Raw genomic sequence first — 42121 nt, forward strand, 5'->3', positions numbered from 1 at the left:
GATAACGCGTCATTTCTACAATAAAGGAGCTTTTATGTGTTTGACTACGAAAAAGCAATCATAATATTCCTAATATAGGTAATTATGGCGAGTAATTTTTCATGTTAGGTTTGATGCATGAGTAGTGACTTTTTTGGCCTTAGCCTCTCAGCTTGGGTAGCGTGGAGGCACTTTTTTGGCCTTAGCCCCACATTCTCGGTCCCGTCTCAAAGCTCAACCTATTCGCCAGGACCGGGGGCGACAAATTTGGACCTTCACATGACAACATTGGCCGCCGCCCTCCCTCCCCTTGCGGCCAAAAGCAAAGAGGCTGTCCATAAGTGAGGGTGTACAAGATGATCGATGAAGCGAAAAGGAGCTGTCCCATAAGTCCGGCTACAAGTATTATCGAGATAGAATAGGAGTGTAGATCTCCCGAAGAGCGAAGCGCCTGCCTCATACGGTCATGAAACTACCCTGTCACGGGTTAATCGATTCCTGAGTTCATGGCGGCGCTTCGGGGTCCCCGGAAAGTAATCGGAATAAGCTGCGAAGCTTCTCGTCACTTTCTGGGGTACATTGTAGCGAAGGGAGATATATACCCCGTTCTTGTTCATCGATAATACCAATTGTTGCCCACTGACCTTTTGTGGGACTGCCCCGTACAACGCTCATCCATCGATCATCGTTCAGTACGCCTCTTTGTACTTATGGGACAGCCTCTTCTCCAAACCAGATTGCACGTCCGTTACTTATAGATCGTAAAGATCAGATCCCGATTGCCGCCGCTCTCCGTCGACCAAGTGACGCCGCCGTCCGTCGACAGCCGCTCGAACCCTCCCGCGTACGGATTGCTGTCGCTGTAGGCGAACCCGTACTTGTTGTTCGTCGAGGCGTCGTCGATCGTCTGCGGGGAACGCAGCACGATTCCGTACTTCTTCGTCGTATCCAGTCCGGTCAGCCGCGGGTAGATCGAGTACGGCGTCGCCGATCCCGGAATGTTGTAAGGATGCAGCGAAGCGCTGAACAGCTTCTGCACCGGATTGTCGCTGCCGTCCAGCAGCACGATATCGAGGTACAGATTATCCTCCGGAATTTTGTTCACATAGCTCTCGTACAGATAGAGATCCAGCTTCGGCAAGCTCGATTGCGTTATCGTAAACGTCTGCAGCCGCTGGATGCCGGCGCGAATGTCCGGATAGACGGAATAGGAAACTCCGCTGACATCCTGATCGATCACATATCCGGTGTTGCCGGAGACCTTGTAGACCTCGATCTCGTTAATCGAAGGAATGAATCTCGCTTTGTCGACGTACAGCCGGACTTTGGAGGCGCTCACGGTCGGAAAATCGAATATTCTGCGGTCGCCGATCGTGAAGCCTTTCGTCAAGTCGACGTAGCTCGATCCGTTCCAGTATTGCAGCGTATAGGTGTCGATCTGGAAGTTCTGGCTGCCATACGCGTACTCGTACACGACGACGCGGTTGACGCTTTCGGTCGTTCCTAAGTCGATCTCAATCCATTGGTTGCCCGTCGTCGCGTTCTCGGCGCTCCATCTCGTGGCCTGGCTGCCGTCCGTCACTTTGGACGCTTCGTATCCCGCTTGCGCGGACCAGGTGGACGAGGCGCTGGCTGTTTTGCCTGAGGCCAGATTAACGGCCGGAGACGGCCAAGCGCTGCTCTGCGTCGAGATACGGACGATGATCGACTCGCCCGGCTTCAACGTTTTCGCGTAGCTGCCCGAGTGCGTGCCCAGGTTCGTGCGGCTGTACAGTTCCGTCAGCGTGTACGTCGCGCTCGGGTTCAGCCCGAGATCGCCAAAGCTGACCGTGAGCGGCAGCGGATTGTTCATGTCCCAGTTGGACAGACCGACGTAGCGGTCTCCATTGTCCGCGGTCTGATAGATGACGGCCGGCGAATGCTCCAGCTTGTGGTAGAAATTCGTCATCGAGACCGGACGCGCCGCTTTCCCGGCTTTGACCAGATCGAGCAAGTCGGAGTTAAGCAGCGTCTTCATGCGATCTTCGGAAATGAACGGAACGTTATCGCCGATGAGCAGATGGCCTCCTCCCATGATGATCGCGGTCGCCAGCAGCGTGCCCTCGTTCAGCGTCATTTTGTTGAAGCCGTCGATGACGTTTTCCGGGAACAGCATGTCGGGATCGTTATAGGCGTACAACGTGCCGTTGGTCCACCAGGACGCCGCCGTGTTCAGCGCCTGACGCTCGATGCCCGGATACGACTCCAGCCCGATCGTCGTGTCTACCCCTGTTCTGCGCCCGTGGGCGTATCCGGAAGGCAGAAGCGGAGCAATCGATTCGTTGATGTAGATTTCCTGGGGCGCGGCCAGCAGCGTATCCCGCATAATCTCCATGCCGATCCGGTAAGCTTGCATGCCGTTCTTCGTCGAATCGTAGAAGCTTCCCTCATACATGCCCAGATCGATGAAATCCAGCTTGACGTAATCGAATCCCGGCTCGACGTGTTGTGTCTGCATGATCCATTCTACATAAGCCTGGCCTCCGGGATGCGTGGCGTCGACGATATACGTGTCGATGTACGACCGGATCGGATCGCCGTTGCCGTCTTTGAGCGCGATGTCGCCGAACGTGTACGACGTTCCCGGCACGGTGTCCGTCAGCTCGTCGAAAATCGCGAACGGAGCCGAATACGTACCGGCCTTCATCCCCTTGCCGTGGACGTAATCCGCGAAGTCCTCCATGTTCTCCAGAGGTGTCTTGCCCGGGACGCCCTTATAGCAGCAGTCCAAGTTCATGTAGTTGTAGCCGAGAGATTTCAGATGGTCGTAGAAATAATCCGTGAGCGGCAGCATCGCGTCCGCCGTGCCGTACGTGTAATAGGCATACCACGTGTTGAAGCCGATCGGGACATCGTCGTTCCACTCCAGCTTCGGCTCTCCGACCGCGTACGCCTCTCCGAACGTCTCCAGACCGTCGCGATAATCGGAGAAATAACCGAGGAAAAACTTGTCGCTCGACACCGACGTTCCGCTCATTTTCCCGCCGGCGTTGTAGATCGAGAATCCGGTGAGCGGCCCGTTGGCCGAGCTGGCCTGAGCGAGATGCTGCATGCTCTTCCACTTCTGGGTCGTAGCCGCCCCGGCGACAACGCCCTTCTTGCTCGCATCGTCGAACATGGCTGCCACCCAGTAGCTTCTGCCGCTAAAAGGCGACCACGACTCGGGCTGCCCGTAAGGCCTGTCGTCCCCGTTCTGGCTATAGCCGAAATCGTGGACGGGAGCGACGCCGAAATCATAATTGTTCGTATACGGCGTCGTATAGATGCGTTTGTCCGTGCCGGGGCCGATGTCCAGATGGTTCGCCGCGATCGGCTCCAGGAAGTCGATCGTAAGCGGCGACGCGCTGCTGACCGTCATGTCCGCGATGACGTAAGACCGATCCTCATACATGGCGATTCGCAGCGTTAGGGTCGGACCGGAAGCGAGCGCGTTCGTAATCGTCAGCAATTGCCCGTTCGAGCCGTAACCGTCCGTTCCGATCGACGCCCAGCTTGCCGTGCGAACGGCCGAGTCGGTCGACTTGTACCGCGTCGCGCTGCCGTGAAGCGCATAATCGGAATAGAAATCCTGAATCAGAGTCGTGGCGCCCGCCGCGAACGTCCCCTTGCCCGTCGACAAATCGTAAGTGACGGTAATGTCGCCGTTGGAAGCGGTTACAACATTGCCGATCTGCGAGACCGACACCGCGGCCGCGAATGCCGGGCGCACTCCCGAAGGCAGCAGCGCCGTCAGCATCAGCGAGAAGAGCATTAAAGCTTTAATGCCCCATTTTCTCATTAAAAATCCCTCCCGTAGGGTGATGATGAACAGGATTTTCCCGCTCTCGCCACCCATTTTACGACAGGGAATTATTCTTAAAAATCCAATATTTTGTGCAAATGATGTCCGCTTTTTTGCTGCCGTTCGCCCTGGACGGCTCGTCAGCCTTTTACCGCTCCGGCGGCGATGCCTTTCACGATGAACCGCTGCATGAACAGGAAGAACACGATGATCGGAATCAGCCCCATGACTGCATAAGCGAAGGCCAGGTTCAGATCGCTGCTGTACTGTCCGAAGAAGAAGTATTGCTGCAGAGGAATCGTTCGGTACGCCTTCTCTTGCAAGTACAGAAGCGGCAGCAGGAAGTCGTTCCATATATACAGCGCGTTCAGCACGAGCACCGTCGCCGTTACCGGCTTAAGCAAAGGCATGATGATCCGGATGAAAATGCCGGGCGTGGAGCAGCCATCGATCCGTGCCGCCTCCTCGATCTCCCGCGAGACGCCGCGGACGAAGCCGGTGAAAAACAGCACGCCCGACTGCACGCCGAAGCCGCCGTAGATGACCACGATGCCCCAGTAGTTGTTCAGCAGGTCGAACGTCTTGCCGAGTTGGTACAGAGGCAGCATCGTCACCTGGAACGGGACCATCATGCCCGACAGGAAGAGCATGAAGAAGAAGGTGTATATCGGCTTGTTGCCCCTTGCGATCGCATAGCCGCTCAGAGCGGACACGACGAGAATAATCGACACCGAAAGGCTGGTCACGATGACGCTGTTCAGGAACGCGGTCGGATAATCCGACGTCTCCCAGGCGTGCGAGAAGTTGGACAGATTCAGGCTCGGGGGCAGCGCGTAAAACGAATCGAACGTCTGCTTGGCCGTCTTTAACGCCATTAACAAAGCTACATACAGCGGAAACAGGAACACGACGGCGGCGACCGATACGACGGCCAGCACAAGAGCGCGCGTGATTTTCATTACACCTCCACCTCCCGCTTCCTGAAGATCGACACTTGCACGACGGTCACGACGACGAGAATGACGAAGAAGATCATCGACAGCGCCATTCCGTAACCGGCTTTAAACGAAGAGAACGCGTTCTTGTAGATGAACGTCGAGATGACCTCGGTCGCAAAGCCCGGTCCCCCGTTCGTCGTCACGTACACCAGATCGAACACCTTGAGCGAGCCCGTCAGCACGAGCAGCATGTTGATCGTCACCGACGGTCCGAGCAGAGGCAGCGTCACGCTGCGGAAGACGCGAAAAGGTCCGGCTCCGTCGATGCGCGCGCTCTCCGTCAGTTCGACCGGAATGTTCTGCAAGCCGGCAATATAGATGATCATGGGCGTGCCGACACCCTGCCAGACCGCGATGATAATCAGGCCGATCAACGCCTGGTCGGGATTGCCGAGCGGGCTGGTCACGTCGAGTCCGAAGGAAGAGAGCAGCTTGGGGAAGCCCTGGCTGTAATTGTAGCTCCAGATAAAACCCGCGAGCACGACCGAGATGACGCCGGGCAAGAAAAAGACGGTGCGGAACAGATTGCGCATCGGCAAGTAGCTGTCCAGCAGGAGCGCCAATAAAATGGCGACGACATTGACGAGAATCGTAAGAATAATCGCGTATTTGAACGTATTTCCAAGAACCGTCCACAGGTCGGCGTCTTGGAAAGCATTTACGTAATTGTCCAAGCCGATATAAGTCAGCTTACGGGATACGCCGTCCCAGTTCGTGAACGAATAGCGCACACCCGCGACGAATGGCGCGATGACGGCGAATGCGAACAGCAGCACGCCCGGAACCAGGAACAGGATGTACCACATCTCGCGCCGGATCGTTCGTCCTAAGTTTTTCATCGGTTCCTCTCCCCTCTCCGGCAGGAAGAGGCCATTCCCATAGGCAACACATAAGATCATCGAGGAGGGAACGGGGTATGTATCTCCTTCCGCTACTTATACGATCATGAAATCGGAATGGTAAACCTGTAACAGGGTAATTTCATGACCGTATGAGGCAGGCGCATCGCTCTACAGAAGATACATACCCCTATTCTATTTCGATGATCCGGTCGCCTGATATATGGGACGGCCCCTTCGCGTCTTCAAGCCTCGAATTACTTGTGGTTTTTGGCTACCCAATCGTCGAGATCCTTGATGATGTCTTCCGGCGTCGCCTTGTTGAAGAATACTTTCTGCACATACTGGGTGAACTGCGTGTTCCAATCGATCGTCGTCGTGATGAACACTTGCGAGTTGTACAGATGGCCGTTATCGAAATACGGTTGAAGCTCCGTGACCGCCGGAGCGATGTCCGCCGACGCGCCTTTGACGTAGCTCAGCGTGTTTGTGTTCTCGACCCATGCGTCTCCGCCGGCCTTGCTCGCCATGAAGGCAAGGAACTTGAACGCCGCTTCCTTGTTCTCGGAATTGCTGTTGACCGCCAGCGAAGCGTCCGGGTTGAACTCCAGCTTGTTCAGGCTCGGATCGTTGCTGAACGGATACGGGAAGTAACCCATGCCCGACTCGTACAGCTCCGGGTTTTTCTTCCGGATGTCGCCGAGCGGCCATGTCCCCATGTACATCATCGCCGCTTCCTCGCGGGCGAACAGGTCGACCGCTCCGTTGTAATCGACGCCGAGCTGGTCTTTGTTGCCGAACTTGAACAGGTCGAGCGCGTGCGAGATCACCGTGTGGGCCGCAGGGTTGTCCGCGAACTTCGCCTGACCGGTCTCCAGTTTGTCGAAGAAGTCCGTCTGCCCGTCGATCAGCACCGTGTTGCTCGGGAAGTCGCGGCTCAGCCACATGCCGAGCGTCCAGCCGTCCTTCCAGCCGAGCGCGAACGGCGTCTTGCCCGCTTCCTTGATCTTCTGAGCCGACTCCATGAGCGCGTCGTACGTCGTCGGAATGTCGAGACCGAGATCGGCGAAAATCTTCTTGTTGTAGAAAACGGCGATCGGTCCGGCGTTCAGCGGCATAATGTAGTTTCTGCCGTCGGTCGCCTGCTCCGCGAGCACGCCCGGATCGAAGTTCTTCATGAACTCCAGGTCCGTCAGATCCTCCAGATAGCCGCCGTCGTGATACAGCTTCGTCGTGCTGCCTGCGTTAAGCGTGAACACGTCGACGATGTCGCCGCTGGCCAGCTTCGTCTTCAGCAGCGTGCCGTAGTCGTCGTACTTGACCGGCTGCACGTCGACGGTAATGTTCGGGTTCTCCGCTTCGAATTGTTCGATGATTTTGGCGATGCCGTCGGTCACGTCGCTCTTGAAGTGCATGAAAGAGAGGGTGACCGGTTCCGACGGTTCCGCAGCCGGTGCGCTTGCCGACTCGGTCGCCGAACTGTTCGAGCCGGAAGCCGGCGGAGTCTGGGAGGCGGAGCCGCCGTCGTTCCCGCCGCCGCACGCGGACAGCAGGGCCGTCATCAGAGCGAAGCTTAGTCCGAAGCTCAGCTTCTTGTTCATATCGATTTCCCCTTTGCCTGAATATGCCGGATCGAGCGTCCTCGTCCTGATGCTCATATTACCGATCGCCCGAGGCCGCAGGAATAAAATAAATTGGGGAGGCGATGTTCAATTTTTTGACGTCGCGTCTTGCGGCGCTCCCCCGGAGGCCCCCGATTCCCGGTATTCCGAAGGCGTCTGCCCCGTAAACTTCTTGAACACCTGGCTGAAATACCTCTGATTCTCGTAGCCAACCAGCTCCGAGATGTCGTTGATCTTGCGCTCCGATCCGCACAGCAGCTCGCACGCCTTCTCCATCCGCTTGCGCGTCACGTATTCGATGAAGTTCTCGCCCGTCGCCGCCTTGAACTGCCTGCTTAAGTAGCTCGGGTCCAGATGATACCGGGTCGCGATATCGATCAGGCCGATGTCCTCGAAATAGTGCTCGTCCAGGTAGGCCGCGATGTCGCGCATCGGATGATCGGCGGAGAGCGCCGCCTTGGCGCGAATATGCGTCTCGACGGCCGCCGACAGCTGCGCGACGTAGTCGAGCAGCGCGCTCAGGCTCGTCACGCTGTCGATGCCGCGCGGATCGGACAGCAGCGGCCGGTCGGGCGCGATCGACGGCCACTCGCTTCCGGCGGCGTCGGCCAGCTTGCGCAGCTCCTTCTGCGCCCCGCCGATCGTCAGCGTCCGCGCGGCTTCGGCCTTGCGAGCGAACTCGTCCAGCAGCCGTCGGGCGGCGGGAGCTTGGCCAGCAGCGATCGCCTGCTGCAGCAGCTTGGCGTCGAAGCCTCCGAGCACTTCGGCGGAAGCGGAACCCGAGGCCGAGACGGTGTCGGAGTCAGGCGCACCTTCCGGCCCTTGCGAAGTTTGAACGGCGAACTCCGTTCCTTGCAGCGTATGGCGGCCCAGCAGGCTGCACGCTTCCTCGAATGCCTCCGGGAGCTGATCGAGCCGTTCGCGCGGCGCGCTTAATCCGACGATGGCTTGAAGCTCCAGCATGCGGCATACCGCTTCGTGGAACGGCAGCAGCAGCCGGCGGACCGCGTCGCCGCCCGCTTCCGGTTCAGGCAGCAGCAGGCAGAGCCGCGTCCTGTCGTCCGATTTGTAGACGTACAGCGAAGCGTCCCGCGTCACCTCGTCCATCATATTTTCCACGCTGTACATAAGCAGGTCGGCATTGCCGTGGAACTTCGTCTCCGCCAGCTCGCGGAACCGGCGCAGCAGGCAGACGGCGAGCCGGTAACGCCCGATCGGAGGATCGGCGAGCAGCTCCGCCGAGCGGGCGACGATATCGGCCGCGTTCGCGATGCGCCGTCCCGTCACGTTCTGCAGGAACGTCTCCATCCGCACCCTGTGCATCTCATTGGTGAGCTGCTGCCGCTGCTCGAAGCTCAGATGGCTGCGGCTCGCCTCCATCGCCTTGACCATCGCGCCCTTCAGATCCGCGAGCGATACCGGCTTGAGCACGTATTCACACGCCTGGTACGCGACGGCCGCCTTCATGTACTCGAACTGCGAGTGGCCGCTGATGACGATCACCTTAATGTGGTTGTATCGGTAATACAGCTGCTCGAGAAATTCCCGGCCGTTCATGACCGGCATGTTCATGTCCGTCACGATGATGTGCGGCTTGCGGATCGGAATGAGCGCCAGCGCTTCCGCCCCGTTGCGGGCTTCCGCGACGACTTCGACGTCGAGCCCAAGCTCGTCGATCATTTTGCTGACGGACTTGCGTCCCCAAGGCTCGTCGTCGACGACCATAACGTTAAGCATGCGACTCTCCCCGCTTTCTGTATGGAATCCGGATGCGGATTTCCGTGCCTTCGCCCGGCTTGCTGTCGACGGTCAGCCCGTACGGGTCGCCGTAGGCGAGACGAATGCGCTCATGCACGTTTTTCAGTCCGATCGATACCCCTGCGAACACTTCCATCGACTTCGCTTCCAAGCCGCCGCGCAGGGCGGCCAGCTTCTCCGGGGGGATACCCGGCCCGTTGTCGCGCACCGACAGCACGATCTCCCCGTTCATGGCTTCCGCCCGCACGCGAATGAGCAGCTGGCGGTCGTCCGGTCCGCGCAGGGCGTGGACGGCGGCATTCTCGATGATCGGCTGCATAACGAAGCGGATGATCGGCGCGTCCATCAGATTCTGCGGCACGTCGAACTCGATCTGCAGCGAATCCTCGAACCGGAACTGCTGAATGTACACATAATTGCCGACATGCGCCAGCTCCTGTCCGAGCGTCGATTCCGTATTGCCCTCGTAGAAGCTGTAGCGGAACAGCTCTCCGAGGGACCTGCACATCTCGGGAATGTCGTAGTCGCCGATCAGCACCGCCTTGCCGCCGATCGTCTGCAGCGTATTGTACAAGAAATGCGGATTGATCTGCATCTGCAGCGCAAGCAGCTGCGCTTCCTTGTTCCTTAGCTGCATCTGATAGCCCTGCTCGATCAGTTCGCGAATCTTCTCCGTCATGAAGTTGAAATTGCGCGTCAGCTCGGAAATATCGTCGCGGTAGCGGTTTGGCTGGTTTAGGGCGACATGGAAGTCCCCGTGGCGAACTCTCTTGATCGCTTGACCGAGCTGTTTGATCGGACGCGTAATGTACTGCTGCGCGAGCAGCGACAGGAGCGAAATGCAGAACATGGCGAAGACGAAAGCGCCGATGGTGATCAGCAGCGTATTGTCGCGGTGCCGCGCCAGCTCTTCGTTCGGATAGACGATCGTCAGCGTCAGGTTGCCGTTGTCCAGATAGGAAGTGCCTACGAGCAGATCGCTGCGCTGCACGAACTGGATGAGCTTCGGCTTGTTATTCAGCTGCGCGTCGGGAACGGGGAACGTCGGAACGAGGTCGGCGTAGCTGTCGTTCGTATGGTAGAACGTCTCGCCGCGCGAATTGCGGAGCACGACGACATTCGGTGCCTGGTTGTTCGCTTCGATCACTTTGGCCAGTTCCTTCTTCTGGATGTAGAACACGAGCGAGCCGACCTTGCTGCGGTAGAACGGATCGTAGATCGTAATGGAGAACACGAAGAAATCCTGATTCAGCACCGCGTCGGTATACGTGAAGGAGAGCGACTGCTGGAACGGCAAATCGAGCATGTCCCCGTAATGGGGAATGCTCTCGTCGAACGGGATCGAGTCATAGCTGGCCGCTCGCGACCAGTAATCCCGAAGCCGGTTATCCTTGCCGAAAATCATAATCTTGATGACGGCGTCCCTGTTTTTGTTGGAGACGAGCGTATAGTAGTTTTTCAGCGAATCCGTCACGGCGAAATAATCTTCGTCGTTCGCGGTGCGGCCGTGCTCCATCAGGTTCATGACCCGCGCGAACCCGTACACCTGGAGCGCGGACGACGACAAGTCGCGGAAGTACTGGTTCAGATACCCGGCCACGTACTGGACGTTCTGGTTCGTGCTTCGGTACATCGTCCGCTCTAGCGACTTCGTGCTCGATTCGTAGAATAGATAGGACAGCACGAGCATCGGGATCAAGGAGATCAGCATGCTGCTCCATACGATCTTCGTCCGGATGCTTCGGTTAATGAACAGCCATTTGATCATCTTCATCGCCGCGGTCCCTTCTCAGCGAACGGAGATTTCCAGATGCCAGCGGTATTGTCCGCGGGGAGCGACGACCGCCGTGCGCCGTTCGTTCATCGCGTAGGCGAGATCGTCCATCGCTCCGGTCGCGGGCTCTATCGCCACATGGTAGTGTCCGTCGTAGCCGCCGTAGTTCGCCCAGACGGCCAAGTACGGCACGCGGTCGACAGGGAAGCGGAACGTGACGGCTTCGCCTGAAGCCGGGTCGAGCAGCTCTGCCCAGCCTTCGGTCAGCTTGTCCGCAAAATAGTATTTTTCCGCATAGCGGCCGGCATTCGGTTCGACCCTGCTCAGATCGATCGGGCCGTCCCGTTCTCCCTCCGGCGCGTCAGAAGAAGCATCCGGTTCCGCGATTGGCCACGCACGCCGCGCGCCGAAGCCGCCCAGCCGTTCCCCGGCCGAATACGTCATCTCGATCGTCTCTAACCCGCTAGGCACGCGCAGCACCATGCCCTCCTCGACTTTCAGCAGCGGATGCGCCGCCCACAGGAACGAGAACGGAGAATCTGACAGATTCGTCACCGTATAGTCGATACGCAGCGTGTCATCCTTCGCGAACGAGACGCTCTTGTCCAGCGCATAGGGAAAACGTCGCCCCTCCACGCTGCACTTGAGCGATTCGTCTCCCATCTGCTCCGCCCGCCAGGGCAGCGACCATACTTCCCCGTGATCCGGCACCTCGAGCCCCTGCCACGGCACGTCCGGATACACGCAGGCATTGATGCCGGGGAACATCTCGTCCCAGCCCGATCCGTCGCCTTCTCCGAACGGCGAGCCGTACCCGCGGTTGCCAAGCGGTTTGCCGCTGCTCCACAGCCATTCCCGGCCGGTCGCCTTGTTCGTCAGAGAGACGATTTTGGACCCGAGAGCGGGAACAATCGTGACGGCCAATGCGGACGTTTCGCTCGTCCATGCTTCCCAGCCTTCCCTGCCGGTCTTCGTCCAGCTGTACATGCCGCTCCTCCTCTTTCTCTCGTTGACGATACGCCAAAAAGATTGATATTGAATTATAGCGCCTTGACTTGCCGCACACAATCCATTTTTTTGGCGGGCTGATGTTCGTTTTCTTGACTCACCTTGCCTGGTTGCTGCTGCTGCAACGTCAGAAAGCCGACGTGAACACCGGAATCCAGAGCGGCGAATCCAAATTCGTCAAGTAAGAGAGCCCTCCGATTCCGAGACTTCCAGCTTCGCCAGAGGCTCCTTGGCCGGCCCTTCGATCACTTCTCCCGTATACGAAAATCTGGACCCGTGGCATGGGCAATCCCAGGTGAGATCCCCGTCGTTCCAGTTCGTCTCGCAGCCCATATGCGTGCAGGTCGTATCCACGACATGCAGCTCCCCCTTCGGATCGCGATAAGCGCCCGCCCGCTTGCCGTTGACGCGCACGGTTGCGCCTTCGCCCGGAATGAGGCTGCCCGGCATGCGGTACACGATATCGGTTTTACCGGCGATCAGTTGCTTGGCCACGTCCAGATTGTCCGTAACGAAGCTCTTGATGTCCGGGTCCGCATGCAGACGGGACGGATCAAACAGCTCCCGGTACCGGTCTTCATTGCCGAGCGCGAGATTGGCGAGCAGACGGGCGGCGGCAGTGCCGGTCGTCATCCCCCACTTCCGATATCCCGTCGCGATGAAGATGCGGTCCGATCCGGAAGTGATCTTCCCGATATAGGGCATCTTGTCCAGCGTGACGAGATCCTGGGCCGACCAGCGGTAGGCGATCTCCTTCACGCGGTACAGCGAATCGGCGAACGCCTTCAGCTCATCGTAATGACGAATCGTGCAAGAGCTTTGCCCGGCTTTGTGGCCTTCGCCGCCGATCAGCACGAGCGGCTGGCCTTCGTCGCTCGCGATCCGGATCGAGCGTTTCGGGTCGTCCGCGTTCAAGTACATGCCGCCGTCATAGCGCTCTTCGATTTTGACTCCCAGCACGTAGGAGCGCTCCGCGTGCATGCGGGCGAAATAAAATCCTTTCCAATCGGGAAACGGGAAGTGCGAGGCGCAGATGACGTGTTCGCAGCGAATGCGGACTCCCGCTTCCGTGATCACGACCGGGGAATCTCCGTCCTCCGCCTTTGTCGCCGTCGTCTGCTCGTAGATTCGAGCGCCCGCTTCCTTCGCCTTTTTTATTAATGCCATTAAATAAGAGAGCGGATGGAATCTTGCCTGCTCCGGCATCAATAAGGCCGCCCGGATCTCGAGAGGCAGCGCGATGCGATCCGTCAGCTCTCCGGGAATGCCCAGCTTCTCGTAGGCGCGCAGCTCGTTCTCCAAATTTTCGACCCTCAGATCGGAGTCCGTGTAGATATAGGCGCCTTCGTTCGCCAAGTCGCAGTCGATGCCCTCCCGCGCGATCGTATCCCGCATGAAATTCATCGCGTCGAGATTGGCCTCGTAATATAGCCGCGCCTTGTCCTCGCCGAAATGGCTGATCAACTCATCGTAGATCAAGTCGTGCTGGGCGGTCATTTTCGCCGTCGTATGCCCGGTCGTCCCGTTCAGAATGCGGCCTGCTTCGAGCAGAACGGTCTTCTTACCCGCCCGGGACAGCAAATAGGCGGCCGTAATTCCTGTAATTCCGGCGCCGACGATGACGACATCGGCCTCCGTATCGTTCTTTAACGGCGGAAATTCAGGCAGGCGGACGGACGACGTCCAGTACGATTGCGGAAATTGGGGAAGCTGGTTCATCGATTGCGCTCCTTTGCTGATCCGAGTAAATTCCGAACAAATGCAGGAATCTCTGGATTAGCTTCTCGCAAAAGGCAGCCACCAATTCCATTTTCCGAAACATTTCATCAACGCCGGCACGAGCACCATCCGCACGATCGTCGCGTCCAGGAACAACGCCGCCGCAATGCCGATTCCAAGCTGCTTCACACCCGATACGCCAGCCAGCGCGAACGGAGCCGTCACCGCGATCATGATCGCCGCCGCAGACGTAATGATTTTGCCCGACGAGGCCATACCTTCCCGGATCGCAAGCTCGTTGTCCCGCGTCTCCCCGTAGCTCTCGTAAATTCTGGACAACAGGAAAATGCCGTAATCCATGCTGATCCCGAACGTCAGACCGAAAATAAACACCGGAATCATAATCGCGATTTCCGTCGCTTCCAGGCCGAAGCGGCCCTCCTGGAACAGCCACGTCAGCAAGCCGAAGGACGCGGCTATCGAAGCCAGGTTCATCGCGATCGCCTTTACGGGAATAATCACGGAGCGGAATGCGGCTGCCAGCACGAGCAGATTGGATACGACGACGAACAGCAGCACGTGCTTCATTCGGCCGAACACCTCGTCGCGGACCTCTTGATGGTATTTCGGCTCGCCGCCGATCTGCACTTCCAGGCCGGCATACTGGCGTTCCCGCTCGCTCACCCAGTCTATCGCCTCTCTCGACGACTCCTCGCCTCTGAGCCAGACCGAAATCCAGCGATGCCCCTTTTCTCCCGCCAAGCTTTCCACGGTTTCCGCCCGCAAGACGCTGGGGTCCTGCAGCAGATCCAGACGGAGGCTTTCGGCCGCCTGCCGGCTTCCGGGCGCTTCCATCACGGCGATCCACACCCGAGACGTCGACGGAGGTTGAAAATGAAGCGCGACCGACTCGGCGGCCGCCCGCGATTCCTGGTTCGGGGGCAGCGACTGCGGACCGGGCACGCCAACCTCCAGCCCGCGGATCGGCGCCATGCAGACGAGCAGAACGCCAGCCGCCAGAGCAGCCGAAGCTACCGGTCGCCTCAGTACCGTATCGGCGAACGCTCGCCAAGGCTTGCCGGCACGCTCTGCCCTTGGGCCTGGGGCAAGACGGCCGCGAAGCGCGTACAGCAGCGCCGGAACGAAGGAGAGGTTGATCAGCATCGATACCGCGAGGACGACGAGAGTCGCCAGTGTGACCGTGTTGAAAATGGGCATGCGGATGTACAGAGTGCCGATCAGAGCAAGCGCGACGCACGCGGCGGACACGGACACCGCTCTTCCGGAGGTAGTCATCGTTATTCGAAGCGCCTCGTCCGCGCCCCGGCTTCGACGCTCTTCGCGGAATCGGCCGACCATCAGCAGCGCGAAATCGATGCATACGGCCATCCCGACCATCGGCACCACGTTGTATACGAATACGGATAAGCTGACGCCTCCGTATGTGCCGATCAAATAGAGGGCGCCCATGGAGAGAATGACGGTCATGCCTCCCGCGGCGATCGGGATGACGGCGGGCAGCAGACCTCCCAAGGCAACGGCGAGCAGCGCGAACGCGACCGGCAATCCGATCGTTTCCGCCGCTTGCAGATCCGCTCGGCTTAAGCGGTTGACGTCCTGCTGCACGACGGGCTTGCCCGTCAGCGACGCCTGGATTCCGCCGCCGTCCTCGATCGCGCCGCGTATGCGTTCCAGCGCAAGACGCTTGTCGTCCTGCGAGCCGGGAAGAACGGCAAGCGCCGCATAGGCGTATTCTCCGTGCAGCATATCCGGCCTTACGAGCGGAGATGCCGCGACGGCCGTTCCGCCGATTCGGCTTAGTCGGTTCATCGCGTCCGAGATATACTGCCGGAAGCTTGACGCCGGCAAGCCGTCCGGATTATGGAACAGCACGAGCACCGGTTCTTCCGGCATCCTCAGTTCCTTGGCCAGCAGCTCCCGAACCTCGGCATACTGCCCGTTCGTCTCCACGCCGTGATCGCCGAGCGCGCCGGGCAATCGGACGGCCAGCGGTGCGAAGCATGCGGTCAAAGCGAACCAGAAGCCGATCATTCCGAAGCGGCGGCGGATCGCCAGATTCGTGAACCGGCGCGGCGTCATCTGCCGAACACGAGCACAGCGTTGTGGCCGCCGAACGCGAACGTATTGGACATCGCGGCGGCCAGGCGCCTCGGTCTGGCCGCATTGGGCGTATAGTCCAGATCCAGCTCCCCTTCCGGCTCCCGGTAGTTGACGGTCGGAGGAACGATCCCGTCCCTTAGCGCCAGAACGGACAAAATCGCCTCTACCGCGCCTGAAGCTCCGAGCAGATGTCCGGTCATCGACTTGGTCGAGCTGACAGAGACGTCGTAGGCCCGGGAGCCGAACGCCGCCTTGATCGCGCGCGTCTCCGCCGCATCATTCAGCGGCGTGCTTGTCCCATGGGCGTTAATGTAGCCGATGCTGCCGCACGACAGCCCCGCATCCTCCAGCGCGAGGCCGATCGTCCTGGCCCAGTCGCTCCCGTCCGCGCGCGGCGCCGCGATGTGATGGCCTTCGCCTCCGGAGCCGTATCCGAGCAGCTCGGCGTAGATGCGCGCCCTGCGCGCCTTCGCGTGCTCCCATGCCTCCAACACGAGCATGCCAGCCCCTTCGCCCATGACGAATCCGTCGCGTTTCTTGTCGAACGGTCGGCTTCCTTGCGCAGGATCGGTTTGCGTAGACAGCGCGCGCATCGCCGCGAACGAAGCGAGCCCGATCCGGCAGACGGGAGCTTCCGCGCCTCCGGCAATCATGGCGTCGGCTTCTCCTCGGCGGATCGCCCGGAACGCCTCGCCGATCGACTGCGAGCCCGAAGCGCAGGCGGTCGCCGTGCACGCCGTAATCCCCCTCGCTCCGAATCGGATCGCCACCCGGCTGGCCGCCATATTGGGCAGGAACATCGGAAGCGCGAACGGGGATACGCGATCGTACCCGTGGCGCAGCGCATCCGCCATTCCCGCTTCGAACGTTATAATTCCGCCGACTCCGCTGCCCACCCAGACGCCCGTGCGCAGCGGGTCCGAGTTATCTCCCACCGTCAGCCCGCTGTCCCGCATCGCTTCGTCCGCCGCGGCGATCGCCAGCTGCGCGAAGCGGTCCGACCTTCTCGCCTCCTTGGCCTCCATCGTCCTCAGAGGATCGAACTCGCTTGCGACGGCGGCCAGCTTCACCGGCAACCCGTCCGTCCGCTCGTCGTTCAGCCGCCGAATGCCCGCTACGCCGTTCGCCGCGTTGCGCCAAGTTTCCGCTGCGTCGTTCCCGATCGGGGTGACGCAGCCTATTCCCGTAATCGCGACCCGCCTGTTCATCCGCCATTCTCCCCTCGGCTAATGCCGCAATCTCGTCGCTCGGACAAGCCTTTCCGCCGCCGCGGGCATCATCGCGCCCGCTCGCAGCAGCCATCCCGCAAGCGCCGGACGGGTCAGCACCCGTTCCATCCAGCCGCCCCATCTGAGCGGAGCCGCGAACTGCTTGCGAATTTGGCTTGTATACGTCTCTTCCCACCGCTCGTAAGCGATCTCGCCGTGCAGATAAGCGTCGGCGAGCGGGGCGCACAGCTCCGCGGAGCGCAGCGCCATCGCCATTCCGTCCCCGCAGAAAGGCGGGATCGCCGCCACCGCGTCCCCCACGCACGGAATTCCGTTCCAGCCCCGCGGCTTCGCGCGCGTTCGGACCGGGGCAGCGGCAGCCTGCGTTCCCGGCATGGGAGATGCGCCTTGTAATCTTCTTCGCAGGACGGGAATGCGCTCGGAAGCCCTTTCCAATATGCCCGTTAGCGCTCCGCCCGCGCCAAGCCGACGGAATGCGGAAGGAGCGACGATCGCCGCCACGTTCAACTGTCCGCCTTCGATCGGTGCAATGCCGACATAGCCGTCCTGGAAAAAATAAAGATCGACCGCTTCGTCCGAATCCGCCGCGGCGTAGTGGGATTTGATGCCCATATATGTCGCGCCGGCAGGCGCCTCCCGATTGGCAGGCTTGTAGGAGCGAAGCGGATGCCGTCCCCATGCCGCGATGACGGCGCGCGCCCGCAGCAGCGCGCCTTCTTCTTGGACCGATAGCGCGACAAGATGGCGGCCCGCGGCCGAGCCGGATATTTCGGCAACCGTCGCTCCCGTGTAGACGCTGGCGCCTTCGTCCCGGGCCGATTGCTGCAGGACGGCATCCAGCGTCCGGCGACTCAGTCCCAGAGCCGGTCCCGGAAGCGGGATATCCAGCGATACACTGCCGTGCTCCGCATGAAGGCGAACCGTCTTGACCGTCGCCGGCTCCAGAGAGGCGATCGACCGGTCCAGCTCCAGCGCCCTTAACGTCCCGAGCGCCTCCGGGGACAGAAATTCCCCGCACGCCTTATGGCGCGGAAACTTGTCCTTGTCGACCAGAGCGACATCCCATCCCCGCTTGGCCAGCGCATAGGCGGTTGCGCTTCCGGCTATTCCCGCGCCGATCACCACGGCGTCAAACTCCGTCTTCATGACGTCCGGCCTCCCGTCGTTTGGGTAACGATCACGGCATAGCGAAACAGCGGTCTCCAGCGGTACGTCAAATCGGCGGTGCCGAGCTGTTCCCCAAGCTCGCGAATGTCTGCGCCGCGAAATCCCTTCGCCACGGACAGAGGGCCGTCGTGCCGGATATAACGATTGCGCGACAGCAGCCGCGTCGCGAGCCAAACCGCCGTCCACGGAATCCAGTGGCGGTGAATGTCCCCGATGACGACGCCGAGCCTCGAGACCGACCGCATTCTCTCCACAACATCCGGCAGTCGCTCCTTGGCGAAATGATGCACGAATTGCGAAGCGGTCACGATGTCGGCAGCCCCGTCAGCCAGCTCGAACAAATCCTTGCGAATGAAGCTCACCCGCGGCTCCTGGGAGAACAGGCGCGCCGCTTCCCGTTCCGCTTCCTCCGTGACGTCCGCCAGCACGACGGTTAAGCTCACGCCGCGCCGATCCGCCCATTTCAGCACCTGGCCGTTGATGTCCCCGGAGCCGGAGCCGACGTCCAGCAAGGTCAGCGATCCAGGTCTTCCGGATTTCTCCCACAATTGATTAATGCCATAAACAATCGGACCTCCGGCTCCGAACAGCCGATTGAGCTTGCGCAAGTGCCGCAGCGCCTCGCCAAGCGGCTCTCCTCCCGAGGAGAAGTCGTCCATCAGCTCGGGCTTGGGTGAACGCCTCTTGAGTCCCCGTTCCCCGATCATGGGCGGTACGAGAAGCGAAGCATTTCCGCGGTCATTCCCGGTCCGAACGCCAGGGCGATGCCGCGCTTCGCTCCCTCGTTCGTCCGACGCAGCTTCTCTCTCAACCGATCCAGCACGAACAGAAGGGTAGCCGAAGACATATTGCCGTACTCGCGGAGCACGGACCGGCTCGCCTCCGTCTGTTCGTCCGCCAGCCGGAACGCCGACGCCAGGGCATCGATGATGCCCCTTCCGCCCGGGTGGATCGCCCACAGCTCAGACAGTTCCGCATCCGGCCAGAACGTCTGGATCGCTACCGGAATCTCGCCCTCGATCAACGCCGGAATTTCCGGAGAGAGCCGGAGCCGGAAGCCGTAGTTGCCGATCGTCCACTGCATGCGGTCCGCGGTGTTCGGAATCGCAGCCGCCCGCGCTTCGTGCAGCATCAGCGCTCCCCCTTGCTCCGCCCCATCCGCCGCGACGACGCAGGCCGACGCGCCGTCTCCGAAGAACGAGGCGGTGAACAACTCCTCCCGCTCGAACGAAGGCTGTATGTGCAGCGTGCACAGCTCCGCCGCGACGACGAGCACCCGGGCCGTCGGCTCGCCGCGGACGATGTCCGATGCAAGCCGCAAGGCGGTCAGCCCCGCCGCGCAGCCGAGGAAGGTGAGCGGCGTACGCTTCACGTCCGCTCTCAAGTCGAGCCGCCCGACCAGCTCCGCGTCCAGACCGGGAAGGAACATGCCCGTGCAGCTGGCGACGATAAGATGAGTCATGTCGCCGGGGCGCATCCCGCTGTCGGCCAGCGCCCTTCTGGCGGCTTGTTCCGCGAGCGGAACGGACGCTTCCCGGTAGAGCGTCATCCGTTCCTCGGTCGCGGGAATGCGAGTTTCCGGGGACGCAGGGATATAACGGCAGACGGACGCAGGCTCCAGCAAGTTGGGCTCGCAAGTGTAGCGGCTGTCCACCCCGCAATGGGAGAATATCCGCTGAACCCACCTCGCATCCGTCGGCCGGTCCTGCAAAGCTTCCTTTAATCGCCGTGAAGCGTCCTCCTGCTCTAGACGATAGGGCGGAACGGCCGTGCCGATGCCTCTGATGGCGATATGATCCACAACGCCAAGCCCCCTAACCTTATTGAAATCGGACAAGAAGTCGTATTTTCAAGATATGATCGGATTAGGAGACGCATTCCAGTTACAACGAAAAGGAGCTGTCTCATCCCTAAACAGAGTCATACCTTGCCCCCGCTTATGATGCAGCTCCTTCTCAACATTAGTTTTCATAATAATAATTATGTCAACTAATGGCGATCATCGAAAAACAGACGCCCCGAACCTCCTCATTGCCGAGCCGATTCCAGACGGCCCGTCTCCTCGTCCAGCGCTCGGAAAGCTTCGTCGAATACGTCTTCGGGAATTCGCCATGGCCGCTAAGTTGGTATTTCGCATCATTAAACACTTCCGCAAGAGACCGTTTTTCCCATGATCGTTCCCGCTCCTTTCGTTTTTCCATATGCGAACGTCAAACGGCAGTCCAACAATCGGACTGCCGTCGTCATTAAACCCTTAATCGAGCACCGAGCGGATGAATCTTTCGAGCGCCGCCGTGTCGGTCATGCTCCGGTTGCACTCATGGCCGTTGATGCACAGGTAGTTGCCTACTGCCTTGTAGTAATCGGGCGAGCTGTTCGCCGGCCTCTTCTTCGTAATCGCCGAGAAGAGCGCGAGCTCGTCGTACTTGCGGCAAATAAAGCAATAGTTCTTCTTGTGCATCGGCGAGTATCGGCCTTCGACGCCCACCAGCTTCCCGTCCAGCGGATACACGAGGAACAGCTTGTTCGTCGCGATGTCAAGCCAGCTCAAGTACGTAACGAACCGATAGTCGATCGCGGCCAGATCGGGCAGCTTCAGCTTCTTGTTTTTCGGAAACAGCTTCGCGATCTGCTCCTTGGACATTCGGGGAAACTCAGTCAGGAACGGCTCCAGGGAACGGGAGTAACGCGTGCAATCTTCAGCCGTCTGGACGTTGACGATGTCTCCGAGCAGCTTCGCTTGCTCCTTCGTCGCTTGCGGGAACATCGCCGACACTTCGGCTTCCGCGTTCGCCTTGACCGATTCGACGACTTTGCGGTCTGATGCAAAGCGCACGGCGTTTAGCACCGCTTCCGCTTGTTTATTAATGGCATTAAATTGATGATTGGCAATAAAAGTTTCGCACATTTGGACTCAGCCCCTTATTTGTATTGGTCACAAATCAGGTGCAAAGCCGAATGACGGAAACGAGCTTAGGCTTGCGTACAGGCGATAGGATGAATCGAAAAACGCCCCATGCAAAGTATCGCCTCCGTATCGGGCTTTGCATGAGTTCGGCCAGTCCGACAATCTTTGATTGCCATTCCCATCATCCTCCCCTCTCTTCGGATATGGGTTCATTATAGAAGAATTGCCTCGCGCGCGCAATTTTCCGTCTCCCGCTCGGACGGCCTCTATCATTTTCCCACAGGGATGGGGAGGTTTCAACAATGCCGCGCTAAGCGACAACCTCCTTCACGTAACGTCCGCGGATCAGCAGGAAGTAGACCGCCTGGATCGCCATGAACGTACCGAGCACCGACATCGACGTCGACATCAGGGAGGTGCCGAACATATTCTGCATCGAAGTAAGCGCGACCGCGCCGTGCACGAAGGCGACGACGATCGGCACGAAAAACAGGATCATCAGCTGCTTCGTCACGATGCCGGACAGCTCGCGGTCGGTCAAGCCGAGCTTCGTGATCGATTTGAACTTGGCCTTGTCCTCCGGCAAGTCCGCATACAGTCGGAAATACAGGAAGCTTCCCGACGCGACGAAAAATACCGCACCGATGAACAGGCCGATGAACAGCATGATTCCGTAGCTCTGGTTCATCAAATGGAGCTCGTAGGCAACCGAGATGAAGCGACTGCGGCTTTCCTTCAGCCGTTCCTCGATCGCGGCGCCGGCATCCTTCGTCTTCTTCCAATCATCGACATCGAACGCATAGAAACGCTGGACGGACGGGTGCTCCATCTGCTCGTACTGTTCATCGGGGACTACGTAATAAGATTCGAAATTCGGCAGAATGACGGACGACTGCCCCCCGATCGGCTCAAGCTCGATCGCTCCCGCCTTTAGAACGGCTTTCCCCCGTTCCGGCATCTGATTACCGAGGAACTCATTCGAGTAATAGATTATCATCGACTCGCCCGCCGCGAGCTCGACCGGCTTCTCCCCGGCCGCCACCGCTATGGCGTTGAACTCGGAAGCCTTTACGACCGTTACGCTTTTCTCCGCATCCGACCTCGTCTGGGACGACATCGTTACCTGAAGCTTCCGGTACTCGATGCCTTCGACCCGCAGCGCCTGCTCGATCGCCGCCAGCTCCGCCTTTTCTTGGCCTTCATCGATCTTGGCCGGCCTATATTCGAAGGCGAAAGGATTCTCGGCAAGCAGAGTTTTCGTCATCAACGTTTTGAAGCCGACCAGGGATCCAATAGCCGAGAAAGCGACCGTCGACAAAATCGCCACCATGAAAAAAGTCCGCGCATTATCCTTCATCCGGTAAGCCAGATCGGACAGGAACAGCATATTCGTCCCGCGCCAGAAAAGCGATCGATTGCCGCGGCTCTTATGGATGATGTATACGCTCAGCTGCGTGAACAGGAAATACGTCCCGACGACAACCATCAGCGTTACCGGAATCATTACCGCGACGACGACCGTGCCTCTGGCCACGAGCGCAATCGCGTATCCCGCGCCAATCAGCAGGGCGGCAAGCAGCGACAACAGGACGGAAGATTTCGGCTCCTTCTTCGGCATCGCACTTCCCTTCAGCAGATCGATCAAGCGATTGCTGCGCAGGATGACCACCGTGAAGGCTGAAATCACGACGAACAGCACGAGGAAGGCGGCTAGCGTAAGCGCGATCGCCTCCCACGGCAAGTAAAAGGCCAGCGGCTCGTCCAGGCCGAGCAAATTTTCCGCTGCCAGCAGCATCAGCTTGGTCATGACGAGTCCGAAGCCGATGCCCGCCGCCGTCGCTCCGAACCCGATCAGCACGTTTTCCAGAAACACCATCGTCTTAAGCTGAGAATCGCTCATGCCGAGCATGACCATCAAGCCGAATTCCTTCTTCCTCGTCTTCAGGAACGCGCTCATCGAATACAGTACGAAGAAAAACGAGAAGGCGTAGATGAGTCCTTCGGCAAAATGCATCGCGAGGGAAACGTTGCTATGGACGCTCCCGCCGGACATATCGGGGTGAAAAGCGAACACGGCATACACGAAAAAAGCCATGACGGAAAAGGCGCTGCTCAAAAAATAAGCGGCGTACGTGCGCTTGTTGCGCATGACGTTGTTAAACGCGAATCGTCGAAAGGTCATGCGCATTCCCTCCCAGCAGCGACAGCACGTCAATGATTTTCTGGAAGAACGCCTGCCTGCTCTCCCCGCGATGAATCTCGTTGTACAGCTGTCCGTCCTTGATGAAGATGACCCTGTGGCAATAGCTGGCGGCGACCGCGTCGTGGGTCACGAGCATCATCGCCGTCCGCTCGGAGCGGTTGATCGCGCTGAGAATTTCCATGACGTCCTTGGCCGCTTTCGAATCCAGATTGCCCGTAGGCTCGTCCGCGAACAGAAACTTCGGCTTATGGATCATCGCCCGCGCGATCGCCGTCCTTTGCGCCTGTCCGCCGGAAATTTCATAGGTGCGCTTTTTTAGAATCGACTCGATGCCGAGCTTATCGGCCATCTCCCGCACCTTGCTCTCCATCGCCTTGACCGGCTCGCCCTCCAGCGTCAACGGCAGAACGATATTCTCTTCCACCGTCAGCGTGTTCAGCAGATTAAAATCCTGGAATACGAAGCCGAGCTCCCGGCGGCGGAACCTCGCCAGCTCCCGCTTCTTCAGCCTGTGCGGATTGCGGCCGCCGATCAGCACCTCGCCCGTCGTCGGCGAATCGATCGCGGCTACCAGATTCAGCAGCGTCGTCTTGCCGCTGCCGGACGGACCCATAATGCCGACAAATTCGCCTTCCTCAATGGACAGGCTAATGTCGGTCAGCGCCCGTGAAGGCACCTTGCCTCCGTATATTTTGCTTAATTGGCGCACGCTTAACATCTCCATCAGTCGGTTTCTCTCCTTCTCCTCGCCGGCATCCCGAAGTTGCCGGCATATCTGTTATATAATCCCATTGTAGCCGGAGAGAAAACGGCGGACTATCGATTTGCCTTTCAGTTTTCTTACACGGATGTAAGGTGCGAGGCGAAGACGATGCGAACTCGGGTACCGACGCCGGGCTCCGACTCCAGCTCGATCCGGTGACCCAGCCGCTCGGCGATCTCTCGGACGAAGTAGAGCCCCATTCCGGTCGACTCGCGGAACTTGCGCTTGCGCCCATTGCCGCCGGTGAAGAACGGCTGGAACACGCGCTTGATGTCCTCGGGGGGAATGCCGATGCCGCGATCGTGAATTTCCAGCACGGCATCCGCGCCGCGCGTCAGCGAAGAGAATGTCACCTTCTCGTGGGAATCGGCCGAATATTTCACCGCGTTCGTCACGATCTGGCCGACGAGGAAGCCGAGCCATTTCGAGTCGCTCTCGACTTTCAGGCCGGCATCGACCTGCAGGTCCGGGTACACCTTGCTGCCGATGAACAGCCGCTTGTTGTCGCGAATCGCGTTTTCGCAGATGGCCTTCAGCGAGACCGGCTCGACCCGGAAGTCGCGGTCGAACGTTTCCAGGCGGGCGGCGTACAGCACCGTCTCCAGCCCCTTCTCCATGCGCTCTGCTTCTTCCAGCACGCTGGCCGAACGCGGATCGTCCTCCTCCATCGTAAGCCGGATGACCGCGAGCGGCGTTTTCATCTGATGCACCCACTGGTTCATGAACGCCAGATGGTCTTTGCGCGCTTTCTCGGCCAGCTTGATCCGCCGTTGGTAATGTCCGTACTGCGATTGCAGCAGCGCGTCGACCGCTTCCGGGAGGGGGCCCGAACCGAGTCCTTGAATCGAATCGTCCAGCTCCGCCATCGGCTCGCTTAACGTCCGGTAGAGCTGTCGGAGCGAGACGTAGCGATAGACCAAATAGCCCGTCAACAAGACGAGCCCGACGAATACGGAATAAAGTCCGGTCAGAAAATGGCGGTAGCCGTCCAGCCAGTAAATCAGCAATACGAGAAACAGTTGGACGATCTGCATCGCGACGAGCGTCCGATGGTCGCGGATAAACAATCTCATGGCCGTTCCTCCCTCTCCCAATCCGGGAGCAGCCGATAACCGGCGCCGCGAACCGTTTCCAGGCTGCCGTCGATGCCGAACTCCTGCAGCTTTTTGCGCAAGCGGGTGATGTTCACATTGAGCGTGTTCTCGTCGACGAACGCCTGATCGTCCCACAGCTCCTCCAGCAGCGCCTCGCGGCTGACGATTCGGGGCGAGCGCTTCATCAGCATTTCCAGCAGCACGGCTTCCTTCTTCGTGAGCGTGCTGCCGGCGCCTCCCAGCGACAGCTCCAGCCGCTCCGGATACAGGTGCAGACCCGCCAGCTTGACGATTCTCTCCTCCGTCCGCTCCGCGTATTCTCCGTACGCCCTTCTCAACTGGCTGCGGATTTTGGCCATGACGACCTCCATATGGAACGGCTTCGTAATGTAGTCGTCCGCTCCGTACTCGAGCGCCATCACCTGGTCCATCTCTCCGTCGCGGGCGGAGATGAACAGAATCTGGCACTTGGAGAGGGCGCGGATTTGACGGCACCAATAGAAGCCGTCGAATTTCGGCAAGTTGACGTCCATCAGCACGAGATGCGGATCGTACCGGCGAAAAAAATCCGTCACTCCCGCGAAGTCCTCGACGACCCCGGTATCGTAGCCGTACTTCTCGATGTTCGCTTGCAGCAACGCCGCCAGCTTCGGATCGTCCTCGCAAATCATAATTCGATGCAATGCGCTCCCTCTTTCCGTGCTTGTTCCATAAGTTCGTGTTGGATGAAGGCCCCCGTTCCGGTTTGCCCCATCCTTAAGTCGGGGTACGGACCGGCCCAATGTCCGATTCGTCGACTCTACCCGGGGACGTGATCGGATTCGTCCGCTTCCGATAAGATGAAATCAAAGATGTCGACCGGGAAGGAGTCCTGTTTCATGAGTGCCAACGACGAGGTTTATATCGTATTGACCGCCACCGGAACCTGGTTCAGCCGAACGATCCAATGGGTGACGAAAGCTCCGCTGAACCACGCTTCGCTGTCCTTCGACCGGGAATTGAATGAAGTATACAGCTTCGGGCGGAAAAAGCTGAGCAACCCGATCTTCGCCGGGTTCGTTCAGGAAAATTTTGCGGACCCGTTCTACGAGGACGCTCCATGCGCCGTATACCGCCTGCGGGTCGGAGAAAGCGCCCGCGCGGAGATGCGCCGCTTCGTAAACGAAATGAAGCGGCAGCCGGACCGTTACCGCTACCATCTGCTCGGCCTGATCGGCGTGCTCATCCGACGCAAAATTCCGCGCGAGAACGCGTATTTCTGCTCGCACTTCGTCGCCTCCGCATTGGAGCGGGGCGAATGGCGTCCGGTCGATAAGCCGGCCTACTTCATCACGCCGGCGGATTTCGAACAGTCTCTCTCCGCTCAGCAAATCTACCGAGGAACGATGTCCGGCTACTTGGCCAGGTTTAACTCGACTTATCCTGCGGCCGTTTACGGCTCCTCGTTCTCTCCGGCTACCGCTTAAGCTTCTCTTCCACGGAGAGAAGCTTCTGTTCCATCGTCCCCTGCTTGTCCCGGCGGTCGTCGATCGTCAGCGTCGTGGACACCCTCGAAGCGCCGCTTGCGAACGGCACCTCGTGCATTCTGCGGACGACCGCCAACAGCTCGTCCAACTCCCCTTCGATAATCGTGCTCATCGGAGTCAGCTGGTATTTGATTCGCTCGGCGGACTGCTCCAGCACCCGATGCACCTCGGCCACATACTCGCCCAAGCTCGGCGATCCCGTTCCCAGAGGCACGATCGTCACTTGTACGATTGCCATCCCTATCCCTCCTTTTCTCCTCTTTTGCTCACACTCCTATGGCCGCTTCAGCGCAATTCCAGTCATTCCCCAGTACTAATACGGTCGCTCCTGCGGGGCGTAGTCCGGGTCGATCTCCCGTTCGGTCAGGTCGTTTCGGTGCCACACCGGAGTGGCTGCGGGCGACATCGGCGGAATCAGCCACGACCAACGGGCGTTTACGTCCCGCCCTTGCTCCTGCTCGCGTTTCATGAACCGCATGAACTGCTCCGCCGCCGTATGATGGTCCACAATGCTGACTCCGTTCGTCTTGAAGGAATGGATGACCGCAGAGTTCAGCTCCAGCAGCGCCCGATCCTTCCATAGCGTCGTATTCGTAGAGCGGTCGAGGTCAAGCAGATCGGCGATTGCCGGCAACTCGTCGTAGCGATCCGCATCCGCCAGATTGCGCGCTCCGATCTCCGTTCCCATATACCATCCGTTAAACGGAGCGGCCGTATAGCGGACGCCGCCCACGTTCAGCGCCATATCCGACAAAATCGGCACCGCATACCACTGCAGCCCCAATCCGGCAAGCTCCTCAATATCCGGATGCTCAAACTTCACTTCCATGACGGCCTCGCCGGGAATCGGAAACCACTTCGGCTTGCGGCTCCCGATCTGGACAACGAGCGGAAGCACGTCGTATTTCGTTCCCTGTCCCGTCCAGCCCAAGCGCTGAATCGCTTCGGTAAGCTCGACGGAAGCGGGATCGCCGACGACGCCGTCCGGAGTCCGGTAGCCCGCATAGCGAATCAACTGATGGTTCCAGATGCGGATGTCCGAGCCTTCCGGCTTTTGCGGAGCGAACGCGGTCAGCGTCGGACGGATACGCCCGCCGTTCGTCGCATGTTCGATGTGCCGCAGCAGCGCGGCTGCGATCTCCTCTTCGGTCTTCGCGCTTCTCTCGTCGAACACTTCAAGCGAATCCCAGAACAGCCGTCCGATGCACTTGGCACTGTTTCTCCAAGCGACTTTCGCCCCGAACGTCAATTCCTGTTTCGTATGCGTGTAGGTGCCGGTCTCGCGAATCTCGGCAGCGACCTCGCTTAATCGCTCCTTGTATTGCTGAGCGCTTTTCTTCGTCTCCTCGTAATAGAAACGGATAAAAGCTTCGGCCTGGATTTCCAATTTCGAATTTAAATTAATGGCATTAATCATGATGATGAGATCCTCGGTTTACATAATTTTTGTTATGTTACTTCTTGGGGGAGTCGGGATTTTTACCGCGCCTGTTGCGGTCGACAACAGCCTGCACAATCCATACGATCGAGCCGATCAGATACAGCGGGAATACGATGACGAGCATCGTCGCGAAGTCGCCCAGATCGTCCCATTCCCCCGTGTTGCGCAGCTGCGCTTGCAGCATGATCAGGCAGCCAAGCGCATAGATGCCGAGCGGCCACCATCTTCTCTTGAATCCGGCCAGTATCGGCAATGCGACGAATACGATCCAAACCGCGACGTACACCGGTCCATGCATGCGATCTCTCCTTTCGAAGACGACGTCGAATTCCCTTTCATTGTAACAAAATCCGGCAGCCTTGCGAAATGACAGTTCCGCGAACAAAGGCAGCCCTCTCGTCTCCTTGTCCCTCTTTCCTCACTACGTGCATATGCAGAATTTGGCGCAGGTACTTGCCGAATTGGTGTACATAAGCCCAGCTGCTCTTGAATTCGGAGCTTCGTCCGATTACAGTAAAATTATCCCTAACGAGGTGAGCGCATGAATCTGCAAAAACGCAAAGACCGCGAGGAGCTTGAGCGGCGCATTCCGGCCATGCCGTGGTACGTCGACAAGTTCATCAACTATAAGCTGCCCGATCTCTCCCCGTCTTCCCTGCTCGAATACATCAGGGACTACGAGATTTTCCTCACGTGGCTGATGGGCGAGGGGCTGACTTCGGCGTCGAAAATGTCGGACGTGACCCTGGACGATCTGGAGCGTCTCCATATGGACAGCGTCGATCATTTTCGGATGCATCTGGCGACGAAGCGCGACCACGCCAATACGAAAACGACGATCTCCCGCAAGCTGTCTTCCTTGCGATCGTTGTTCCATTATTTGAGCCAGATTGCCGAGGACGAAAACTTCTATCCGCTGCTGAAACGCAATGTCATGGCGAAAGTATCGGTCAAGCGCACGCACAAACCGAAGGATACCGCCGCCAAGCTGGAAGGCAAGCTGCTGCAGGAGCAGGAAATTATCGAATTCATTAACTACATTAAACAAGATTACGCCCACGACGTCGCAACCAACAAGCAAGCGACTTATTCCCATGAGCTTAACCGGATCCGCGACTGCTGCATCGTCAGTCTCATTCTCAATTCCGGCTTGCGCGTGTCCGAGCTCGTCAACTTGAATCTGGACGACGTCGATATCAAAAAACGGCTTGTCTACGTCTATCGCAAAGGGAAAAACGACGATACGTTCAAGACGCCCGTCTATTTTCGCCAGGACACGATTCCCGATTTGGAAGAATACATCGCTCAGCGGGATACGAGGTACAAAGCGCCTAAGCGCGAAAAAGCGATGTTCCTGGCAATCGCCAACGGCAAAAAGGAAGGCTCGCGCATGACGAAGCGGGCGATCCAGGCGATGGTGCTCAAATACGCCAAGCGTTTCGGCAAGCCCTACTTATCCGTCCACAAGCTGAGACATTCCTTCGCCACCGATTACTACCTGAGCAACGATCTATACAAAACGCAGGAGCAGCTCGGCCACGCCTCCCCGGAGACGACGCAAATCTACGCCCATCTCACCGACAAAACGATGGCCGAAGCGATCGATCGCCGCAGAGAAGAAGCTTAAATCGGGCCGATGTACGAACAGTCTGCTAATCGGTCATGGTTATTTTGCTTCCATAGGTTAGATGCTACATCCGTGGTCGTGGCAGTTTCAGCTCAATTATGTAGAAGTCGAGGTGCATGAAGATGGATTACCGGATTGAAAAAGACTCGCTGGGAGAGGTGCGGGTTCCCGCGGATAAACTGTGGGGAGCGCAGACGCAGAGAAGCTTGGGCAATTTCCGGATCGGCACGGAGAAAATGCCGCTGGAGCTCGTGCGCGTGTTCGCCCTGCTCAAGAAGAGCGCGGCTCTCGCCAACGCGGATCTAGGCAAGCTGCACGCGGACAAAGCGCAGGCGATCGTGGACGCAGCGGACGAAATCGTGCGCGGCGATTGGGACGAGCACTTTCCTCTCGCGGTATGGCAGACGGGCAGCGGAACGCAGTCGAACATGAACGTCAACGAGGTGATCGCCAACCGCGCCAACCAATTGCTGGCCGACCGCGGCTCGGAGCAGCGCATCCATCCCAATGACGACGTCAACCAATCGCAAAGCTCGAACGATACGTTCCCGACCGCCATGCACGTCGCCGCGCTTATCGCCGTGGAGGATCTCGTGCTGCCCGCGATCGGCAAGCTGAAGTCGACGCTGCTGGCCAAGAGCGAGCAATTCGCGGACGTGATTAAAATCGGCAGAACGCATCTGCAGGACGCCACTCCCCTCACGCTCGGCCAGGAGATCGGCGGCTGGGTCACGATGCTGGACAAGTCCCAGCGGATGATCCGCGATTCCGCCGAATATTTGCGCGAGCTGGCGATCGGCGGAACCGCCGTCGGTACCGGCATCAACGCCCATCCACAGTTCGGGGACAAAGTGGCGGAGAAGCTCAGCGAGCTGAGCGGCAAGCAGTTCCTTTCCGCGGCCAACAAGTTCCACGCTCTGACCAGCCACGACGAACTGGTCCACGTTCACGGCGCGTTCAAGGCGTTGGCCGCCGATCTGATGAAGATCGCCAACGACGTCCGCTGGCTGGCCAGCGGCCCCCGCAGCGGCATCGGGGAGATTACGATTCCCGCCAACGAGCCGGGAAGCTCGATCATGCCGGGCAAAGTGAACCCGACCCAATCGGAAGCGATGACGATGGTGGTCGCCCAGGTGCTGGGCAACGACGTCACGGTCGGCTTCGCCGCAAGCCAAGGCAACTTCGAGCTGAACGTGTTCAAGCCCGTCATCATCTTCAATTTCCTGCAATCGGCCCGCTTGCTGGCCGACGCGATTCATTCCTGGAACGACAACTGCGCGGTCGGCATCGAAGCCAATATCCCCGTCATTCAGGCGCATCTCGAGCGTTCTCTCATGCTCGTGACGGCGCTGAATCCGCACATCGGCTACGAGAACGCGGCATCGATTGCCAAGACCGCGCACGCGGAAGGCTTGACGCTTAAGGAAGCCGCCCTGCGGAGCGGTCTGCTGACGGAGCAGCAATTCGACGAGATCGTCCGTCCGGAGCACATGATCCATCCCCAAGCCTAATCGGGATTCCGACGAGGATAATAAGAGAGCAGGAAGCAAGGCATCCTAGCCTTACTTCCTGCTCTTCTTGCTTGCGAGCCAGAAAGCCAAAATAATGACGGGAATGAGAATAAACCAAGGGACATTGATCGTGCTTTGCGTAATTGCCGCAAGAATCATCACCAGCACGACAAAACCGATTAGATAAAGACAGCCTCTGCCGAACGTTTCCAAGCCCTCTCTCCTTTCCGGGAGATATTCCAAGGAAAACAGGTGACAACATGACCCGACAACTCGGAAAAATCGTGCTCCTGCTTGCGCTCTGCCTGATCTCCCCGCTCTCTCCGCTCGCATTCCATCCTTCGTCCGTGAACGGACAAGCGGCCCAGCCCGAATACGCCAAGTGGGGCATCGTGGCGATGGAAGCCGCTCAAGCCAAATATAACGTCCCTATCGTCGACTACCTGCACATCGGAAGATTTCCCTCCGCTCCAGGCACGGCCGAAGAAAGATTCAAACTGTGGCTTAAGGACGGGAACCGGGAGTTCGGGGTCATCGTCTCCGTTCAATTCTATACGGCGAACGATCGGCTTATCACCGTCAGGTTTCGGGAGACCGACCGTCCAACCTTTCGAAGAACGCAAGCCGGTTACCGAATGGGTCGGCGATCCGGACTTCCAGACATCCGAAAGCTTTCTCCAAGCCGGGTCTGGCGTGGCCGTAATTTTTCGCTTTCAAGTACTCGTGATAGCCAGTCAGATTCGACATCTCAATACGCATCGCCGAGCCCGGCGTGCAGTCTCCGTGATGCTCCGTCAGATGCAAGGCGCAGCGTCCCAGCGACACTTGCGCATACAGCGGCATGTCGGGCTCGTAGCGGTGCTCCCAATCCAGACGAAACCCCAAGTATTCGACATAAAACGCTTTCGCCTTCGCTTCGTCGAAAATCCGCAGCAGCGGCGTCACCGACGAGAATTCGAATTCCGTGCTTCCCATCCGTCCACCTTCTTCGCACTGGATAAAGTCGCCATTCGCACGGCAAGCCCATCGTAACACGCAAGCGACGGGCAGATCAACGCCTCCGTCCGCGGTACAGCAAGTAGATGAAGAATGGCGCCCCGACTCCCGCCGTAAACACGCCGACGGGCAGATCGTAAGGCAGGAACGCCGTGCGCGCGACGAGATCGGCGGCGACGACGATCAGACTGCCGCAGATCCCCGCCATCGGAATCAACTTGCGGGCTCCCGGGCCGACGAGCCGCCGCGCAAGGTGGGGACCGATCAGGCCGACGAAGCCGATGACGCCTCCGATGGCGACCGCCGATCCGGCCAGACCGACGCTGATGGCGATCAGGATGAAGCGGCTGCGGCCGACGGCGTTGCCCACGCTGATGGCCGAATCGTCCGTCAGCGCCAGCACGTTCATATTTTTCCCATGATAGATCGCCAACAGCAGGAACCCGATCGTCCATGGAGCGAGCATCAGCACGTGTCTCCACGAGCTGGCGTAGATCGTGCCGGTCAGCCACACGTACGCGTCGGCCGCGGTATATTGGTCGCTGAACACAAGCAAGGCGTTTGTGTACGCCCCCGTCAGCGCGCCGATGCCGATGCCGACGAGAATGAGCCTGCTTGGCGCGACTCCTTTCTTCCAGGCGAACAGATAGATGAGCATGGAGACGACGCCCGCTCCGCACATCGCCGCCGCCGGCAGCCAGAGAATGCTGACCGCCGCGGATCTGAACGTCAGGAATGAAGCTGCGGCGGCCGCGGCTCCGCCAGTAATGCCGATCAAGTCCGGCGCGGCAAGCGGATTACGGAAAACGCATTGCAGAATCGCGCCGGCGACGGCCAGAGACGCTCCGGTCAACACGGCCACGACAAGGCGCGGCGCGCGCAGCTCGCGAACGACGAGTATCTCTTCCGCCAATCCTCTGCCCAGCAGCGCCTTAACGACATGATCGATGCGGATTCGCATATCTCCGAATGCGATATAGAGAACGGCGAAGGCGATCAGAGCGCAGCCGAGCGCCGCGAACCGCCTGGCGGAACGGCTCATGCCTTCACCTTCCCTCTGCGAGCGATGTAGATGAAGAACGGCGTGCCGACCGCAGCCGTCATGACGCCGACGGGAAGCTCCTGAGGCGGAATGACGAATCTGGCAGCGAGATCCGCCAGCAGCAGCAGCGTCGCTCCCAGCACGGCCGAATATGGAATGAGCCAGCGATGATCCAGGCCGGCCAAGTAACGCGCCACATGGGGCACGACGATGCCGATGAAGCCGATCGGTCCGGCCACGGCAACGGAGCTCCCTGCCAGCAGCACGACGCACAGACCGCCCGCAATCTTGACGAGCGACGTTCTCATCCCGACGCCGACGGCCGTCTCTTCCCCGGCGGCGAGCACGTTCAGGTGCCGGGACAGAAGCCATGCGCCCAGCCAACTGACCGCCATATACGGGAAGACGTGGACAAGCAGCTCAAGGGGCCTGCCCGCGATCGATCCGGTCAGCCAGAACAGCACGTCCTGCAGCGAGCTCTGATTGCGCACGAGTAAGCCCTGCGTGGCGGACATGAACAGAGCGGACATCGCCGCGCCCGCCAGCACGATGCGCATCGGCGTCATCCCCTCGTAGCCGAGCGCGCTTAATCCGTATACGGTCGCTGCAGCGACAGCGGCACCGGCGAACGCGAACCAGACGAGCGTGCTCTGGCTTTGGATCGCAAGCGCCGTCACGCCGAGGACGACTCCGAGCGCCGCTCCCGAATTGATGCCGAGTAACGAGGGCGAAGCCAGCGGGTTGCGGCTAATCGCCTGCATAATAACGCCCGCCACTGCCAGGCTTGCCCCTATCGCGGCCGCGATAAGCGCTCTCGGCAGCCTCGTCAGCTTCACGATCACTTGGTTCATCGAGCTCTCGTCGTAACGAAACAGGGCCGCCATCGTATCGTTCCAGCTCAAGCTCGTAAATCCCCACCGAATGTTGGCGATAAAACCGAATGCAAGCAGGACCGCTCCCGCGAGCAGCCCTGCCAGCTTGTACCCGGATCCGGGCAATCCTTGTTCTGTCATTGCTCAAGCTCCTGTTCGTCGATAGGGAAAGACGCCGAAGAACGAGCGCTTGCGCGTCTCGTCCCCCGGCGATGCGTGAGATCGTCTAATCGCTATTCAAGATTGAAATAGAAGTACAAATCGTCCAGCATTTTTTGCGCTGCGAGCGGTCCGCCGGACAAGTTCCAGCTGACGGCGTTCACTTTGTAATACTTTTTGTTTTTGACCGCCTTCAGGTTTTTCCAGAGCGGATTGTCGATCCATTCCTTCTGCAGCTTGTAGACGGCTCCGTCTCCGTCCCAATCCACAGTGAAGTCGAAAATGTAATCGGCATCCAGCAGCGGTGTTTGCTCCTTCGTTGCCACGTTCATAATGTCTTGCGTCAGATCCGTCTGGGTTTTCGGGAATTTGAAGCCGAGATCCAGCAGGATGTTAGGCGCGAAACCTTCCACGTAGAAGCGGGCCGTGCCGTTCGGGTTCGTGCGAATAACCGATACCTCGGTCTGCGATACTTTCGAGCCGATTTTCTTCTTGAAATCCGCGACGCGCTTGTTCCAGTTCGCCAGGTAAGCGTCCGCCTTCGGCTGCTTGTTCAGTACGTCCGCCGCAAACTTGAGGTTGGTCTGCCAGCTGAATACGTCTTCCGTATGGACGGTAGGCGCGATTTTGCTCAGCTGATCGTGAATCTTCTCGTGTCTCATTTTGGAGGCGATGATCAGATCCGGCTTAAGCGCGGCGATGGCTTCGAGGTTCGGCTGCGTCTCGTCGCCCAGATCTTTGACCCCGATGAGGCTAGGGCGCAAGTATTCGTAGAAAGGCTGCTGCAGGTACGACTCGACCGCTCCGACCGGCTTTACGCCGAGCAGGACGCTCGTGTCCACCATTCCGTTGAACAGGATGACGACGCGTTGCGGAACGCCGTTCAGTTTCGTTTCGCCGAGAGCATGCTTGACCGTTTTCGTAAGGTTCAGCTCGACCGTTTTTTTGGAGCCGTTCCAGGACACCCAGATGCCGAACGCGTCGCCGATCGCGCGAACCGGCACGAGCACCGACTTGTCTTTGGACACCGGAGCGCCTTCCAGCTTCACGGCTTTGCCGTTGATCGTCGCGTTGACGGTGCCAGGCGTGAAGACGATCGATTTGCCGTTCAGGGAGATCGTCGTTTTTTTCGAAGCCGCATCCGTTTTGACGGTTGCTTTCAGCTGCGAAGCAAGCGTAGCGTAAGGAACGAAGATTTTGCCGCCGATCAGCTGGGGCTGGGCTCCCGTGAAGGCGACTTTCTTGCCGTCCAGGTTAAGCGTCACATTCTGCGTCGTTGCGGCCGAAGCGGCCGTAAACGGGATAAGTCCAAGGATGAGGGCCAGCGACAAAGCGAAGCCCAGCAAACGTTTGTTCATGCGAACTCACCTTTCTCAGGGGTAAATTTCCGAATCTTCGGCTTCGGAGGCCGTTTCTTCTTGCGGGAGAGAGCCTTCCGCTTTCTCTTTCAGGTCTCGGATCATCTGATAGAGGCTGTACGAAATGTCGACGAGCTGATCTTTGTTCTTGACCTCGCCGGTTTGCTCCAGCAACAGGGACAGTTCTCCGCGAACCGTCTCGGCGCGTTGCCCGTCCAGCTTCGCCGACTCCTCCTCGATCGCCTTCCACGTTCCGGCAAGATCTTGAGCGGCTTGCCGCGCGGCGGACGTATCGTCCTCCTCGATCGCTTGCTTGTACGCTTTGACGAATCCGTTCATCTTCGTCAGGCCGTCCGCCGCGTCCGATACCGGCTGCGGCGCTATCGCCTCGTATAGATCCTCGCCCTTGGAAGCGGGTTCGGATGTCGGAATCGCGGATGCACCGCTCTCCTTCACGCTGCCGGAAGACGATGCGCACCCGGAAGCCAAGCCTGCGAAGGCGATCGCAAGAACAACCGCGCATAACAGTCGATGCTTTCGTGACAAACGCTAACCTCCGTCTCATGTTGATAATGATTTTCAGTATCATTTTATAGAGGGAGTGACCGGATTTGTATACACGAATTTGTCATCTTCCCATGGACAAAATTTCCGAAACCCGTCAATAAGCGATTGATTGACGCCGCGCGTATTGATAGAATGTAATTGATAATGGTTCTCATCGTTCCGATGAAAGGAGCTTCCCTCTTGAATCGCATAGTCGATTTGATCCAGGCCTACCCGTTGTCCTTGAAGACGCACGATCTTTCCGTTCGGGCCAGACGGAGAACGGTAAAGCTCGGCCAAAGCTCCATCGTCTATATCCATAAAGGAACCGGGCTTCTGCGCACCTCCGACGGCGCGGAGTTCCGTCTCGAGCCCGGCACCTGCTTGTCGTTCAAAGGCGCGGTCTCGTTCGATTGGAGCAACGACGACGGAATGCCCTTGCGGCTTACCCTGCTGCAATACCGCACGATTGGAATTGTGGGCGATCGTTCCGGCTTGAACGCCCGTTGGGAAGAGCCCCAGGCGTATCCGGAGGCCGATCGCCTGCCGCCGGCTTTGGCCGCGCAAGCGGGCAGATTGCTCGACAACGGCAAGCCGGTCCGGGACAACGATCCGCGCATGCACGTCCAGATGGCCGAGCTCTCCCTCCTGCTGCGCGAAGCCGAGTCGCTCTCCGTCTCGCCGTCCGAGGACCAGGGCATGCTTCGCAAAACGATGGAATACATGAGAGCGCATTATATGAAGCCGCTGCAGATGGCCGCGCTCGCCAAGATGGCCGGGCTGACGCCCAGCTCCTTCAGCCGCGGATTCAAGCAGCTCTCCGGCAAGACGCCCGGCGCTTTCCTGACGCAGCTAAGAATCGAACGCGCCAAGTCGCTGATGCGGGAGCCGGACATGAACTTCAAGCAAATTTCAGGTATCGTCGGATTTCAAGACGAACTGTATTTCAGCAGGGTGTTCAAAAAACAGGAAGGCGTATCTCCCACGATCTATATGAAACGCAATCAACAGCGCGTCGCGATCGTAAGCGGGTTGAATTTGCAGGATCAGATGCTGGCGCTCGGCATCCGCCCGATCGCCGCTCCGAGCTTTCCGACGTTCTACGGCACGGCATCGGGTTTTCCGGTCTATCTGGACGAACTGCTGAAGGCGACGAAGCCGATCAACGCCGAACGGACGATCGCCGCCGACGAGGTGATCGACCTGTCTCCCGACCTGATTCTGAAAGCCGATTTTATTCGCAATTGGCACGCCCCGGAGTGGAACGGAGCCGCGAACATGGTGCATCTGCAGGAGCGGGACAGTTGGGAGAGCTACCAGCGGGACATCGCCAGCCAGCTGAACAAGGAGCGGGAACTCGAACGAATCGAGCGTCAAGTGAAGAAAGCCGAACGCGCCGGCGCGCGAGCCCTGTCTCCCTTCTCGCGCCAAGGCTCCTGGACGATCGTCCGTTTGCTGCCCGGAGATTGCCGCGTGTACGGCAGAACCGGCCACGCGTTCACCGACCTCTTTTATCGGGATCTTCATTTTCAACCGGATGACGGCCTCGACTATCGCTCTTACTGCAGCCGCTCCCTGGAAGAGCTGGTCGCGATGAATCCCGATCGGCTGCTCATCATCTGGAGCGATCCGGACACGGTTGCCGCCTTCGAGGCCCATCCGCTGTGGAGGGAGATGCGGGCGGCGCGCGAGCAGCGGGTGTATTTCCCCAACAGCAAACAATGGGACCCGTGGGGTCCCATTGGCCGTCAGTATATGATCAGAGAGATGACGAACTATTTCTTATCGCGTGCGTAGAGTATGCGCCTTCCTCATAGATGAGGCAGTTGAGCTGCGCTCCGTAAGCGCAGCCTCCGTCTATGGCGATCTTGTCTTCCTGGAACCACACTTTCGGCGCGCCGTGAATTTCTTCGGCTCTCGTATGTCCGAACACGACGGTGCGGTCGACCTTCGTCCTTGAACGGAAGAAATCCTTCTTTATATACATAAAATCGCGGGCAGGCTGTTCCTTCCAATTCGGGTAGGCGGGATTCAGCCCGGCGTGAACGCAAATATGCCGATCGTCCTCGTAATACAGAGGCAGCTTGCCCAGAAAATCGATATGATGCCCGTAGTTGCGTTCGATATAGGAGATCGCTTCGCTGAGGGTGTCTCCGTTCATTTCGTCCCTGCCCAGCCCGCAGTAGCTGAAGATCGTCCGCTTGCCGCCATGCTCCATAAACTTCGATCGCACGTACGGATCGTTCGTCCGAATCAAATCGACCAGCCTCTGATCGTGATTCCCTCTCAGCGCCACGGCCCCGTGACGTTCGACCAGCTCCATCACTTTGTCGACGACGTCCCTGCTCCTCGGTCCTCTGTCCACGTAATCGCCCAGCAGAACAAGCCGGTCCTGTCCGGGGTCGTAGCGGATTTCCTCCAGCAGGCGCTCGAACGGCTCCAGGCAGCCGTGAATGTCGCTGATCATCAGCGTCCGCTTCATATCGTCACCTGCCCTTCGACGGGAATGCTCATCCGGATTCCCGCCAATTTGCGCGGCCCTTCCTGCAGACGGACTTCGTAGGGCGTAAATCCCAGGCCGGCATAAAAAAGCAGCGCGCGCGTATTCGTATTGTGGCAGATGAGCCTGACCGTCTTGACGCGATGCTCTTCGGCCGCGCGGTTAATGAGCGCCTGGATCAAATAGCCGGCCGCCCCCGAGCCTCTGCTCGAAGGACGAACGATGACGTTGCCGATCCAGCAATCTTCCCCGTCGTTCACCTCGTATAGATTGCCGTATGCGATCACGGAGTCGGCATCGGTAACGACGGTCGGGCAGCTTCGGCCTGCGGCGGCTGCCCGAAGCTGTTCCGCGGTCAACGGGTAAGTCGCTTTCGGATACATGTAGAAAGCCTCGTCTTCGTTTTGCGGAAAAGATGCGATCACCGGGAAATCCGCGTCTGCAGCGTTGCGGTATTGAAACATAGCGGCCTCTCCCTTCTATTAACGTTATTAATTACCCACTATAACATTCTGCGCGCTCCCTCCCCATTCCTTTTTTCGTTTAATGGATTTTTACGCCGCGCAACGCCGAATAAGACCGCGAGCATCGCGGCCTTGAAGTTAACGATCGATTACTCTTCCGGAACGAACGCGGCTTTGTCTCCCGAGCTGTCGTACGCTTCCAATACCGACTTCAGCAACCCGGGAAAGCGCTCCTCCAGGTCTTCCGTCCGCAAGGAGAGCAATCTCTGCGTTCCCTTCACGCGAACCCGGATCAGGCCCGCTTCCCGAAGCGTGCGCGAGTGATGCGAGAACGTGGACTTGACCACGGGAACTTCGATGCTCCCGCAGGCCAGTTCACCGGCTCTGTGCAGTCCGGAGACGATATATAGGCGCACGGGATCGCTCAAGGCATAGAGCACCGAGGATAGCTGGATGTCGGCTCTATCGGGATGGTGCAGCGGCTTCATCGTTTGTCATGCCTCCTCATCTCGAGCTCTTCATTGCATATTACCATATGCCGTGCTATATTTCTAATATTCGATTATAATCGAACTATAGAAAAGGGGAGAAACCGTCATGTCCGTTCTGCAACAAGCTTTGCCCGGCGACCGGCCGGAGCGCCCCGCGATGAGAGAAGGCGTCGTGACTTTAATCCTCGGCCTAACGGTCGTTCTCGTCATCATGAATACGATGATGTTCAACCTCGCCCTTCCCGACGTCGCCGCGGACTTCCGTCTGTCTCCTTCTTCGACTTCATGGATCGTGACGGGGTACTCCATCGTATTCGCGATCTCCTCGATTACGTACAGCAGGCTTTCCGATTTTATCCCGCTTAGAAGATTGTTTCTGATCGGCATTTTGTCGCTTAGCCTGGCGGCCGTCGCGGGCTACTTCAGCAACAGCTTCCTGTCGCTGCTGCTCGTGCGGCTCGTGCAGGCCTCGGGCGCCGGTGCGATACCGGCCCTGTCGCTCGTTCTGATCGCACGGTACGTGCCGATCGAGCGCAGGGGCAAAGCGATGGCCGTCATTATGTCGGCCGCTTCGCTCGGCCTCGGTCTCGGACCGGTCGCGGGCGGCGCGATCGTCGAATACTTGGGCTGGCACTTCCTGTTCGTCGTCACCGCAATCACGCTGCTGCTCGTTCCTTTCTTCGCGGCGCTTATTCCGACGGAGAAACCGCAGCAAGGCTCCTTCGACGTTCTCGGAGCCGCTTTCGCCGCAATCGGCACGACCGGACTGCTGCTCTTCCTGACCAGCTCGTCCTGGATCGCCCTCGCGGCCGGAGCTGCGTCGCTAGCGTTGTTCGTCGTACGCATCAGAACGGCGGCAGAACCGTTCGTGGCTCCTGCCCTGTTCCGCAATCGCACCTACCTGTTGCTCGGAGCCGTCGGCATCGCCGGCTACCTGTGCAGCTTCGCGACGCTGTATCTGCTCCCTCAAATTCTTGTGCGTCATTATGAACTAAGCGCCATCGGAGCGGGTTTGGTCATTTTTCCAGGATCGCTGCTCTCGATGCTCCTCTCGAGGAGAGTCGGCGGCTTCATCGATTTGAAGGGCAACGATGCGATTATCCGATATGTCCCGTTCGGCCTGCTGCTGTCCGTCGTGCTGTTCGCCGCGTTCGTCGGATCCGGGTACGTTGCTATCCTGCTCGCCTATATGGTTCTCAGCGTCGGCTTTACGTTCCTGACGAGCAGCATTTCTAACGAGATGTCCAGAATACTGAAGCCGAAGCAGATCGGCTCAGGCATGGGGCTGTTCCAGCTGCTGCAGTTTTTCAGCGGGGCTTTCGGGGTGGCCCTGACGGCGAGCGCCCTCGGCTGGCAGAAGGCGTATACGCTCCCGCACGCCTTCTCCAACATCTATTGGGGATTGGCCGTCGTCGCTCTGGCCTCGATCGCGTGTGGATTGGCGTATCTTCGCTCCCGAAGCCGACAGACGGCGACCGCTTAACGCGGTTCCAGCGAGGCGTTGCGTTTCCCGACGCGCTCTGCCGCTTGGCTGCGGCTCACCGAAACGACAGCCATAATCAAGCTTAATACAGCGGCGACGCTCGCCATCCAAGGGTGATATTGCACGGAGGCCGCGGCTTCTGCGGCCAAACCTCCGATTCCCGCGCCGGCGGCGACGCCGAGATGAAGAATCGACGTATTCAAGCCGATGACTAGATTGGAGCGATCGGGCGCTTGCTGAATGAAATACGTCTGGATAGCGGGAATGACAAGCGCCATCGAGAACATCCAGAGCAGCAGGACGGCAAGCGCCGGAATGGCCGCCCCTCCGAGCGCAGGCAGCAGCGCAAGCGTCGCGGCGAGCGATACGAGCGGAATGCCGATGACCATTGAGACGCTGACGCCGAGCGCTATCGTTCCGACCGCTTTGCCGACCTGCGCAGGCGCTACCAGCTTCGCCGCCGCGCCGAACGCAACGACGGTGAACACGCCCACCGCCAAACCTACGACCGCTCTCGAAAATAAGATCATGCCGAAATCCTGGCTTAGAAACGAAATCAAGTTGCCGAGCGCGAATACAGCAAGCGAGTAGATCAGCATAGTTTTGCATCCGGCGCGGGACGTCAGAGCGACGACGATCGGCGTACCGAGCGCGAAGGCCAGCGAAAACGCCGTAATCAACTGGCCGGCCAAGGCGATGGAGACGCCCAAGTCGTCCGCGATCGGCCTCAGAACCCCTCCAACGACCAACTCCGCCGTACCCGCCACGAAGGCGCCAAGCGTAAGCAGCAATACTCCTGTATTTTTCATCATTTTAGCGCAGGAGACCCCTACCTCTATAGGTGGGAGAGGAATGCGCTTCGGATACGGTGTGGCTTTAGCCGCATCAAGTATCCGACACCCCTGCCTGCTTGCCTCCTTTTTGTGGTAAAATAGGATCAGGAGAAAACGGTTAATTAAGGCACTCCTGTTCTTTAAAAACTCAATGTATGGAGTTGGGTGCGGTAGTCGCAACCGTAAAACATTGAACGACTTACAGCCGTCTTGACGGTGCATCGCGGGCATGTCCCGTGTTGCAGGGCTGTTGTCAACCAGCCTAATGTA

At 58.9% G+C, this 42121-nt stretch carries 36 protein-coding genes and 1 pseudogene; 6 read left to right on the top strand and 31 right to left on the bottom strand.

The annotated features are described in order from the left end of the window. Positions 1 to 727 precede the first annotated feature (727 nt). The 18 genes from ACESLM_RS19155 to ACESLM_RS19240 form a co-directional block, all read right to left on the bottom strand. The gene (locus tag ACESLM_RS19155) at positions 728 to 3796 is read right to left on the bottom strand and encodes a discoidin domain-containing protein (RefSeq protein ID WP_372633161.1); all 3069 of its coding nucleotides are present in this window, start codon (positions 3794 to 3796) and stop codon (positions 728 to 730) included. Between the two features lie 143 nt (positions 3797 to 3939). Beyond that, positions 3940 to 4758, bottom strand: coding sequence for a carbohydrate ABC transporter permease (locus ACESLM_RS19160; RefSeq protein ID WP_372633162.1), 819 nt, complete (start codon positions 4756 to 4758; stop codon positions 3940 to 3942). Beyond that, positions 4758 to 5636, bottom strand: coding sequence for a carbohydrate ABC transporter permease (locus ACESLM_RS19165; protein ID WP_372633163.1), 879 nt, complete (start codon positions 5634 to 5636; stop codon positions 4758 to 4760). The genes ACESLM_RS19160 and ACESLM_RS19165 overlap by 1 nt, the downstream gene beginning before the upstream one ends. Before the next feature lie 257 nt (positions 5637 to 5893). Further along, a complete protein-coding gene (locus ACESLM_RS19170; RefSeq protein ID WP_372633164.1) occupies positions 5894 to 7237 on the bottom strand; it encodes an ABC transporter substrate-binding protein in 1344 nt (447 codons plus the stop codon). Positions 7238 to 7345: 108 nt separating this feature from the next. Continuing rightward, positions 7346 to 8995, bottom strand: a complete 1650-nt coding sequence (locus tag ACESLM_RS19175; RefSeq protein WP_372633165.1) for a response regulator — start codon at positions 8993 to 8995, stop codon at positions 7346 to 7348. Further along, the gene (locus tag ACESLM_RS19180; protein WP_372633166.1) at positions 8988 to 10790 is read right to left on the bottom strand and encodes a sensor histidine kinase; all 1803 of its coding nucleotides are present in this window, start codon (positions 10788 to 10790) and stop codon (positions 8988 to 8990) included. Before ACESLM_RS19180 ends, ACESLM_RS19175 begins: the two co-directional genes overlap by 8 nt. A 15-nt stretch (positions 10791 to 10805) precedes the next feature. Next, the gene (locus tag ACESLM_RS19185) at positions 10806 to 11777 is read right to left on the bottom strand and encodes an aldose epimerase family protein (protein WP_372633167.1); all 972 of its coding nucleotides are present in this window, start codon (positions 11775 to 11777) and stop codon (positions 10806 to 10808) included. 198 nt (positions 11778 to 11975) lie between these two features. Beyond that, a complete protein-coding gene (locus ACESLM_RS19190) occupies positions 11976 to 13517 on the bottom strand; it encodes an FAD-dependent oxidoreductase (RefSeq protein ID WP_372633168.1) in 1542 nt (513 codons plus the stop codon). A 57-nt stretch (positions 13518 to 13574) separates the two neighbouring features. Further along, complete coding sequence (locus ACESLM_RS19195; protein ID WP_372633169.1) at positions 13575 to 15617, bottom strand: MMPL family transporter; 2043 nt, start codon at positions 15615 to 15617, stop codon at positions 13575 to 13577. Next, positions 15614 to 16846 carry a beta-ketoacyl-ACP synthase II gene (fabF, locus tag ACESLM_RS19200; RefSeq protein ID WP_372633170.1) on the bottom strand — a complete coding sequence of 411 codons (1233 nt, stop codon included), beginning with the start codon at positions 16844 to 16846 and terminating at the stop codon, positions 15614 to 15616. The genes ACESLM_RS19195 and fabF overlap by 4 nt, the downstream gene beginning before the upstream one ends. 18 nt (positions 16847 to 16864) lie before the next feature. After that, positions 16865 to 18013, bottom strand: coding sequence for an NAD(P)/FAD-dependent oxidoreductase (locus tag ACESLM_RS19205; RefSeq protein WP_372633171.1), 1149 nt, complete (start codon positions 18011 to 18013; stop codon positions 16865 to 16867). After that, positions 18010 to 18741: a methyltransferase domain-containing protein gene (locus tag ACESLM_RS19210; protein ID WP_372633172.1), complete on the bottom strand. Its 732-nt coding sequence runs from the start codon at positions 18739 to 18741 to the stop codon at positions 18010 to 18012. Before ACESLM_RS19210 ends, ACESLM_RS19205 begins: the two co-directional genes overlap by 4 nt. Further along, the gene (locus ACESLM_RS19215) at positions 18738 to 19835 is read right to left on the bottom strand and encodes a type III polyketide synthase (RefSeq protein ID WP_372633173.1); all 1098 of its coding nucleotides are present in this window, start codon (positions 19833 to 19835) and stop codon (positions 18738 to 18740) included. Before ACESLM_RS19215 ends, ACESLM_RS19210 begins: the two co-directional genes overlap by 4 nt. A 453-nt stretch (positions 19836 to 20288) precedes the next feature. Beyond that, positions 20289 to 20942: a FusB/FusC family EF-G-binding protein gene (locus ACESLM_RS19220; RefSeq protein ID WP_372633174.1), complete on the bottom strand. Its 654-nt coding sequence runs from the start codon at positions 20940 to 20942 to the stop codon at positions 20289 to 20291. Positions 20943 to 21252: 310 nt separating this feature from the next. After that, positions 21253 to 23124: an FtsX-like permease family protein gene (locus tag ACESLM_RS19225; RefSeq protein ID WP_372633175.1), complete on the bottom strand. Its 1872-nt coding sequence runs from the start codon at positions 23122 to 23124 to the stop codon at positions 21253 to 21255. Next, positions 23099 to 23863: an ABC transporter ATP-binding protein gene (locus ACESLM_RS19230; protein ID WP_372633195.1), complete on the bottom strand. Its 765-nt coding sequence runs from the start codon at positions 23861 to 23863 to the stop codon at positions 23099 to 23101. Before ACESLM_RS19230 ends, ACESLM_RS19225 begins: the two co-directional genes overlap by 26 nt. 122 nt (positions 23864 to 23985) lie before the next feature. After that, entirely contained in the window at positions 23986 to 24981 is a 996-nt protein-coding gene (locus ACESLM_RS19235) for a sensor histidine kinase (protein WP_372633176.1), read from the bottom strand. After that, the gene (locus ACESLM_RS19240) at positions 24978 to 25685 is read right to left on the bottom strand and encodes a response regulator transcription factor (RefSeq protein WP_372633177.1); all 708 of its coding nucleotides are present in this window, start codon (positions 25683 to 25685) and stop codon (positions 24978 to 24980) included. Before ACESLM_RS19240 ends, ACESLM_RS19235 begins: the two co-directional genes overlap by 4 nt. A 195-nt stretch (positions 25686 to 25880) precedes the next feature. Here ACESLM_RS19240 and ACESLM_RS19245 point away from each other — a divergent pair, with 195 nt between their 5' ends. After that, on the top strand, positions 25881 to 26468 hold the full coding sequence (locus ACESLM_RS19245) for a hypothetical protein (protein WP_372633178.1): 588 nt from the start codon (positions 25881 to 25883) through the stop codon (positions 26466 to 26468). Here the strand turns inward: ACESLM_RS19245 and ACESLM_RS19250 are convergent. The 3 genes from ACESLM_RS19250 to ACESLM_RS19260 all read right to left on the bottom strand — a co-directional run bounded on the left by ACESLM_RS19250 (position 26458) and on the right by ACESLM_RS19260 (position 28267). Next, the gene (locus tag ACESLM_RS19250; protein ID WP_372633179.1) at positions 26458 to 26766 is read right to left on the bottom strand and encodes an MTH1187 family thiamine-binding protein; all 309 of its coding nucleotides are present in this window, start codon (positions 26764 to 26766) and stop codon (positions 26458 to 26460) included. The genes ACESLM_RS19245 and ACESLM_RS19250 overlap by 11 nt on opposite strands. A 75-nt stretch (positions 26767 to 26841) precedes the next feature. Then, positions 26842 to 27945 (bottom strand): nitric oxide synthase oxygenase, encoded by a 1104-nt coding sequence (locus ACESLM_RS19255; protein WP_372633180.1) that lies wholly within the window; start codon positions 27943 to 27945, stop codon positions 26842 to 26844. 37 nt (positions 27946 to 27982) lie between these two features. Further along, positions 27983 to 28267 carry a hypothetical protein gene (locus ACESLM_RS19260; RefSeq protein WP_372633181.1) on the bottom strand — a complete coding sequence of 95 codons (285 nt, stop codon included), beginning with the start codon at positions 28265 to 28267 and terminating at the stop codon, positions 27983 to 27985. A gap of 243 nt (positions 28268 to 28510) precedes the next feature. Between ACESLM_RS19260 and xerS the strand changes: the two genes are divergently transcribed. Together xerS and fumC are read left to right on the top strand one after the other, a co-directional pair. After that, the gene (xerS, locus tag ACESLM_RS19265; protein ID WP_372633182.1) at positions 28511 to 29596 is read left to right on the top strand and encodes a tyrosine recombinase XerS; all 1086 of its coding nucleotides are present in this window, start codon (positions 28511 to 28513) and stop codon (positions 29594 to 29596) included. Positions 29597 to 29718: 122 nt separating this feature from the next. Then, complete coding sequence (gene fumC / locus ACESLM_RS19270) at positions 29719 to 31107, top strand: class II fumarate hydratase (RefSeq protein ID WP_372633196.1); 1389 nt, start codon at positions 29719 to 29721, stop codon at positions 31105 to 31107. 51 nt (positions 31108 to 31158) lie between these two features. On the opposite strand, the gene ACESLM_RS19275 is transcribed toward fumC, so the two are convergent. Then, positions 31159 to 31320: a hypothetical protein gene (locus ACESLM_RS19275; RefSeq protein WP_372633183.1), complete on the bottom strand. Its 162-nt coding sequence runs from the start codon at positions 31318 to 31320 to the stop codon at positions 31159 to 31161. Positions 31321 to 31505: 185 nt separating this feature from the next. Between ACESLM_RS19275 and ACESLM_RS19280 the strand changes: the two are divergent. Then, a pseudogene (locus ACESLM_RS19280) lies at positions 31506 to 31640 on the top strand (DUF3889 domain-containing protein); the annotation flags it as partial. Positions 31641 to 31686: 46 nt separating this feature from the next. On the opposite strand, the gene ACESLM_RS19285 reads toward ACESLM_RS19280, so the two are convergent. From ACESLM_RS19285 to ACESLM_RS19305, 5 genes are all read right to left on the bottom strand, one after another. Then, positions 31687 to 32082 (bottom strand): glyoxalase superfamily protein, encoded by a 396-nt coding sequence (locus ACESLM_RS19285; protein WP_372633184.1) that lies wholly within the window; start codon positions 32080 to 32082, stop codon positions 31687 to 31689. Between the two features lie 76 nt (positions 32083 to 32158). Beyond that, positions 32159 to 33145 carry a FecCD family ABC transporter permease gene (locus ACESLM_RS19290; RefSeq protein ID WP_372633185.1) on the bottom strand — a complete coding sequence of 329 codons (987 nt, stop codon included), beginning with the start codon at positions 33143 to 33145 and terminating at the stop codon, positions 32159 to 32161. Further along, positions 33142 to 34158, bottom strand: a complete 1017-nt coding sequence (locus tag ACESLM_RS19295; protein WP_372633186.1) for a FecCD family ABC transporter permease — start codon at positions 34156 to 34158, stop codon at positions 33142 to 33144. Before ACESLM_RS19295 ends, ACESLM_RS19290 begins: the two co-directional genes overlap by 4 nt. Positions 34159 to 34250: 92 nt before the next feature. Beyond that, entirely contained in the window at positions 34251 to 35534 is a 1284-nt protein-coding gene (locus tag ACESLM_RS19300) for a stalk domain-containing protein (RefSeq protein ID WP_372633187.1), read from the bottom strand. Between the two features lie 15 nt (positions 35535 to 35549). Continuing rightward, entirely contained in the window at positions 35550 to 36080 is a 531-nt protein-coding gene (locus ACESLM_RS19305; RefSeq protein ID WP_372633188.1) for a hypothetical protein, read from the bottom strand. 201 nt (positions 36081 to 36281) lie between these two features. Here ACESLM_RS19305 and ACESLM_RS19310 point away from each other — a divergent pair, with 201 nt between their 5' ends. After that, entirely contained in the window at positions 36282 to 37877 is a 1596-nt protein-coding gene (locus ACESLM_RS19310) for a helix-turn-helix domain-containing protein (protein WP_372633189.1), read from the top strand. Here the strand turns inward: ACESLM_RS19310 and ACESLM_RS19315 are convergent. From ACESLM_RS19315 to ACESLM_RS19325, 3 genes are all read right to left on the bottom strand, one after another. Continuing rightward, positions 37840 to 38562, bottom strand: a complete 723-nt coding sequence (locus ACESLM_RS19315; protein ID WP_372633190.1) for a metallophosphoesterase family protein — start codon at positions 38560 to 38562, stop codon at positions 37840 to 37842. The genes ACESLM_RS19310 and ACESLM_RS19315 overlap by 38 nt on opposite strands. Beyond that, complete coding sequence (locus ACESLM_RS19320) at positions 38559 to 39044, bottom strand: GNAT family N-acetyltransferase (protein WP_372633191.1); 486 nt, start codon at positions 39042 to 39044, stop codon at positions 38559 to 38561. Before ACESLM_RS19320 ends, ACESLM_RS19315 begins: the two co-directional genes overlap by 4 nt. 149 nt (positions 39045 to 39193) lie before the next feature. Then, a complete protein-coding gene (locus ACESLM_RS19325; protein WP_372633192.1) occupies positions 39194 to 39532 on the bottom strand; it encodes an ArsR/SmtB family transcription factor in 339 nt (112 codons plus the stop codon). A 109-nt stretch (positions 39533 to 39641) separates the two neighbouring features. On the opposite strand from ACESLM_RS19325, the gene ACESLM_RS19330 reads away from it, so the two are divergent. Then, positions 39642 to 41018, top strand: coding sequence for an MFS transporter (locus tag ACESLM_RS19330; protein WP_372633193.1), 1377 nt, complete (start codon positions 39642 to 39644; stop codon positions 41016 to 41018). Here the strand turns inward: ACESLM_RS19330 and ACESLM_RS19335 are convergent. Next, on the bottom strand, positions 41015 to 41830 hold the full coding sequence (locus ACESLM_RS19335; RefSeq protein WP_372633194.1) for an MFS transporter: 816 nt from the start codon (positions 41828 to 41830) through the stop codon (positions 41015 to 41017). The two genes, ACESLM_RS19330 and ACESLM_RS19335, sit on opposite strands and share 4 nt — an antisense overlap. Between the last annotated feature and the right edge of the window lie 291 nt (positions 41831 to 42121).

Source organism: Cohnella sp. (genome assembly GCF_041641335.1).
Lineage (GTDB): Bacteria > Bacillota > Bacilli > Paenibacillales > Paenibacillaceae > Cohnella.

What these genes read in the sequence shown, in the direction of transcription:
- ACESLM_RS19320 (WP_372633191.1), bottom strand. Translation starts at nt 39,044, where the DNA reads ATGTTTCAATACCGCAACGCTGCAGACGCGGATTTCCCGGTGATCGCA.
- ACESLM_RS19260 (WP_372633181.1), bottom strand. Translation starts at nt 28,267, where the DNA reads ATGCATGGACCGGTGTACGTCGCGGTTTGGATCGTATTCGTCGCATTG.
- ACESLM_RS19220 (WP_372633174.1), bottom strand. Translation starts at nt 20,942, where the DNA reads ATGTGCGAAACTTTTATTGCCAATCATCAATTTAATGCCATTAATAAA.
- ACESLM_RS19230 (WP_372633195.1), bottom strand. Translation starts at nt 23,863, where the DNA reads ATGTTAAGCGTGCGCCAATTAAGCAAAATATACGGAGGCAAGGTGCCT.
- ACESLM_RS19250 (WP_372633179.1), bottom strand. Translation starts at nt 26,766, where the DNA reads ATGGCAATCGTACAAGTGACGATCGTGCCTCTGGGAACGGGATCGCCG.
- ACESLM_RS19210 (WP_372633172.1), bottom strand. Translation starts at nt 18,741, where the DNA reads ATGATCGGGGAACGGGGACTCAAGAGGCGTTCACCCAAGCCCGAGCTG.
- ACESLM_RS19255 (WP_372633180.1), bottom strand. Translation starts at nt 27,945, where the DNA reads ATGATTAATGCCATTAATTTAAATTCGAAATTGGAAATCCAGGCCGAA.
- ACESLM_RS19190 (WP_372633168.1), bottom strand. Translation starts at nt 13,517, where the DNA reads ATGAACCAGCTTCCCCAATTTCCGCAATCGTACTGGACGTCGTCCGTC.
- ACESLM_RS19195 (WP_372633169.1), bottom strand. Translation starts at nt 15,617, where the DNA reads ATGACGCCGCGCCGGTTCACGAATCTGGCGATCCGCCGCCGCTTCGGA.
- ACESLM_RS19300 (WP_372633187.1), bottom strand. Translation starts at nt 35,534, where the DNA reads ATGAACAAACGTTTGCTGGGCTTCGCTTTGTCGCTGGCCCTCATCCTT.
- fumC (WP_372633196.1), top strand. Translation starts at nt 29,719, where the DNA reads ATGGATTACCGGATTGAAAAAGACTCGCTGGGAGAGGTGCGGGTTCCC.
- ACESLM_RS19170 (WP_372633164.1), bottom strand. Translation starts at nt 7,237, where the DNA reads ATGAACAAGAAGCTGAGCTTCGGACTAAGCTTCGCTCTGATGACGGCC.
- ACESLM_RS19335 (WP_372633194.1), bottom strand. Translation starts at nt 41,830, where the DNA reads ATGATGAAAAATACAGGAGTATTGCTGCTTACGCTTGGCGCCTTCGTG.
- ACESLM_RS19175 (WP_372633165.1), bottom strand. Translation starts at nt 8,995, where the DNA reads ATGCTTAACGTTATGGTCGTCGACGACGAGCCTTGGGGACGCAAGTCC.
- ACESLM_RS19235 (WP_372633176.1), bottom strand. Translation starts at nt 24,981, where the DNA reads ATGAGATTGTTTATCCGCGACCATCGGACGCTCGTCGCGATGCAGATC.
- ACESLM_RS19155 (WP_372633161.1), bottom strand. Translation starts at nt 3,796, where the DNA reads ATGAGAAAATGGGGCATTAAAGCTTTAATGCTCTTCTCGCTGATGCTG.
- ACESLM_RS19205 (WP_372633171.1), bottom strand. Translation starts at nt 18,013, where the DNA reads ATGAAGACGGAGTTTGACGCCGTGGTGATCGGCGCGGGAATAGCCGGA.
- ACESLM_RS19295 (WP_372633186.1), bottom strand. Translation starts at nt 34,158, where the DNA reads ATGACAGAACAAGGATTGCCCGGATCCGGGTACAAGCTGGCAGGGCTG.
- ACESLM_RS19185 (WP_372633167.1), bottom strand. Translation starts at nt 11,777, where the DNA reads ATGTACAGCTGGACGAAGACCGGCAGGGAAGGCTGGGAAGCATGGACG.
- xerS (WP_372633182.1), top strand. Translation starts at nt 28,511, where the DNA reads ATGAATCTGCAAAAACGCAAAGACCGCGAGGAGCTTGAGCGGCGCATT.
- ACESLM_RS19315 (WP_372633190.1), bottom strand. Translation starts at nt 38,562, where the DNA reads ATGAAGCGGACGCTGATGATCAGCGACATTCACGGCTGCCTGGAGCCG.
- ACESLM_RS19160 (WP_372633162.1), bottom strand. Translation starts at nt 4,758, where the DNA reads ATGAAAATCACGCGCGCTCTTGTGCTGGCCGTCGTATCGGTCGCCGCC.
- ACESLM_RS19180 (WP_372633166.1), bottom strand. Translation starts at nt 10,790, where the DNA reads ATGAAGATGATCAAATGGCTGTTCATTAACCGAAGCATCCGGACGAAG.
- ACESLM_RS19225 (WP_372633175.1), bottom strand. Translation starts at nt 23,124, where the DNA reads ATGACCTTTCGACGATTCGCGTTTAACAACGTCATGCGCAACAAGCGC.
- ACESLM_RS19165 (WP_372633163.1), bottom strand. Translation starts at nt 5,636, where the DNA reads ATGAAAAACTTAGGACGAACGATCCGGCGCGAGATGTGGTACATCCTG.
- ACESLM_RS19285 (WP_372633184.1), bottom strand. Translation starts at nt 32,082, where the DNA reads ATGGGAAGCACGGAATTCGAATTCTCGTCGGTGACGCCGCTGCTGCGG.
- ACESLM_RS19325 (WP_372633192.1), bottom strand. Translation starts at nt 39,532, where the DNA reads ATGAAGCCGCTGCACCATCCCGATAGAGCCGACATCCAGCTATCCTCG.
- ACESLM_RS19330 (WP_372633193.1), top strand. Translation starts at nt 39,642, where the DNA reads ATGTCCGTTCTGCAACAAGCTTTGCCCGGCGACCGGCCGGAGCGCCCC.
- fabF (WP_372633170.1), bottom strand. Translation starts at nt 16,846, where the DNA reads ATGAACAGGCGGGTCGCGATTACGGGAATAGGCTGCGTCACCCCGATC.
- ACESLM_RS19245 (WP_372633178.1), top strand. Translation starts at nt 25,881, where the DNA reads ATGAGTGCCAACGACGAGGTTTATATCGTATTGACCGCCACCGGAACC.
- ACESLM_RS19290 (WP_372633185.1), bottom strand. Translation starts at nt 33,145, where the DNA reads ATGAGCCGTTCCGCCAGGCGGTTCGCGGCGCTCGGCTGCGCTCTGATC.